The 57,671-nt window shown below is 37.3% G+C and carries 48 protein-coding genes, 1 tRNA gene and 1 riboswitch (2 of these 50 only partly in view); of the genes, 14 read left to right on the plus strand and 35 right to left on the minus strand.

Translation table 11 applies throughout. From position 1 onward, the window contains the following. From scpA to J2786_RS20615, 8 genes are all read right to left on the minus strand, one after another. On the minus strand, nucleotides 1–2,025 hold the 5' portion of the coding sequence (gene scpA, locus J2786_RS20580) for a methylmalonyl-CoA mutase (RefSeq protein WP_047428810.1). Its footprint begins 96 nt before the window's first position; 2,025 of the gene's 2,121 nt are visible here — the first part of the coding sequence; its start codon is at nucleotides 2,023–2,025; its stop codon lies beyond the left edge, outside the window. Nucleotides 2,026–2,163: 138 nt separating this feature from the next. Then, nucleotides 2,164–4,266 (minus strand): prolyl oligopeptidase family serine peptidase, encoded by a 2,103-nt coding sequence (locus J2786_RS20585; RefSeq protein ID WP_374710531.1) that lies wholly within the window; start codon nucleotides 4,264–4,266, stop codon nucleotides 2,164–2,166. Between the two features lie 94 nt (nucleotides 4,267–4,360). Then, complete coding sequence (locus J2786_RS20590) at nucleotides 4,361–5,038, minus strand: hypothetical protein (RefSeq protein ID WP_047428806.1); 678 nt, start codon at nucleotides 5,036–5,038, stop codon at nucleotides 4,361–4,363. 77 nt (nucleotides 5,039–5,115) lie between these two features. Next, the gene (prfA, locus tag J2786_RS20595; protein ID WP_047428803.1) at nucleotides 5,116–6,201 is read right to left on the minus strand and encodes a peptide chain release factor 1; all 1,086 of its coding nucleotides are present in this window, start codon (nucleotides 6,199–6,201) and stop codon (nucleotides 5,116–5,118) included. A gap of 153 nt (nucleotides 6,202–6,354) precedes the next feature. Further along, nucleotides 6,355–7,659, minus strand: a complete 1,305-nt coding sequence (locus tag J2786_RS20600) for an APC family permease (protein ID WP_047428801.1) — start codon at nucleotides 7,657–7,659, stop codon at nucleotides 6,355–6,357. A 7-nt stretch (nucleotides 7,660–7,666) separates the two neighbouring features. Continuing rightward, nucleotides 7,667–10,120 carry a TonB-dependent receptor plug domain-containing protein gene (locus J2786_RS20605; protein WP_047428799.1) on the minus strand — a complete coding sequence of 818 codons (2,454 nt, stop codon included), beginning with the start codon at nucleotides 10,118–10,120 and terminating at the stop codon, nucleotides 7,667–7,669. 92 nt (nucleotides 10,121–10,212) lie between these two features. Next, a riboswitch (SAM riboswitch) is annotated at nucleotides 10,213–10,318 on the minus strand. A 270-nt stretch (nucleotides 10,319–10,588) separates the two neighbouring features. After that, nucleotides 10,589–13,426: an alpha-amylase family glycosyl hydrolase gene (locus J2786_RS20610; protein WP_047428797.1), complete on the minus strand. Its 2,838-nt coding sequence runs from the start codon at nucleotides 13,424–13,426 to the stop codon at nucleotides 10,589–10,591. 192 nt (nucleotides 13,427–13,618) lie between these two features. Continuing rightward, the gene (locus J2786_RS20615) at nucleotides 13,619–15,697 is read right to left on the minus strand and encodes a T9SS type A sorting domain-containing protein (protein ID WP_047428796.1); all 2,079 of its coding nucleotides are present in this window, start codon (nucleotides 15,695–15,697) and stop codon (nucleotides 13,619–13,621) included. A 154-nt stretch (nucleotides 15,698–15,851) separates the two neighbouring features. Here J2786_RS20615 and J2786_RS20620 point away from each other — a divergent pair, with 154 nt between their 5' ends. Further along, the gene (locus J2786_RS20620; RefSeq protein ID WP_310026569.1) at nucleotides 15,852–16,724 is read left to right on the plus strand and encodes a helix-turn-helix transcriptional regulator; all 873 of its coding nucleotides are present in this window, start codon (nucleotides 15,852–15,854) and stop codon (nucleotides 16,722–16,724) included. Nucleotides 16,725–16,817: 93 nt separating this feature from the next. On the opposite strand, the gene J2786_RS20625 is transcribed toward J2786_RS20620, so the two are convergent. Together J2786_RS20625 and J2786_RS20630 are read right to left on the minus strand one after the other, a co-directional pair. Next, nucleotides 16,818–17,102 carry a hypothetical protein gene (locus J2786_RS20625; RefSeq protein ID WP_171006268.1) on the minus strand — a complete coding sequence of 95 codons (285 nt, stop codon included), beginning with the start codon at nucleotides 17,100–17,102 and terminating at the stop codon, nucleotides 16,818–16,820. Between the two features lie 93 nt (nucleotides 17,103–17,195). Beyond that, nucleotides 17,196–18,803 carry a fumarate hydratase gene (locus tag J2786_RS20630; protein ID WP_047377280.1) on the minus strand — a complete coding sequence of 536 codons (1,608 nt, stop codon included), beginning with the start codon at nucleotides 18,801–18,803 and terminating at the stop codon, nucleotides 17,196–17,198. Between the two features lie 224 nt (nucleotides 18,804–19,027). Between J2786_RS20630 and fumC the strand changes: the two genes are divergently transcribed. Beyond that, nucleotides 19,028–20,422 (plus strand): class II fumarate hydratase, encoded by a 1,395-nt coding sequence (gene fumC, locus J2786_RS20635; protein ID WP_310026572.1) that lies wholly within the window; start codon nucleotides 19,028–19,030, stop codon nucleotides 20,420–20,422. Between the two features lie 75 nt (nucleotides 20,423–20,497). On the opposite strand, the gene J2786_RS20640 is transcribed toward fumC, so the two are convergent. From J2786_RS20640 to J2786_RS20650, 3 genes are read right to left on the minus strand one after another with little or no spacing between them, the layout of a single operon-like run. Continuing rightward, nucleotides 20,498–21,538 (minus strand): porin family protein, encoded by a 1,041-nt coding sequence (locus J2786_RS20640; protein ID WP_310026574.1) that lies wholly within the window; start codon nucleotides 21,536–21,538, stop codon nucleotides 20,498–20,500. Between the two features lie 29 nt (nucleotides 21,539–21,567). After that, nucleotides 21,568–22,179, minus strand: a complete 612-nt coding sequence (locus J2786_RS20645; protein WP_047428788.1) for a hypothetical protein — start codon at nucleotides 22,177–22,179, stop codon at nucleotides 21,568–21,570. Beyond that, on the minus strand, nucleotides 22,166–22,726 hold the full coding sequence (locus tag J2786_RS20650) for an RNA polymerase sigma factor (RefSeq protein WP_047428786.1): 561 nt from the start codon (nucleotides 22,724–22,726) through the stop codon (nucleotides 22,166–22,168). Before J2786_RS20650 ends, J2786_RS20645 begins: the two co-directional genes overlap by 14 nt. Nucleotides 22,727–22,974: 248 nt before the next feature. Here J2786_RS20650 and J2786_RS20655 point away from each other — a divergent pair, with 248 nt between their 5' ends. Beyond that, nucleotides 22,975–23,172, plus strand: a complete 198-nt coding sequence (locus tag J2786_RS20655) for a bacteriocin-like protein (protein ID WP_047428785.1) — start codon at nucleotides 22,975–22,977, stop codon at nucleotides 23,170–23,172. Nucleotides 23,173–23,261: 89 nt separating this feature from the next. On the opposite strand, the gene J2786_RS20660 is transcribed toward J2786_RS20655, so the two are convergent. From J2786_RS20660 to J2786_RS20700, 9 genes are all read right to left on the minus strand, one after another. Then, entirely contained in the window at nucleotides 23,262–24,200 is a 939-nt protein-coding gene (locus tag J2786_RS20660) for a Dyp-type peroxidase (RefSeq protein WP_047428783.1), read from the minus strand. Nucleotides 24,201–24,218: 18 nt separating this feature from the next. Beyond that, nucleotides 24,219–24,935 carry an ABC transporter ATP-binding protein gene (locus J2786_RS20665; RefSeq protein ID WP_047428781.1) on the minus strand — a complete coding sequence of 239 codons (717 nt, stop codon included), beginning with the start codon at nucleotides 24,933–24,935 and terminating at the stop codon, nucleotides 24,219–24,221. Nucleotides 24,936–24,938: 3 nt separating this feature from the next. Next, nucleotides 24,939–26,405, minus strand: a complete 1,467-nt coding sequence (locus J2786_RS20670) for a DUF5687 family protein (protein WP_047428779.1) — start codon at nucleotides 26,403–26,405, stop codon at nucleotides 24,939–24,941. Between the two features lie 74 nt (nucleotides 26,406–26,479). Then, nucleotides 26,480–28,129 (minus strand): DNA repair protein RecN, encoded by a 1,650-nt coding sequence (locus J2786_RS20675; protein ID WP_047428778.1) that lies wholly within the window; start codon nucleotides 28,127–28,129, stop codon nucleotides 26,480–26,482. 353 nt (nucleotides 28,130–28,482) lie between these two features. Next, the gene (porD, locus tag J2786_RS20680; protein ID WP_047428775.1) at nucleotides 28,483–29,388 is read right to left on the minus strand and encodes a type IX secretion system protein PorD; all 906 of its coding nucleotides are present in this window, start codon (nucleotides 29,386–29,388) and stop codon (nucleotides 28,483–28,485) included. Nucleotides 29,389–29,424: 36 nt separating this feature from the next. Beyond that, entirely contained in the window at nucleotides 29,425–30,630 is a 1,206-nt protein-coding gene (gene coaBC / locus J2786_RS20685) for a bifunctional phosphopantothenoylcysteine decarboxylase/phosphopantothenate--cysteine ligase CoaBC (RefSeq protein ID WP_310026582.1), read from the minus strand. 122 nt (nucleotides 30,631–30,752) lie between these two features. After that, complete coding sequence (locus J2786_RS20690; RefSeq protein WP_034681463.1) at nucleotides 30,753–31,076, minus strand: DNA-directed RNA polymerase subunit omega; 324 nt, start codon at nucleotides 31,074–31,076, stop codon at nucleotides 30,753–30,755. Nucleotides 31,077–31,118: 42 nt separating this feature from the next. Further along, entirely contained in the window at nucleotides 31,119–32,114 is a 996-nt protein-coding gene (locus J2786_RS20695; RefSeq protein ID WP_047428773.1) for an outer membrane protein assembly factor BamD, read from the minus strand. Between the two features lie 103 nt (nucleotides 32,115–32,217). Beyond that, on the minus strand, nucleotides 32,218–32,847 hold the full coding sequence (locus tag J2786_RS20700; protein ID WP_047428771.1) for a TetR/AcrR family transcriptional regulator: 630 nt from the start codon (nucleotides 32,845–32,847) through the stop codon (nucleotides 32,218–32,220). A 96-nt stretch (nucleotides 32,848–32,943) separates the two neighbouring features. On the opposite strand from J2786_RS20700, the gene J2786_RS20705 reads away from it, so the two are divergent. The 4 genes from J2786_RS20705 (at nucleotide 32,944) to J2786_RS20720 (ending at nucleotide 35,451) form a co-directional block, all read left to right on the plus strand. Then, nucleotides 32,944–33,570, plus strand: coding sequence for a TatD family hydrolase (locus J2786_RS20705; protein ID WP_047428770.1), 627 nt, complete (start codon nucleotides 32,944–32,946; stop codon nucleotides 33,568–33,570). After that, nucleotides 33,563–34,288 carry a tRNA threonylcarbamoyladenosine dehydratase gene (locus J2786_RS20710; protein WP_047428768.1) on the plus strand — a complete coding sequence of 242 codons (726 nt, stop codon included), beginning with the start codon at nucleotides 33,563–33,565 and terminating at the stop codon, nucleotides 34,286–34,288. The genes J2786_RS20705 and J2786_RS20710 overlap by 8 nt, the downstream gene beginning before the upstream one ends. A 99-nt stretch (nucleotides 34,289–34,387) precedes the next feature. Next, a complete protein-coding gene (rnpA, locus tag J2786_RS20715) occupies nucleotides 34,388–34,759 on the plus strand; it encodes a ribonuclease P protein component (RefSeq protein ID WP_047428766.1) in 372 nt (123 codons plus the stop codon). Nucleotides 34,760–34,842: 83 nt separating this feature from the next. Next, nucleotides 34,843–35,451, plus strand: a complete 609-nt coding sequence (locus tag J2786_RS20720; RefSeq protein ID WP_047428763.1) for a DUF4126 domain-containing protein — start codon at nucleotides 34,843–34,845, stop codon at nucleotides 35,449–35,451. Nucleotides 35,452–35,490: 39 nt separating this feature from the next. Here J2786_RS20720 and J2786_RS20725 read toward each other — a convergent pair whose 3' ends face one another. The 12 genes from J2786_RS20725 to J2786_RS20780 all read right to left on the minus strand — a co-directional run bounded on the left by J2786_RS20725 (nucleotide 35,491) and on the right by J2786_RS20780 (nucleotide 50,509). Beyond that, nucleotides 35,491–37,578, minus strand: coding sequence for a DUF8458 domain-containing protein (locus tag J2786_RS20725; RefSeq protein WP_047428762.1), 2,088 nt, complete (start codon nucleotides 37,576–37,578; stop codon nucleotides 35,491–35,493). A 1-nt stretch (nucleotide 37,579) separates the two neighbouring features. Further along, nucleotides 37,580–38,131 (minus strand): LptE family protein, encoded by a 552-nt coding sequence (locus tag J2786_RS20730; protein ID WP_051934227.1) that lies wholly within the window; start codon nucleotides 38,129–38,131, stop codon nucleotides 37,580–37,582. Beyond that, nucleotides 38,121–38,825, minus strand: a complete 705-nt coding sequence (locus J2786_RS20735) for a hypothetical protein (protein ID WP_047428760.1) — start codon at nucleotides 38,823–38,825, stop codon at nucleotides 38,121–38,123. Before J2786_RS20735 ends, J2786_RS20730 begins: the two co-directional genes overlap by 11 nt. 13 nt (nucleotides 38,826–38,838) lie before the next feature. After that, complete coding sequence (locus J2786_RS20740; RefSeq protein ID WP_047428758.1) at nucleotides 38,839–40,128, minus strand: sigma-54 interaction domain-containing protein; 1,290 nt, start codon at nucleotides 40,126–40,128, stop codon at nucleotides 38,839–38,841. Nucleotides 40,129–40,164: 36 nt separating this feature from the next. Then, the gene (locus tag J2786_RS20745; protein WP_047428756.1) at nucleotides 40,165–40,962 is read right to left on the minus strand and encodes a tetratricopeptide repeat protein; all 798 of its coding nucleotides are present in this window, start codon (nucleotides 40,960–40,962) and stop codon (nucleotides 40,165–40,167) included. A gap of 192 nt (nucleotides 40,963–41,154) precedes the next feature. After that, nucleotides 41,155–42,591, minus strand: a complete 1,437-nt coding sequence (miaB, locus tag J2786_RS20750; protein WP_047428754.1) for a tRNA (N6-isopentenyl adenosine(37)-C2)-methylthiotransferase MiaB — start codon at nucleotides 42,589–42,591, stop codon at nucleotides 41,155–41,157. 85 nt (nucleotides 42,592–42,676) lie between these two features. Continuing rightward, nucleotides 42,677–43,462: an energy transducer TonB gene (locus J2786_RS20755; protein WP_047428752.1), complete on the minus strand. Its 786-nt coding sequence runs from the start codon at nucleotides 43,460–43,462 to the stop codon at nucleotides 42,677–42,679. An 86-nt stretch (nucleotides 43,463–43,548) separates the two neighbouring features. After that, a complete protein-coding gene (locus J2786_RS20760; protein WP_052186865.1) occupies nucleotides 43,549–44,031 on the minus strand; it encodes a hypothetical protein in 483 nt (160 codons plus the stop codon). Nucleotides 44,032–44,160: 129 nt separating this feature from the next. After that, nucleotides 44,161–45,894, minus strand: coding sequence for a thiamine pyrophosphate-dependent enzyme (locus J2786_RS20765; protein WP_047428749.1), 1,734 nt, complete (start codon nucleotides 45,892–45,894; stop codon nucleotides 44,161–44,163). 249 nt (nucleotides 45,895–46,143) lie between these two features. Beyond that, the gene (lysA, locus tag J2786_RS20770) at nucleotides 46,144–47,346 is read right to left on the minus strand and encodes a diaminopimelate decarboxylase (RefSeq protein ID WP_185097530.1); all 1,203 of its coding nucleotides are present in this window, start codon (nucleotides 47,344–47,346) and stop codon (nucleotides 46,144–46,146) included. A 261-nt stretch (nucleotides 47,347–47,607) separates the two neighbouring features. Next, a complete protein-coding gene (locus tag J2786_RS20775) occupies nucleotides 47,608–48,831 on the minus strand; it encodes a 3'-5' exonuclease (RefSeq protein WP_047428744.1) in 1,224 nt (407 codons plus the stop codon). A gap of 151 nt (nucleotides 48,832–48,982) precedes the next feature. Beyond that, nucleotides 48,983–50,509: a helicase HerA-like domain-containing protein gene (locus J2786_RS20780; RefSeq protein ID WP_047428742.1), complete on the minus strand. Its 1,527-nt coding sequence runs from the start codon at nucleotides 50,507–50,509 to the stop codon at nucleotides 48,983–48,985. A 346-nt stretch (nucleotides 50,510–50,855) separates the two neighbouring features. Between J2786_RS20780 and J2786_RS20785 the strand changes: the two genes are divergently transcribed. The 3 genes from J2786_RS20785 to J2786_RS20795 are packed head-to-tail and all read left to right on the plus strand — an operon-like array spanning nucleotide 50,856 to nucleotide 52,959. Next, complete coding sequence (locus tag J2786_RS20785) at nucleotides 50,856–52,265, plus strand: MBL fold metallo-hydrolase (protein ID WP_047428740.1); 1,410 nt, start codon at nucleotides 50,856–50,858, stop codon at nucleotides 52,263–52,265. 4 nt (nucleotides 52,266–52,269) lie between these two features. Next, nucleotides 52,270–52,647 carry a rhodanese-like domain-containing protein gene (locus tag J2786_RS20790; RefSeq protein ID WP_052186863.1) on the plus strand — a complete coding sequence of 126 codons (378 nt, stop codon included), beginning with the start codon at nucleotides 52,270–52,272 and terminating at the stop codon, nucleotides 52,645–52,647. 12 nt (nucleotides 52,648–52,659) lie between these two features. Beyond that, nucleotides 52,660–52,959: a thioredoxin family protein gene (locus tag J2786_RS20795; protein WP_047428738.1), complete on the plus strand. Its 300-nt coding sequence runs from the start codon at nucleotides 52,660–52,662 to the stop codon at nucleotides 52,957–52,959. A gap of 47 nt (nucleotides 52,960–53,006) precedes the next feature. Here the strand turns inward: J2786_RS20795 and J2786_RS20800 are convergent, their stop codons facing one another. Then, entirely contained in the window at nucleotides 53,007–53,759 is a 753-nt protein-coding gene (locus tag J2786_RS20800; protein ID WP_310026598.1) for a nitrilase-related carbon-nitrogen hydrolase, read from the minus strand. Between the two features lie 222 nt (nucleotides 53,760–53,981). On the opposite strand from J2786_RS20800, the gene J2786_RS20805 reads away from it, so the two are divergent. The 4 genes from J2786_RS20805 to J2786_RS20820 form a co-directional block, all read left to right on the plus strand. After that, the gene (locus tag J2786_RS20805; RefSeq protein WP_047428734.1) at nucleotides 53,982–54,422 is read left to right on the plus strand and encodes a DUF6646 family protein; all 441 of its coding nucleotides are present in this window, start codon (nucleotides 53,982–53,984) and stop codon (nucleotides 54,420–54,422) included. 106 nt (nucleotides 54,423–54,528) lie between these two features. Beyond that, a complete protein-coding gene (rseP, locus tag J2786_RS20810) occupies nucleotides 54,529–56,019 on the plus strand; it encodes an RIP metalloprotease RseP (RefSeq protein WP_047428732.1) in 1,491 nt (496 codons plus the stop codon). A gap of 81 nt (nucleotides 56,020–56,100) precedes the next feature. Then, a tRNA-Asn gene (locus J2786_RS20815) sits at nucleotides 56,101–56,174 on the plus strand. A gap of 298 nt (nucleotides 56,175–56,472) precedes the next feature. Further along, nucleotides 56,473–57,671: the 5' end (the start) of a S41 family peptidase gene (locus tag J2786_RS20820; protein ID WP_047428731.1), read on the plus strand. It continues 1,978 nt past the right edge of the window; the window shows 1,199 of its 3,177 coding nt (coding positions 1–1,199); it begins with the start codon at nucleotides 56,473–56,475; the stop codon falls past the right edge of the window.

The raw sequence follows: 57,671 nt of genomic DNA on the forward strand, positions 1-57,671 counted from the left end.
TTCATAATCCTGCTGAGGAATTACTCCTCCTACCACGATGGTGATATCGTCTGCTCCCAGTTTGGAAAGTTCTTCCACAACCTGAGGAACTAATGTTTTGTGTCCTGCAGCTAATGAAGAAACTCCTAAAATGTGAATATCATTCTCCACAGCTTGCTTAGCTACTTCTTCCGGTGTCTGGAACAATGGAGCGACATCGACATCAAATCCCATATCGGCAAATGCTGTTGCTACAACTTTTGCACCTCTGTCGTGTCCGTCCTGCCCCATTTTGGCAACCATTAGTCTTGGGCGGCGTCCTTCTTCCTCTTCAAATTTCTGAGTCAGATTAAGGGCTTTTTCAAAGTATTCGTTTTTACCGGCATTCATTGCGTATACACCAGAGATTGTTTTAATATTTGCTTTATATCTACCAAAGGTTTCTTCCATGGCATCACTCATTTCACCAAGGGTAACTCTTCTTCTCGCTGCTTCGATGCATAATGCCAGAAGGTTTCCTTTTCCGGTTTGAGCGCTTTGGCGGATTTCATTCAGGATCTGTTCAACAGCCTCAGCATTTCTTTCCGCTTTGATTGTATTCAGTCTTTCGATCTGTTTTCTGCGAACCTCGGTATTGTCAATGTCTAAGATTTCAATCTGATCCTGCTTCAATGAGGATTTGAATGAATTGACTCCGATAATGAATTCCTCACCGCTATCAATCTTAGCCTGTTTTTTTGCTGCGGCTTCTTCAATTCTCATTTTGGGAATTCCGGCTTCGATCGCTTTGGTCATTCCTCCTTCCTGCTCTACCTCATCGATGTATCTCATCGCTTCTTCGATCATTTGCTGAGTAAGGCTTTCCACAAGATTGCTTCCACCCATCGGATCTACCACATCACAGATTCCGCTTTCCTGCTGAAGGATAATCTGTGTATTTCTTGCGATTTTTGCTGAATAATCTGTAGGAAGGGCAATGGCCTCATCCAATGCATTGGTATGGAGAGACTGCGTTCCTCCTAATGCTGAAGACAACGCTTCAATGGCTGTTCTTGTAATATTATTGAAGGGCTCCTGCTCTGTTAAAGACCATCCTGAGGTTTGTGAATGGGTTCTTAACGCCAGAGATTTTGGATTCTGAGGATTAAACTGTTTTAAAAGGGTTGCCCAGATATATCTTGCGGCACGCATTTTAGCAATTTCCATGAAATGATTCATCCCGATTGCCCAGAAGAATGATAGTCTTGGAGCGAAATCGTCTACGTTCATTCCTGCTTTTATTCCTGTTCTTACGTATTCAAGACCATCTGCCAGTGTATAAGCCATTTCAAGCACAGGCGTTGCCCCTGCTTCCTGCATATGGTATCCGGAAATAGAAATCGAGTTGAATTTTGGAATGTTTTGCGAAGTATATTCAAAAATATCTGCGATGATCTTCATGGAAGGTGCCGGCGGATAGATGTATGTATTTCTTACCATGAATTCTTTCAAAATATCATTCTGAATAGTTCCGGAAAGTAAATCCTGTTTTACTCCCTGCTCTTCTGCTGCTACGATATAGAAAGACAAAATAGGAAGTACCGCTCCATTCATGGTCATAGATACTGAAATCTGATCCAAAGGAATCTCGTTGAAAAGGATTTTCATGTCTTCCACCGAGTCGATGGCAACTCCTGCTTTTCCTACGTCTCCTACTACTCTTGAGTGGTCAGAATCATATCCCCGGTGTGTTGCAAGGTCAAATGCTACTGAAAGTCCTTTCTGACCTGCGGCAAGGTTTCTCCTGTAGAAAGCATTGGATTCCTCTGCGGTAGAAAATCCGGCATACTGACGGATTGTCCATGGTTTTTGAACATACATGGTGGAATACGGTCCTCGCAGATAGGGAGCAATTCCTGGAGAAGTCTGCGTTAATGATTCATCTTTTACATCTTTTTTCTCATAGGATGATTTGAGTTCAAGGCCGTCTTTTTCAAAATTGTAAATCTCTCTTTCCTGAGGTAATACATTAAAATCCGGGTTTTTCACAGAAATTGTCTTTCGCATTCCAATTATTTTTGTCCCCGTAAAGTTAATTTTTTTGAACGAAACATGAAACTTCTGTTAACACTCTGTTTTTCTTGATTTTAGCAAAAGAAAAAGGCCAGACAAATGCCCGGCCTTTCTTATGGATATAAATTTAAGTTATTTCTTTATTCCCATCTCAAATAAAGCAAATGATATAAGATCTGCATTTTCACTGATTACCTGATCTGTTGATCTTCCAGCTCCGTGTCCTGCATTCTTTTCAATTCTTAAAAGAATAGGATTTTTACATGCTTGTTTTTCCTGAAGTTCTGCCCCGAATTTGAACGAGTGAGCCGGAACTACTCTGTCATCATGATCACTGGTGATGATCATTGTTGATGGATAGCAAGTTCCTGCTTTTACATTATGTACTGGAGAATAGGATTTGAGATACTCAAACATTTCTTTGCTGTCTTCTGCTGTACCGTAGTCGTAAGACCATCCTGCTCCTGCTGTAAATTTGTTATATCTTAACATATCCAACACTCCTACTCCCGGGAAAGCTACTCTTGCCAGGTCCGGTCTCATCGTCATTGTTGCACCAACCAGTAATCCTCCATTTGATCTTCCTGAAAGGGCCATGTATTGTTTTGAAGTATAGCCTTTGCTTTGAAGGTATTCTCCGGCAGCAATAAAGTCTTCAAAAACATTTTTCTTCTGCTGTTTTGTTCCTGCATCATGCCATTTCTTACCGTATTCTCCTCCTCCACGGATGTTTGGAACAGCGTAAATACCTCCATTTTCCATCCAGATCGCATTGACTACAGAGAATGAAGGCTGTAAGCTTATGTTGAAACCTCCATAAGAATATAGGATCGTAGGGTTTTTACCGTCAAGTTTAGTTCCTTTCTTATAGTTGATCATCATAGGAACTTTTGTACCGTCTTTTGAAGTATAAAATACCTGTTCTGAAACATAATCGTCCGGATTAAACTTCACTTTAGGCTTTTGATACACTTCAGATTTCCCTGAGTCTACATTGAATTTATAAGTAGTTCCCGGTGTAATATAATTGCTGAAAGAAAAGTAAACATCTTTCTCTTTTTCTTTTCCTCCGAACCCTGAGATATTTCCTTTTCCTGGCAATGCAATTTCTCTAACCAGTTTTCCTGTTTTATCAAACTGTTTTACCTGATCTATGGCATCAATCATATAGGTTGCAAAGAAATATCCTCCACCGGAAGAAATTCCCAACACGTTTTCAGTCTGTGGAATTACATCCTTCCATGTTGCCGGAGCAGGATTGCTTATCGTAGTTTTTACAAGACGCATATTCGGAGCATCTTTATCGGTGAAAATGAAAAGATCATCACCTTGTGTATCTACGATGCTGGCATTGATATCAAATCCGTTCATAATTTGTACAAAATCGCCCCCATTTTTAAGGTCTTTTATATACAACTCATTACCATTTGTAGCATTAGCTGCCGAAATGATAAGATATCTCTGATCTTCAGAAACTCCGGCACTTAAATATCTTCTTGGAGTTTTATCTCCTCCGAAAATCAATTGATCTTCAGACTGTTTTGTTCCCAGCTTGTGAAAGTATACTTTGTGCTTATCCGTCATTCCGGAAAGTACTGTTCCTTCTTTTGGTTTGTCGTAGCTTGAATAATAAAACCCTTCGTCTCCCTGCCATGAAATCCCGCTGAATTTTACATCCAGTAAAGTTTCATCAATCTGTTTTTTGGTTACAGCATCAATGATGATAATCTTGTTCCAATCACTACCTCCTTCAGAGATAGAGTAAGCGGCAAGATTTCCTTTTTTGTTGAAAGAAAGATTGGAAAGAGAAGTTGTTCCTTTCTCTGAAAATTTATTAGGATCTAAAAATACTTCTGTAGCATTGGTTTTATTGTTTGTTCTGTACAAAACAGACTGCGCCTGCAGACCATCGTTTTTATAATAGTAAGTATAATCTCCTTCTTTGAAAGGTGCTGAAATTTTCTCATAATTCCAGATATCTTTAAGCTGACTTTTAATTTTATCCCTGAACGGAATTTTAGAAAGATAATTCTGGCTGTAAGCTACTTCTTCATCTACCCATTTTTTTGTAGGTTCGGAATCATTTTCCAGATCTCTGAAGGGATCAGAAACAGCAGTTCCGAAATAGGTATCTGTCTGGCTTCCTTTTAACGCTTTAGGATAATTCATTTTCTGAGAATAAAAAGATGCTGAAAACAATACTCCAGCTGTTAACAATATAGGTTTAAAATTCATACTGATCGGTTTTTCTCAAAAATACGCAAAGTATGTGAAATAAAAAAAGTCCCTTTATATTGGGACTTTTTTTATTTATGATTGTACTTTTCATCTATTCATTGGCTCCGAAGCTTTCAAAATAGAAATCGGTAAGGTTGGAAACAATCTCATCCGGGCTGCCGTTCCAATAGTATATTTTATCACCTTCTTTAAGTTCGTAAAGTCTAAAATTTTGGTCGGTTGTTACCGTTTTATCAGCATTCTTAAAATCCTGAACTGCCTGAATAAGATACTTTTTAAGGTCTTCAGCTTTTATTTTATTCAGATCTCCTTTTGGTCCAGAGGTTAGCTTTGAGGGAACCAGGAAGCTTACAGAATAGCTTATTTCTGCGATTTTTTGCCCTTCAACATATTCATTCGGAACTACTTTTACATCTTTTACAGTAAGTTTTCCGGTTTTAAAATTCCCAAACATTGCGGCGAAGTAATCTTCAGCTTCTTTTTTACAAGCTGCAGCCGTAGCTTTAGGAAAGGCTGCAAGAAAATTATCTACGCTTCCATTGATCATTTCCTTTGAAGTTTCTTTAAAATCCACCTGATAAGCAGTTTGACTGTCTACGGTAGGCTTTAAATAATCATTGAGTTTATTCAATGCTGCGTCATCATTATTCACAAAAGTACCAAAGAAGAGCTCAAAGGCTTCTTTAGGTTTCTTTACTTCTGTCTGCGCCATCAGTTGCTGCCCCATTATGGTAAGCAACAGCAGGAAAATAATTTTGTAGTTTTTCATAGTTTATATTTTGTTTTGTTATTGGGAAAAACAAAGCCCCTGAAAAGTCAGAGGCTTTGTTTTTATTTGTTTTAATTTTAATAATTCTCTTCTTCCCCTTTCATCTTCTCTGCATTTTCTGCCATGATTACTGCATCAATCATTTCAGAAATATCACCATTCATATAAGCATCAAGGTTGTACATAGACTTATTGATTCTGTGGTCTGTAACTCTACCTTGCGGGTAATTGTAGGTTTTAATTTTTGCAGAACGGTCTCCTGTAGATACCATAGATTTACGTTGTGCGGCAATATCTCCCTGTACTTTCTGTAATTCGATATCGTATAATTTTGTTCTCAGCATTTCCATTGCCAACTCACGGTTAGCAAGCTGAGAACGAGCCTGTTGACAAACTACAACAAGTCCTGAAGGTTTGTGGGTAAGCTGAACTTTAGTCTCAACCTTGTTTACGTTCTGACCACCGGCACCTCCTGAACGGGAAGTCTGCATTTCAATATCTGCAGGATTCAGTTCAAAATCTACTTCTTCTGCTTCCGGAAGAACAGCAATGGTAATGGCAGAAGTGTGTACTCTTCCCTGAGATTCTGTTTCAGGTACACGCTGTACACGGTGAACTCCGGATTCAAACTTCATGATTCCGTAAACACCTTCTCCTTCCACTTTCATGATCAATTCCTTGTATCCTTTTGCGGCTTCGTTAGAATCCGTTACTTCATGTCTCCATCCTTTTGTTTTAAAATACATGGTATACATTCTGTATACATCTTCCACAAAGATAGCTGCCTCATCACCTCCTGTACCGGCACGTAATTCTACGATAACGTTTTTGTCATCGGCAGGATCTTTAGGGATCAGTAATACTTTCAGTTCTTCTTCCAATCCCGGAAGTTTAGCCTGAGCTTCCAGCTTTTCTTCTTTAGCCAGATCTACCAGATCTCTGTCTGAACCGTCTGCAATGATCTCTTCAGATTCTGCAATACTGTCCAGAGCACCTTTGTACTGATCGTAAACTCTTACAATTTTTCCCAAATCACTATATTCTTTGTTCAAAGAAGAATATCTTTTTTGGTCTGAAATGACATCAGGCTGTATAATAAGGTCTGCAACCTCATTATATCTTTGTTTAATAGCTTCTAATTTTGGAATTAATGATTTAGACATTGTAGAAATTTTGTGGGTGCAAAGATAAGGATTATTAATTCAAAATTAAAATTCCGAATCATCATAAATTTTTGAGCATTAGGGATAAAGGATGTAAAACCACAAAAAGACAGATTTGCCAATCTGTTTATTCATCTTTCTGCATCATCAAAACTAAGTCTGAGATCCTTTAGAAAGTCTTCTGTCCAGCAGATATAAAATAATTCCTACCGCAATAATTCCCAATCCTATCAGGCTTTCTTTAGGATTATGAATGAATGTAAAATAGAGAATATAGATACTGAACAATAAAAAAACTGCCGGGAAAATGTGAAACGCATTCGACTTAAAGATTTTTCTGTCTTTTTTCTTCAGGAAGAAAACGGTAGAAATTGCCAGACTCGCAAAAAGCTGTAAAATAAAAGCTGTGTAAACAAAAATTTCTTTAAAACTTCCCGTTAGAATAATAACCGTCGCAATGACTGCATGGGCAAAAATGGCTCTTACAGGAATTCCTTTTCTATTTCCTGCTGATAATGGTTTCCAGATGTAGGTGTGCTTTGCAAAAGCCTGCGTCAATCTTGAACCGACCCATAAATACCCGCTAATTGTAGCAACCAGCTGCAGGGCAATAAAAATATTGACTATCTTTCCGAAAGCGGGCCCCAACATATTGACAGCCGCTTCTCCCATTACATCTTCTTTCCCTGCCAACTGATTGACAGGAGCATGTTTCAGCATAATATAATTCACCAGAATATAGCTTACCGTCACAAAAACAGTTCCGATGATGAGTGATTTGGGAAGGTTTTTCTGAACATCTTTTATTTCTCCTGCAATATAGGAAGCTGAATTCCAGCCTGTATAGGAATAGGTGACAAATACCAGAGACGTAGCAAATGCAGGAAGCATGATTTCCTTCTGCCAGCTGTCACTGAAATTGAGACTATTACCCAACTGTGGTGAATCTGAAATTCCTACTCCCAGAATAACCAGCACAATAATAAAAGCTATCTTAATGAAGGTGAAAAAGTTATGAAACCTGCTGGATGTTTTCAGACTGAATGATAATGCTATGGCCACGAGAAAAATAGCGGCGATCGCAAAACCGTTTCCAAAAGAATAGTCAAATACGGAAAGGTATTTTGACATTGCCAACGCTGCCAGTGCAACAGGAGAGGAAAATCCTATGATGAGTGAAATCCAGCTTATCAGATATCCGAATACAGGATGATAGGTTTCTTTGAGATAAATAAAATCGCCTCCATTTCCTTTAAAATGTGAACCCAGTTCTGCGTAGCAAAAAGCCCCGAACAAAGCAAGAATTCCCCCGATGGCCCATAACAGAAAAATACTGTAGGTATTGGTAATATCAGATAACTGAAATCCAAGCGTCGTAAAAATCCCGGTTCCTATCATATTGGAAACGACAATGGCAGCGGCTGTTTTCCAGCCAATCTGATGTGAAGTAGTACTCATTTAATGATTAAAAATTAAAATTAAGCCTTCCGAAGAAATAATTCCCCAGTGTTCCCATCTGAACCGGCGCGTATTTGAATACTCCATAGTATGAATTTTTATAAATCTGGCGATCCGGGAAGACATCAAATACATTATTGGCCCCTACTGTAAAATTGATATTTTTGGTGATATCATAGCCAACGCTTACATCAGTCACAACCTTTGGCGAGAATTCCTGCACGTCTCCAAATGGATAACCATCTCTTATTACCTTACCAAAATAGGTATTTCTTACGAGAAAACTGAATTTCCCGATTCCATAATTCAATCCTAATGATGCTTTTGTTTTTGGAGACAGTGTTTCAATGATATTGATCTGATCGGGACCAAAAAACTGATCCTGAGGCGTTCCTAAGTTTTCCGGAAAATGGAAATCTGTAATTTTTGTTTCCGTATAGTTTCCGGCAAGATTGATATTTAATTTTCCATTACCTAGAATCCAGTCATAGGTTACTACAACATCAACTCCTTTGGTTTCTGTATCAATAGCGTTGGCAAAGAATCTTCCGCTTTCTACCTCCTTTCCCTGTCCTACTATCGCTGGATCTGACAATCTTGGATCTGTTATATTTCCAGTAATAACGATTCTATCTTTTACTTTAATAATATATCCATCTACGGTTATCAACAGTCCTTTTACAGGTGTTAAAGTAAATCCGGCACTTCCATTTACAGAGGTTTCCTGTTTAAGTTTATCAAATCCAAGGATTTCAGCGGCTTTGCTATCATTGCTAAAGATTCCTTTTGTGACAATCTTCTCGCCTGAAGTAGAAATATCAGCATAAGAATTATTGAAATATTGCTGTTGAAGGGAGGGCGCTCTGAACCCTGTTCCAACGGCGGCTCTTATTGCATAATTTTTTACGAATTCATATCGGACGGCAAGTTTTCCATTCAAGGTATTTCCGAAATCTGAATAATTTTCAAATCTGGCAGCCGCATCTATATTGAGTTTTTTATCTAAATCATACGAAACATCCGCATACACGGCTGTTGAATGCCTGTCCTTCTTCAATGCATTATTTGGAGAAAAACCGATAAAGGATTGGGAACCTCCTGCACCAAGCACTGTTGATCCTTCAGTAGCAACATTTCCATTGATGTCGTATTGGGTATAAGAAGCTTCATCACCTGCTTTGATCTGGTATTGTTCAAATCTGAATTCTCCTCCGAAAGCGATATTGAACTGTTTTATATTTTTTGAAACATCAAGATTAACAGTATTCTGAAGAAAACTATGGGCTCCTGCATAAAACCGGGTTGGAGATTTTGCTCCCAGAGAAGCATTATTGGTGTTGCTTACATTATAATTGAAGGTATTGCTCCCGAATGTATTACTAAGGTCAAATAGCCAGTCGTTAACATTATATTTTGCTCCCACAGCATAAGAAATATCATATACCTGAGATCCAAGAATTGCCTGAAATCCGTTGGGGTAAATGGATGAAACCACATTGGACTTTTCGCTCGGCAGCCTTCTGAATCCAAATCCTTCTCCTTCTTTAATGCTGAACCCTCCGAAAGAATATACTTTAAAATTATCATTAAAAGGGTATTCTGAGTTGAAAAACAACTGTCCCTGCCTGATCTGGGCATCTCCGATCTGAAAATTAAAATCATCACGGGTTAATCCTCTTTTTTCAATTTCTGCATCATCTGCGGCTCTGGCAGCTTTTACGGCTTCAGCATCACCAGCAAATTCATAAGCGAAATTATCTCCGAAAATATCCAGGTCATGATTTTGCGTTCTTGTTGTTTTTCCTCTGTGGCTCAGTTGCAGGGAAAGATTGATATAACTGTCTTTTTTTCCTAACGAAGTTCCGTAATTGATTCCCGCCTGGTAAGTATCACCATCATTTCTTCCGGTCAGTCCGTAAGTAAGACTTGCCGAGGCTCCTGCATTTTTCTTGAGAATAATATTGATGACTCCTGCAATAGCATCAGAACCATATTGTGCTGCTGCACCGTCTCTTAACACTTCTATTCTATCAATAGCAATAACCGGTATGGTACTCAGATCTGTTCCTACAGAGCCATTTCCTACGGTATTCTGATAATTTACCAATGAAGTAGAATGTCTTCTTTTTCCGTTAAGCAACACTAAAACCTGGTCAGGCCCCATGCCTCTTAAAGTAACCGGGTCAATATGTTCGGTACCATCAGAAGCAGACTGTCTCACTGCGTTAAACGATGGAATTACATAGTTCAGGAGATCCTGAGCGGTCATTTGTGGAGAACCTCTCTGGATTTTATCGATATTGATAACATCTACAGGAACCGGCGTCTCCAGTTTTGTTCTTTTGACATTACGGTTTCCAACGATGATAATATCTTCGATCTGTTTTCCTTTTTCCTCACTTTCCTGAGCAGCTACCAGAATTACCCCAAGCAATAATACAGCTGTGCTTAATTTTTTCATTTTGTTCTTGCCAATTAATAATAACAGTCTGACGGCTAGTTCCGCAGATATACAAGACTTCAAGAAATGGAATTCATATAGAATATTGACTTCAATTATCTCCCCCAATGGGTTGGAATTAGCACCTTTACACATCTGGAACCGTGCAGGTTGCTAAGGTTTCTCCGGGCCAAATCCCTCCACCTTTCTTGATAAATCTACTGCAAAAGTAGACTATTTTTTTGAACTTACAAAAAAGGCAAATCTGCTGATCCGCAAATTTGCCTTTTATTCTTTCTATAGAACTTGTTTACACTTTTATTTTTGAACCATTAAGATTTAATAAGAGTTTAAGAGTATTAAGATAAGCTTCGCTTTAAGCTTAAAAATCAGAATGATTCATCTTAACTACACTTTATTTCTTAAATCCTTCTTAATGGTTTTAATATATTCAACATTTTTATAAGCTAAACAACTCCATAATTTTTTTTATTTGATCACAATCTTTTGAATGGCTGTTCCTGTATCCGATTTCAGCTGAACCAGATAAGTTCCTGCAGGATAACTGATTTTAGCTTCATAGATACCGTTTTCTTTATCCAATTTGAAAGTATCCAGTTTTTTACCCGTCATATCAAAAATCAGAATCTCTCCGTTTTTTGCCTTATTGAAAATGAGTTGAGCAATTCCGTTCCGAACCGGATTATCTGCAATCTGAAGGGATAATTTGTGGACTGCATTGATATCTACAGTGGACAAAGCGCCAGCATAATTGCCAAAGATTCTGAATTCTCCCGGCTGTAAAGTGATCGGGGATGTTGTGGAAGCTATATTCGAAATACTGTTGTCCATCAGATTCTGCCATTGACCCGTGTAAGGAAAATAAGGAACTACATTCTGTGCGGAAGTCGTGTAATTGGCCAATACGACAACATTCTTTATTCCTGTTGTAATAGCAGCATCATACACATAAATTCTTGTGATCAGGCCATTGGGATCATTCGTAAGATTGTTGGATTCTATACTGTAGGTTTTAGATTTAAAAACCTGATGACTGTTTCTGATATTGATGATTTTAGCCCAAGTATCATAAATAGCCTTTCTGTTCGCATTGGTATCATATCCTAAAGTGAATGCAACAGGTTTTTCATCAGTTCTGCATCCGCTGTCGATGGTACCGTTTGCACATCTGTTGATACTGAACTCATAACCAAGTTCGCCAAACTGCCAGATCATTTTCGGGCCGGGAATGGTAAAGAAAGTCGCTCCGAAAGTCTTCATTCTTTCAAGAGCAGTATTCAGATTTTTAACATCGTAACTTCCATTAACAGCTCCATAGGCAAGGTTTTTAAACATAAGCCTTTCTTCATCATGACTTTCTCCATACCCTACAGCACTCATGTTGGTAAAACCGTGAAGACTGTGGTTCATTCGGTCGTAATTGCTGTTTTCCTGATATCCCATCGTATTCTGATTGTAAGGATCTGTCTGTTTATTCCAAAGCATTACGCCTTTTCCTTCTGCTATTCTATAGTTAGCCCATTGCTGTTCTTCTGTATCAGTTCCCAGGTGTTCAAAGATCATATATGAATTGGGATCAATGGCCCATTGCCTGTCTGCATAATGTTTCATGATATCCACTCTATCCTGCTGATAGGCATTGGTACAGGCTTCATCATTTTCAGAGCAGCTTTGTGTAAATCCTTTCGTTAAATCCCAGCGGAATCCGTCAATGTGATACTCTGTCAGCCATTGCTCAAGACATCTTTCAACGTAATATTGCGTTGAAAGACTTGTATGGTTAAAATCAGTAAATACATTGTATGAATGCTTCGGAACCTGATTGAAATAAGGATTGTTGGCGGCAACATCACCATATCCGTCACCATCCGGATCTACATTCCAAAGTCTTACTAAAGGAGAGCGCCCTGTAGCGTGGTTAAACGCCACATCCAGAATGACTGCAATTCCGTTCTGGTGACAGAGATCTACAAATTCTTTGAATTTTTCGGGTGTTCCGTACGCTTTGTCCAGTGCATAATGGAAAGAGGTGTTGTAACCCCAGGAAAGATTTCCGTCAAATTCCATGATGGGAAGTAATTCTATTGCATTGATCTTTAGGTTTTTTAAATAAGAAATTTTATTAATCAATGACTGCCAGTTCTTTTCCTGTGTGAAATCCCTCAATAATAATTCATAGACCACCAGATCTTGTTTTGCGGGTCTCTGAAAATTGGTAACCTGCCAGTTATAAGCTGTTTGACCAGTTTTAAATGTTGAAACTTCAAACCCTTGGCCGGTTGGAAATGCTGGTAAATTCGGATAAGTTGAAGCTGAAATCCACGGATCGTCATAAGAAGATAAAATTTGTGGAGAATATGGGTCAGCTACTTTTCTCAAATCATTGGTTCTGTATTGGAAAGTATATAGTTGCTGAGGAGTCAGGCCAATTAACTCAATCCAATAAAGATCCGGATTTGTGGTATCTCTTTTCATTAAATACGTGTCATTCACCATCCAGTTATTAAAACTTCCAATGACATGTACAAAACTTTTGCCCGGTGCATATAACGCAAGCCCTACCTTTGTCTGATCTGTCGGATGATAATTAATTCCCTGTTTAATCCAGTTTGGAATGGCTTCTGAAACAACATTTCTTGGAACCTGTAAAATGAATGTTGTAGCTTTAGAATTGGATCCCTGGGTCGCCACAAGTTCCATACTCGCATCCTGAGTGACTGTATAGCTGTAAGAATAGGTCTGTGAAGGAGTAGTTGCTGAATTGACAACCGCTCCGTTTGCCTTTAGCTGAAATGTTGCGTTGGTATTTGTCGTGGCTGTAATATTGATAGCGTTCCCTACCGGAACAGAAGTCAGGCTATTGGCCAGCGGATTGGTAAGATTTAAGCTTAAAGTACCCACATTCACAAAAATGTCCGGAGAGGTCTGATGGGATCCTGTTTTATCTTTCAATAAAAACCCAAACCTTCCGATTCCTGTTCTTCCATAAAAAGAAGTAGGTGTAAAAGTGAGTGAATAACTGTCTGTTGCGGCATTATAATTCAGCTTATTCAGATCATTAGAATTGTTCCAGCTGCCATTGGTAGGGCAATCCTGACTGTTCTGATAATTAGTATCAAAAGACCATGTCCAGATATAAATGGCATTATTGGAAACTCCCCAGGAAGATTCATCAATCTGATCTCCCGGAACCGTAAGCGTAATAACATCAGATTCATTGAATGGATTGGGAGAAATCGTATAATTGATCTGCCCAAAAACATACATTGTCATCAACAGAAAAACAACGGAATAAAATTTTCTCATGTCTTATTTTTTATCGAATATAATATTATTTTTTCTTCATATCCGCTAATTTGAATCAGTTTTCATTAAAGATTTCCATTTTCCGGGAAAAATAACATAAAAAAGACTCATGAAAATTTCATGAGCCTTCCAATAAAAGTAATTGTAATGAACTAATTCTTTTTGGCAAAAGTCTTTGGTGTTGAATTTCGCTTAATCTTTTATAATCTTTTTAGAGATGGCCTGTCCATTCTTTAATTTTAATTCTACGATGTATAATCCTGAAGGAAGTTCAGTCATATCGATCTGATTATCCGAGAACTGTACATTCATTCTTTGTCCTACTGCGTTGGTAACGTTTATTTTTTCAATCGCAGAATCAGCTTTAACTATAAGAATTCCTTTTGTAGGGTTAGGATATATTCCGATTACAGATTTGTTCAGCTTAGTTTCTGAAGTACTTAAAGAAGAGGTAGGTTTGATGCATCTTACTGATGATCCCTGTCCTCTCATTGCTCCAGCTGATGGGTTGGCGATTGTTGATCCTATATACAGATATTTTGCTCCTAAGCTTGATGTATCAGAGCTCCAGAAATAACCTCTTTGCCCTACAAAAGTAAAGTTTCCATCACTCGAGCTTCTGTATCCTCCCGCCGGTAATTTAAGATTGCTGCTGTAAGCGGTTGCCGGATTACCAATACTTTCAGCTCCAATTAAAGTAGTCCAGTCTGCCTGGGAAGGCATTTTCCAGTCTGCACCTATTGCTTTACACGGATCTACTCCCACAGATGCATTAATATCTGCAGCCGATACTCCATTCCAGGCATCTCCACTTGCAAAACCTGCCCACCATGCAGGAGATCCAGCAATGTAACCTCCTGCAGTGGCACTTGTTCCTTCCGGAGTATTAGGTGATGGAGCCTGAACGACCTGAGAATTTCTAAGCTGGTGGCCATCATCCCATCTTCCCCACTGGAAAAGGTCTCCGTATGAGTTCGCATCCGCTACTGATGAAGCAACCTGTGAACTTCCGAGGTTCTGCTGAAGCCATATTTTTCCGTCAGCACCTCTTACCGTAGTATAAGCAACCTGCTGCCCTCTGTACATAAAACTCACACAACCTATATCTCCTGTATTAGCTCCAGGATCTGTATTGCTGCATGTTTGCGGATTCAGGTTCAGAGAAATTCTTTTTACTTTTGTTGTATTGTCTGAATATGCCAAGACAAGATAATTCTGTGCTTTATCTATTGCCAGATCATTGTATTTTGCCTCCCCATCTGATACAAAATCTCCTCCAAAGGGCACCCAGTTTTGTGAATCGTCTAGTTTATAAACGGTATTTCTCAGGAAATTATCATTTTCAAAACGGCTCGCTACCACATAAGGTTTTCCGGATTCTGTTACGGCTAAGGCAACATGCTGTACTCTTCCGTCTGAGAAATTGGCATTTCCAACCTGTACCCACGAGTTTCCGTCAAATTTCTTGACATTCACTTTTTTTCCTCCTCCAGAGTTTGAAACATAGGCTACATAAATTCTATTTGCTCCATCTAAAGCAATATCAGCATTGTACTGTTCCCCTGATGAAGAAGCATCTGCTGCCGCTCCGCCCACTAAACTCCAGTTTTGTGTGGAGCTTGCATCTGTACTGTTCTGAAATACCTTTATCCCTCCGGAAACATTGCAGGTATATACCCTATTATTGGTTCCTATCACCATTTCAGCAAATTCGGCACCTCCAGAAAACCCGGCATTTCCTACCTGTTCCCACGCTCCTCCAAAATATCTTTTTACGGTTCCGGAACCGTAAGATCCATAAGTGAATATAATATTATCAGAGGATACTGCTGATGCCTGATAATTTACAGAACTGTCTGTGGCGTTAGGAAGCTGAGACCATAAAGAACCAGTAAACAAACGGACTTCCATCCCGGAGCCTGGATAGCCAAGTTGATTGGTATAATAAATACTGTTACCGTTCGGGCTTATAGACAATGAATTATAAGTAGCTGTTCCTGTTGTAACTCCAGGTGTTCCGCCCAAGTAGGACCATGAGCTTCCGTTAAATTTCTGAACAGAACCTTTGGCTACTGAAACGTCGTAATATGATAAATAGTAGTTTCCTGAGTTATCAATTACAAGATTATTGAAACTGCTTCCTCCTGCAGATACATCCTGAATTCCTCCTACATTTTCCCATTGCTGGGCGTACATATAGCTTCCAGCAACGGTTAGCACTGCTAATCCTGTTCTGATTTTTCGTATTACAAAATGTAAATCTTTAAACATATGAAATATTATTTTTAATTATTCTAAATTTAATTTAATTTTGCGCAAAAGTACCTCACATAATTTACCCCGAGTTATCATTTTTGAACTTTTGGTTATCCTGCGAAGGACTTTTATCATAAGAAGTTGTACCATGGCCGTAAAAATGTGTTGTATGAGGAGTCAATCAAAAAGTGGGCTTTTGTTCAGATCCGAGGACATCAAAATCATTATGCAGGAGGACCTGTGCCCTGATAAATCCTTCAAGTCTCATATGCTGGAGGGTAAGTCAAGTTTTAATCTGCTTTTCCTGCTAAGTGATGGTATTAATCTGGAAGCTCACGATTGCGGAACTCAGTTTATATTTAAAAAGAATCAATATATTCTTCATTATTCTCCTGAAGAAAGTGTTGCTGAATTATGGACAGAAAATCAGGAAATCCTGAGATATCTTCAGATTCAGATTAATTACCAATATATTTTTAACCTCATCAATCCCGAGCTTAATCGTGAGAATGCTGAGATTCTCGAAAATATGATTCATAATAATTTCATATTCCTTCATAAAGAAACACCACCGGATATGACGGTCGAAATGCATATGATTGTCAAAGAAATTCTGGGTTATACCAAGCGTGGAATTATGCAGAAATTATTTATCGAAGCCAAAATTATTAAGCTTCTTATTCTGATCTTCGAGCAATTTAATGAGAAAAATATATTGGAAGCCACTCCACAGACTCCCGAAATGATCCGGAAATTCATTGACGAGAATTATCACAGGAATATAAAGGCGGAGGAAATAGGAAAATATTTTGGTCTTAACCAGAATATTATCAGAAAGGAGTTTAAAACTCAGTATCATACAACGATTGCCCATTACATTTTGGAACTCAGGATGTTGAAAGCAAAGAAACTGATCACCGATAAAGAAATTATGATCAAAGAGATCGCTATTGAATGCGGTTATGAATATCTTCAGAACTTTACCCGGGCCTTTAAAAAGAAATTTGGAGTGTCTCCGGAAAGCCTCAGGAATAATAAATAGAAAAACCGCCTAACGAATTAAGCGGTTTTGTATATGTTGTTTTGCTTTGATATTACTTTTTCAGAATTCAGGTGAAAAAGCAATGACAATCAATTAATGATGATGTCCGTGATCGTGAAGGAAAGGTCCGTTTCCTTTAGGCTCGTTGTAGATAACTTCTACACCTTCCTGCTCAGTAATAAGCTTTCTTCTGATATCTTCAGGATCGAAAGGCTTTACTTTTCCGAAATACTCTTTCAAACCTTCAGTTAGCCACATTGGGATTACTAATCCGAAGAACATAAAAATACACCAGAATCCCACTAAGAACATAGTGATGAAGAAAATAGTCCAAAGGAACTGGTAGAATGGCCAAAATGCTGATAATATCGTTATCATTCTCTTTAAGATTTTAGGCAAAAATAAAGCTTTTTTCTTTTTTACACAAAAGATCAGTGCTCTATTTTATTATTTATTTTCATTTTAAACTAATTAGTGAGCAAGATTTGCGAAGAAATCGTTGCCTTTATCATCAGAAATAATGAATGCAGGGAAGTCTTTTACTTCGATTTTTCTTACCGCTTCCATTCCTAATTCCGGGAAGTCTACTACATCTACAGACACAATATTGTCTTTGGCAAGAATAGCAGCCGGCCCTCCGATGGATCCAAGGTAGAAACCTCCGTATTTATGGCAGGCATTGGTAACGTCTTTACTTCTGTTTCCTTTTGCCAGCATGATCATACTTCCACCATGGCTTTGGAATTCATCCACATAAACGTCCATTCTCCCTGCTGTAGTAGGCCCGAAGCTTCCTGAAGCCATTCCTTCAGGAGTTTTTGCAGGTCCTGCATAGTAGATTGGGTGATTTTTGAAATATTCAGGCATTGGTTTACCGCTGTCGATGATTTCTTTAATTTTTGCGTGGGCGATATCTCTTGCTACGATTAATGTTCCGTTCAGTTTCAATCTTGTTTTGATCGGATATTTGGATAGTTCCGCAAGAATTTCCGGCATTGGTTTATTCAGGTTAATCTCAACTGCTTCTTCTAAGTGTGGAGGTGTATCAGGTAAGAATCTTTTTGGATCCTGCTCCAACTGTTCAAGGAAGATCCCTTCTTTTGTGATTTTCCCTTTGATATTTCTGTCCGCAGAACAAGAAACTCCCATTCCTACAGGACAAGATGCAGCATGTCTCGGAAGTCTGATCACTCTTACATCATGAGTAAGGTATTTTCCTCCAAACTGAGCTCCGATAGCACTTTCCTGGCAGATTTTCTGAACTTTTGCTTCCCATTCAAGGTCTCTGAATGCCTGTCCGGCCTCATTTCCTTCTGTTGGAAGATGGTCATAGTATTTTGCTGAAGCTTTTTTCACTGCCGCAAGGTTGGCTTCTGCAGAAGTTCCTCCAATTACCAATGCTAAGTGATAAGGCGGGCATGCCGCTGTTCCAAGGTCTGAAATTCTTTCTTTAACGAATTCTTCAAGAGATTTTTCGTTCAATAAAGATTTCGTTTTTTGGTATAAGAATGTTTTATTGGCTGAACCTCCTCCTTTTGTTAAGAATAAAAATTCGTAATAATCTCCTTTTTTAGCATAGATATCAATCTGTGCAGGAAGGTTAGATCCTGAATTCTTCTCATCAAACATGGTCAAAGGAACTACCTGAGAATATCTTAAGTTTCTTTTCTGATAGGTATTGAAAATTCCTTTGCTCAGGTATTCCCCATCTTCTACTCCAGTGTATACATTTTCTCCTTTCTTTCCCATTACGATAGCTGTTCCCGTATCCTGGCATGAAGGAAGAGCTCCCTCAACGGCTACTGCAGCGTTTTGTAAAAGGTTATAAGCAACGAATCTGTCATTATCTGTGGCTTCAGGATCATCAATGATTCTTCTAAGGCTTTCCAGGTGTGAAGAACGAAGCATGAAAGAAACATCTGCCATAGCTTCTTCAGCTAATAGTTCCAGTCCTTTCGGATCAATTGTTAAAATTTCTCTGTCACCCAGTTTTTCAACCTTTACATAATCTGACGTAAGCTTCTTATACACCGTATCATCTTTCTGAATTGGATACGGATCCTGATATCTAAAGTCCATTCAATTTTTGTTTGTGCAAAAATACGGCTCATTAAAAAAATATGAGTAAAATCAGTCATTTAAATTGATATTTATAATGATTATAAATTGGAGGTTTCTGAGTTTATAAGTACCTTTATAGAAGCTAAATAAACGAAGCCAAAACACTATTTTTTCATGAAACATGAATAATATCAACAATATTTATGGCTTAGAATAAAAAGATCATACAAATTTCAACCACTATGAATTACAGAATAGAAAAAGACACCATGGGAGAAGTGCAGGTACCTGTAGACAAACTTTGGGGTGCACAGACGGAACGTTCCAGAAACAATTTTAAAATAGGACCTGAAGGTTCAATGCCACATGAGATTATTGAAGCTTTTGCTTATCTGAAAAAGGCTGCAGCATATACCAATACTGATCTGGGTGTACTTCCTGCTGAAAAAAGAGATATGATCGCCAAGGTATGTGATGAAATTCTGGAAGGAAAACTTAACGACCAGTTTCCTTTGGTGATCTGGCAGACGGGCTCCGGAACACAATCGAACATGAATGTCAATGAAGTAATTTCAAACAGAGCACACGTCAACAACGGCGGAACATTAGGTGAAAAATCTGAAATCCACCCGAATGACGATGTCAACAAATCACAATCATCCAATGATACCTATCCTACTGCCATGCACATTGCCGCTTACACAAAAGTAGTGGAAGTAACCATTCCGGCAGTGGAAAAATTAAAAAATACGCTGGCTGAAAAGTCGAAGGCGTTCAAAGATGTTGTAAAAATCGGGAGAACCCATTTAATGGATGCTACACCGCTTACTCTGGGACAGGAATTTTCCGGATATGTGGCACAACTGGAATTCGGATTGAGAGCTTTAAAAAATACATTACCTCACCTTTCTGAACTTGCCTTAGGCGGAACAGCTGTAGGTACAGGTTTGAATACCCCTAGCGGCTATGATGTAAAAGTGGCTGAATATATTGCTCAGTTTACGAAACATCCTTTTGTTACGGCTGAAAACAAGTTTGAAGCGCTTGCTGCTCATGATGCAATTGTAGAATCTCACGGAGCATTAAAGCAACTGGCGGTTTCTTTGTATAAAATTGCTCAGGATATAAGATTACTGGCATCAGGACCACGTTCCGGCATCGGGGAAATTCATATTCCTGAAAATGAACCGGGATCGTCTATTATGCCAGGGAAAGTAAATCCAACTCAAAATGAAGCCATGACTATGGTTTGTGCCCAGGTTTTAGGAAATGATACAACAATTTCGTTTGCCGGAACTCAAGGGAATTATGAACTGAATGTTTTCAAACCTGTAATGGCTTACAATTTTTTACAGTCTGCTCAATTGATTGCAGATGCATGTATTTCCTTCAATGATCACTGTGCAGTAGGTATTGAGCCAAATCACGAGAGAATTAAAGAACTGGTAGACAAATCTTTAATGCTGGTAACCGCTTTGAATACTCATATTGGATATGAAAATGCCGCTAAAATTGCTAAAACAGCCCATAAAAATGGAACCACGTTAAAAGAAGAAGCCATTAATCTTGGCTTGTTAACTGCTGAACAGTTCGACGAATGGGTAAAACCTGAAGATATGGTAGGAAGCTTAAAATAATGATTCTATAACTGATACAATGCAAAAACTCCGGGAGCCTTTCCCGGAGTTTTTCATTTTGCTATTAAAATTTATTTAATCCAATCCGATGGCCACGCCGAATATCAGTGCTTTATCATTTTTGAAATAACTGTCTTTAAAGAAGTTGCTGAAATCTTTTTTCACAAACAGACTGAAGCTGTTGTATGAAAACGTAATCTGCGCTCCATAGACAAAAGGATTTACCTGATAATTCCCTCGGTCTCTTGTTTCGCCATCATTTCCTTTTACAATATTATTGGTAGACATCTTTACACCACCGTAAACATTGGCTCCTATTTTAAATCCGGTATAATAACTGCGGTATTGGATATCCATTCCGGCATTTTTAAGTTTAGAAAAATTATACTGCACCCCAAGAGGAACCATAATATATCCTGTTCTCAGCTTGCTTTTATCAAGGTTTCCACTGTATTGTGCCAAAGCAACTCCCTGATCTGTACTTCTTGTAAAAAGCATATTATTATCTGCTCTTACCGTTCTCCATGAAAACCCTAATCCGGAGACAATGGCCCATGGGCTGGTTCTGCTAAGCTGATAGTTCAGTTTTAGCCCAAATTCAAGATTATTGGCGTATCCTATGTTTTTATCCAGTTCATTATCCTGAGAACTGTTTGTTAAAGTCATAATTCCATAAGAGAAATACCCTGTAAAGCTTCTGCTGGGACGGAATTTTTTCAACAGTTTTTCTTTAAGCTCATCTTTAGAGGTGACATCAGTATTCAAAAGGGAATATCTTACCTGTTTTTGGATAACGTCATCCAGATCAAATCCAAGTTCCTCAATTCTCTTATCCATTTTCTCGGAATAACGGTCTGCAATCCGGGCTTTTTCTCTGTCGAAATCTGCCTTATCCAGGTTTTTGGCCTGTAGAACCAACAGTTCTTCTTCCATCAGCTTTTTCTCTTCCTGGATGATGGTATTGATTTTTGCAGCATATTCTTCTACTTTTTCTTTTACAATAGGGCTTACCTCTGTATCTTTTTTAGAAGACAGGTTAATATTAAAGGTCTTCTGTGCATAGAATGATGCTGAAAAAGAGCACAGCAATCCCATTACGATTAATTTCTTGATCATAGTATTAATTTTAAATTTTTACGGATATATTATCTGGCATTCAGATCTATAGTAGTGGCCACGTTACTTCCATCTTTTGTTTTTTCGATGACATCTTTATGCTCTACTGAGAAAAGAAGTGTGGATGGGTCTACATATTTTTTCTTTTTAACCGGTGTTTTTATAGAATCGGCTTTTGCCATAAGTTTAGGATTGGAAATCTGGGTGATATCCAGCTTCTTCAAAGGAAGAGTTTCTTTAGGAATAAGTTTATTCTGACCAATTGCCACCGGAGAAATCACTTCTTGTTTATCCTGGGAAAGTGTTTGCTTTACTTCCTTTTTATTATTATTCTCAACTGCCAAAGGAACAGCATTCTGAACTGGAATTTTTATAATTTCTTCTGTCTTTTTTTCTCCCGCTTGTTTTACAATTACCGGATTAGTTTCTGAAGGTTCATTAAGAAAAAAAAGAACGCTCCCCAAACTGAATATCAAAATCAAACAGGCAGCTATTAAAAGCCAGTTCATTTTCGATTTGGAACGGTGATTATTGCTGTTCTGAAGCTCAATTTCGGACCACAGATCCCTTGATGGAGCAATTTCTCTTTCCTCAATCTGCTTTTTGATCTGAAATCCAATATTTTCTTTAGACGTTTTCATTTTTCACTTTTTTTTGTTGTTGAAAATAGATCTTTCTCAATTTTTCTTTTGCTCTGAACAGCTGTGTCTTGCTGACAGCCACTGAAATCTGCAAAGTATCAGCAATTTCCTGATGAGAATATTCTTCCAGTACATACAGGTTAAAAACCATTCTGTAGGCATCGGGAAGCTGATCTAAAAGCTCCTGAGCATTAAAATCGCAATCAATCTCAGCTTCATGAATGTCTTCGTGAAAAGACTGATTAATCTCGTCCAGATAGAAAACTGTTTTATGACTTTTGATAAAATTAAGGCATTCATTGACCACAATTCTTCTTGCCCAGCTTTCCAGGTTCGACTCTCCTCTGAAGCTTTCTATATGCTTAAAAATTTTACAGAACGCTTTAATGAGACAATCTTCTGCCTGATACAAATCGCTCACATAGCTTTTGCTTACACTCAGGAATCTCTTCACGTTCTGTTCATAGAAAATCTTCTGTGCAGCCGGATCCTGTTTCTTCAGGAGGCTCAACAAATCATTCTTTTTATTTCCGAACAAAAGTTTCATGCTTATGCTGTTTCTATACTAAAGACACTCAAAACAAAAAAAAGTTACAATGTTTTTGAAAAAAATTATTCTTTTTTACAATAAGTTGATCTTTTTTACCCGGAGTTACAAATTCTTCTCCCTTTTTACTTCAAAAAAACAAAAGAAAAATTTCCAAATAAAAAACTGAAAAACAACATTTTAACAAAGAATATTCCATGTTCGTTTTTTTCCTATATTAGGGATGTAATTAATTTAAAACTAAACCTATGAAAAATTTAAAAAAATTAGAAAGAGAAAATTTAAAAGCAGTATTAGGAGGAGGCTTTACATGCCTTGGTAATCTTTACCTGGTAGAAGCTAACGGCTATTATGCATGCTGTACAAAACCTGATGTAGATCCTTGCAACTCTTCTGCATTTTGTCTGACTCCTGTTGGTATGTGTGATACTGGTATACCCGCTTAATAATAAGCTCAATTGCAACAATAAAGGGTCATAACTTCTCTAAAAATAACTGATAAAGGCTGCCTCAGATTGAGACAGCCTTTTCTATATTATCCTGAGAATTCATCAAGCATATTTCTGGTAGGAACAAAGAAAAGCGTTCCTGTAACTGCTGTGCTGAAATCTAAAATCCTGTCATAATTTCCCGGAGGATCACCTATAAACATTTGGGTCAGCATTTTTTTTGTTGTTGCAAATGTACTTGAATAGGCAATAAAGTAAGTTCCAAACTCATTCGTAGAAGGATTCCCAAAAGGCATATTATCTCTGACAATTTTCAATTCTTCACCATTCTCGCCTTCTATATTGGCTAAGGCAATGTGTGAATTCGAAGGTTTTACAGCATCAGACATTTCAATATCATTTTCCTTTGACCTCCCGATTACTTTCTCCTGATCTTCTGTTGATAAGCTCTTCCAGGCATCCATATTGTGAAGATATTTCTGAACAAACAGATAACTTCCTCCTTTATATTCAGGATCTTCATCTCCTATTTTTCCAAAATAATCACGGTCTTCCCCATGAGGGTTTTCTGTACCGTCTACAAAACCGAGAATAGAACGTGCATCCCAATATTTGAATCCATGAATCTCCAGAATACTTTCAGCTACTGAACTTAGCAATCCGGATATTTCAACCGCCATATCGAAAATAATACTATTGTTATCTGCTCTCAGGTGAAAATGAAGATCTCCGGGAGTAGAAACAGCGGTATGCTTTATTCCTTTTATTTCTTCAAAGCTGACCAATTCTTTGGGCAGAGGTGTTGGAAGTTCCAATGTTCTCCATGCATCTGCACCAATTCCCATGACACAGCTTGCCCTGCTATCCGGGAAACGGTTAAACACCGAATTATTAAGATTTAACACCAATGCGCATAATTCCTGAAAAACATTTTTCAGCTGTGGACTGTCATGAAGCTTCCAGACCATAAAAATAGTATTGCTATTTGGATAATCTGTTACATTCTGTGATTCTGTCGTATTCATACCTCTATTTTTGTGGTATTAAATATCCGAAACTGAAACCTGATCTGCAAAATATTGTTCCAGATCTTTCAATGTTTCAGGGTTGGTCTGAATATCTTTTACCAAAAGACCTTTGTTCACAACAACAATTCTGTTACATACTTCCGTGGTGTGGGAAAGATCATGGCTTGAAATAAGGAAAGTAACACCATCCTGTTTTGATAATTCCTTGATCAGGTTTTTAAGTTTAATCTGTGTGGATGGATCGAGATTCGCAAAAGGTTCATCCAAAATAATAATCTCAGGGTTTCCAATAATAGCGCCTACAATTCCTACCTTTTTCTGATTCCCTTTTGAAAGATCGCGGACATATTTCCCCGACTTAAGGATTTCTCCATTGAAAAAATCATGAAAAGGCTTCAGGAATTCATCTACTGATGCTTTGTTCTGCCCTCTCAACTCTCCAATGAAATAAAAATATTCTTCTGGAGTAAGATAGCCAATAAGAAATGTGTCGTCTACAAAGGCTGAAACCTTATTTTTCCAGGCTTCAGATTCATTGACTTTAATTCCGTCGATGCTTACAGATCCTGTAGTAGCCTGAATTAAATCAAGCATCAGGCTGAAAAGAGTTGTTTTTCCGGCTCCGTTATTTCCTACGAGGCCAAATGTTTCCCCGTTGGGAATTTCAAGATGTTCGATATTAAGAACCGTTGCTTTTCCGTATGTTTTAGATAAATTTTGTATATTGATCATGGCTTAACTTATATTTTTAAATGCATCCAGTGTGCTGTATTTTTCTTTCTTGTAAAGTTTTACGATAATATCGAAGATTTTCTCTCTCAGGAAAAATCCTACGATCCCGATAATGGCAATACTGACTACTCCTCCGGTAATTCCCCACAAATATTTTGTTAAGGCAAAAACACCCATCGGGAGAAGCATTTTAGGAATCAGCAGAAGTATAGCGATCATATTGAAGCTTCCTTTCTGTCCCAATCTTTTCTCTTTTGAATTCAGGTCAATCTGAGTTTTATTGAAAGCTCCGGACCACAAGGTAAATTGAGAATTCACCCCTATATTATATAATCCTGCTGCAAAAAATGTAACGTATACTTCCCACCCGAAATAGGCATAACACAGGGCTATAATGATGGAAATTCCCGTCACAATATTCATCAGCCACCATTTCGCTTTTAAATATTCTTTATAGGGAACATTCAGGGTCATCATCAATGGATAGTAGGAACTGTCAAAAGCGGGAACTCTCTGTCCAAAAAGAAACTGAAAGCCTCCTGTTACAAAAAGTCCCATAACCATCATCATTGCCGGTGTTTTGTACATTGAAGAAGTAAACATCAGCAATCCGTAGAACAGAAACATAAAGCTGCCCAGCAAAATTCCTTTGGGTACTTTATTACGTCTCAACATTTTAATATCATTATTGATAAATGTCCCGATAACGCCATATTTATTCAGGAAGGCAATATTTTCTGTTTTCCCGACCGTTTTCTTCGCTTCAAGTCCCTGATCCAGATAAAACTCATTACGTAAGTAACGGAAACAGACCCACCACAGTATTATGAATAAAGCTACAGGTATCAGTACGAAATAGGGCTTTTCATAGAAACTAAAGAAAACCAACTCGGAATATGACAAAACAGGAACAATATTGTAATAGGCCAAAGCTCCTATACCAAGAAAGCATATTCCTGTAACCACTGCCAGGGTTTCTTTACCGTTGAAGAAAATGTTGATAAAATTATTCAGATACAACAATGAAATCACTCCTGTAAGCCATAACAAAATTCCCAAAATACTATATCCATTGAATACGGCAATCAGTGAAAAGGTAATAAAGAATAAGGAACTCAGCCAGCTGAATGCCGAAAGAAAAGTTTTAGCCAGCATATAATTGACTAGTGTATTCTTCCGGATATTCATCGTAAGGAAGGGTTTGATATTCTGCGTAGGAATTTCCTGCCATAGATATTTGAGAACAAGATCAATAATCCAGGCAACGATCATGAATTTTGAAACCAGCTTTACAGGATTCTGATGCATCTCCTCCTGCAAGTAGAAGAAAGCAATAAAAGCTCCACCTACAAGACAGCCCACGAAATAAAGTATTGCAATAAAACGGAGGATTTTCATGGTCAGATTGATCCCTAAAGATGTACCACGAAAAAAACTTTTGATTTCAAGCTTAAGGAACTTTAGAAACATATTTTAGTTTTTTACATTAGTAAATATAAAGTAAAATATGTTACAAATTTTTAATAAAAAGTGGATTTATTCTATTATCCAATAAGCTCTTTTGCCTGTGCTAAAGCAGCTTCCGTAATTTTACTTCCGGATAGTAACTGGGCAATTTCGTTCAGTTTTTCCTCATTAGTCAAAGGAATGATGGTAGATTGTGTTCTTCCGGAAATATCTTGTTTTACTACTTTATAATTGTCGTTTCCTTTAGCAGCAACCTGTGCAAGGTGGGAAATAACAATTAACTGCATGTCTTCAGACATTTCTCTCATCAGGTTTCCGATTTCTTCAGCTACTTTTCCTGAAACACCGGTATCTATTTCGTCAAGAATCAAAGTTGGCAGTTCATCACTTTCTGCAATGATTTTCTTTACCGCAAGCATAACCCTTGATCTTTCTCCTCCTGAAATAGCCGTTTGAATTGGCTTTAAAGGAAAGCCGGAGTTGGCCTGAAACAGTAATTGAATACTTTCTTTTCCAAACTGATTAAATTCATCAGCATCCTCTAATTCTATATCCACTTTTGCTTTTTCGAGTCCTAATTTCTTGAGAAGACTTTCTGCTTTTTTAATGAAAACAGGAACATTCTTGTGTCTGTTCTTTGAAAGTTTTGCAGCAAGGCTCTGCAGTGTTTTTTCTTTTTGAGAAATATTTTTCTCAGTTTCTTCAATCTGTGTTTCCAGGTCTGAGGCTCCTTTCTGGTCTCCTGCCAGCTGATTTCTGATCTCAATGAGTTCATTAAGGTCTGAAACATTATGTTTAAGAAATAAAGCGTTGATTTTATTATTAAGATCGGTAAGGTATATCAGGTTCTCAGGATTGATTTCCACTCTTTCCGCTTCATGTTCAAGTTCGGAAATGATATCTTTAAGTTCTACAAATGAGGTTTCCAGTCTTGAATCAAGTTCAGCGAAACTGGTAGAAACTTCGGAAATCTTTGAAAGTTTACTGGTTGCTTCATTAAAGAATGACAGAATTCCTATTTCCTCCTGATGAAACCTTGATAAAATCTGTCCTACATTTTCGGAGATCATTCCTGCATTTTCCTGAATAGAAAGCTGATTCTGAACATCTTCAAAATCAACATCGTCAAGCTTGAGCTCTTCCAATTCGTTGAGTAAAAATTCTTTATAATCGCTTTCTTTATTAGATTCCGAAAGTTGGGTTTTCAGCTTTTTCAACAACAACTTCAGCGTTTGAAATTCAGAAAACTCCTGTTGATACTCTTCAATAATTTTTTTATTATCAGAAAGTCCGTCAATAATTTTAAACTGATATTCTGAGGTAAAAAGATTGGATGTTTCAAACTGGGAATGGATATCGATCAGCTGTGAGGAAAGTTCTCTAAGAATATCCAACGTTACCGGTACATCATTAATGAATGCACGGGATTTTCCTGAGGGCAGTATTTCTCTTCGGATAATCGTCTGAAGCTCATAGTCCAGATCGTTTTCAATAAAGAATTTCTTAAACTGATTATTGAGAGAAAACTCGGTTTCCACCACACTTTTTTCTTCAGCTTTGGCAATTGATTTTACATCTGCCCTTTCACCTAAAATAAGCCGGAGAGCACCTAGAATAATAGATTTACCTGCCCCCGTTTCTCCGGTAATGACCTGTAAACCATTTTTCAATGATACTTCAAGGGTATCAATCAGGGCAAAGTTTTTAATATAAATTCTCGAAAGCATTGATAATCCGGGTTATAATCCAATTTGAGTTTGAACTGTAAAAATAAGTTTTTTTTCATTCCTGTCCGATTAATTAAAGCATAATTAACAGATCGCTCCTCCGAGACTTTATTTTTCTGCTAACAACGGATCTCAATGGGATCAAATCCAGCTCCTGTGGGAGCTAACTGTTAATAGGACGTATTTGTTTTAAAATTATAGCTCCGTAGGAGCGACCTGTTAATTCATACCATAAATATTGATATTATCAATGTATGAATACCGGACAGTAATGTTTTTTTGTGAAGGAACAAAATGGTTTTTGATGACTTTTTAATAATCAAGCGGCCATCTCTCAACTTATCCACCAATTTTTAGACTTTCCATTTATTCCACTTATTCTCTATATTCTTCGGTGAAAGGATGATCATTGTTTGTTTTAGATCATTAAGAATCAGTCCTCCATTATTTCCGGAATTGAAGATATTGAAAATTTCATCGCTTTTGGTGTCCATGAACAGATTAAAGAAGAACGCCTGCTGGAAGTTGTTTTCGTACATTTTTAATTGCATCAGTGCATCAAAAATAACTTTTTTCCCGGCAGTCTGATCCTGGTTGAAAAGGTTATCTAATCCAGCTCTGTGGTAAGTATAGATAGTGGAACGTAGCTGCGCCCAATTAGGGTTCATAATTTCGTTGATCAGAATAGAACGGCTTCTTGGCTCATTGATGGTATTCCAGCCCTCATAGTTTCTGTTTTGGGAATTCTGTGCAATCTGCTGTGCTTTTGCGTACCATTGTGATCCTCCCATAGACTGGAAGCTATCTGCATCCAGACCCAGAATAACATAGATATAGAAACTGATCACATCTGTGAGATTCTTTCCGGAAAACTGTCTTTCATTAAAGATAAGACTCTCATTTTCAATATATTCAAAAGCAAATCTCTGATCCTGAAGGTTCAGTAAAGGAGATTCATAGGTGGTATTATAAATAGGTCTTACTGCCTGAATAACAATAGTTCCTTTGAATTTATTCACGTCCCTTTCAGAAATAACAATGGAAAAAGCACATTTTATTTTTTCAAAATTCTGAAGCTTTTTACCTGTCCAGCTTGTATTATTAATAAAATCCCTGAGACTTTTCTCCAATGCTTTATAGGCCTGCTGGTTACTTCCTCCCAGCTGATTGGAATTGACCTGTACCGTTGACAGCAGCTCCTGAGAAAAACTTTGGGTGTATAGAAATAACAGAAAAAATAAACTTATAATTTTTTTCATTGTCTATTAAAAATTGAGAACGGAAATTTATTAAAATTATTTTAAAAGTTGAGCCTCAACAAAATTGAGAATATCTTTTGCTACTTCATCCTTGGATTTCAGATTGAATTCCTTCTTCTCTGTTTTGGTAAATATCTTGATTTTATTGGTATCATTTTTAAAACCGGCTCCTTCGTCACGCAAGGAATTGAGAACGATCATATCCAGATTTTTCTTTTCCAGTTTTCCTCTGGCATTTTCTTCTTCATTTTGAGTTTCCAGCGCAAATCCTACCAAAAACTGGTGGGTTTTCTTTTCGCCCATTGTTTTAAGGATGTCTGGGTTTTTAACCAATTCAATAGTCAGGTTTTCATCATTTTTTTTGATTTTTTCCTTAGCTACGTCCTTTGGAGCATAATCTGCTACTGCTGCGCTGGCAATTCCAATGTCTATTCTGTCGTAAAATTCAAATACCTTGGCCAGCATTTCTTTGGCTGAAGTTACTTTATGAAGCTCAACATTCGGATCATTAATGGTTTGAAAACTAGGCCCTGAAATCAGAATTACTTTTGCTCCTCTTTTTGAAGCTTCTTCTGCGAGAGAGAATCCCATTTTTCCTGATGAATGATTTCCGATGAATCTTACCGGATCTATCGCTTCATAGGTAGGCCCGGCAGTAATTAAAACCGTTTTTCCTTCAAGGCTTCGGGATTGGATATCTGACTTAAAGTACTTTTCAACAGCATTAAAAATTGTTGCCGGCTCTGCCATTCTTCCCTGTCCGATCAGTCCGCTGGCCAACTCTCCGTTTTCTGCAGGAACGATAATATGTCCAAAGCTTTCTGCAAGCTCCAGATTCTTTGTTGTAGAAGGGTGTGCATACATATCAAGATCCATTGCAGGCGCAATAAATACCGGACATTTGGCAGACATATAGGTGGCAATAACGAGGTTATCACACATTCCGTGAACCATTTTAGACAGTGTATTGGCTGTACATGGGGCAACGATCATAACATCTGCCCACAGAGCCATTTCCACATGACTGTTCCATGTTCCGTTATCACTATAAAAATCCGAATACACTGGTTTTTTGGATAATGTAGACAGGCTTAGTTTCGTTACAAAATTTTCTGCATCAGGCGTCATAATAACCTGTACTTCGGCACCTTTCTTCACAAAGTCTCTGATCAGAAAATGGATTTTGTAAGCTGCGATTCCTCCAGAGACCGCGATAAGTATCTTTTTACCGGAAACACTCATTGAGTTCTAATTTTTGAAATACTAAAGTACTTATTTTTTCCCACACAATGAGGGTTTAAAACAACAAAGGTCATAAAAGAAGTGAATTCTTTTATGACCTTGATTTATTAAAATACAGAAGATTACTTTCTCTCTTCTGTTTTTCTGAAATAAACATCTTCGTTTAACCATTCTTCAATAGCAATTGAAGTTGGCTTTGGAAGCTTTTCGTAATGTTTAGAGATCTCAATTTGCTCTCTGTTTTCGAAAACCTCTTCTAATGTAGAATTGTGAACAGCAAATTCATCCAATTTGTTGTGAAGTTCCGTACGGATCTCCGCATTGATCTGCTCTGCTCTCTTTCCCATGATAACAATAGCTTCATAGATTGAACCTACTTTATCTTCAATCTTATCTTTGTCGTAAGTAATAGTATTTACTTCTGCTTTTGTATCTTTTACACTCATTTTGAGAAAATTATTTTTATTTTAAGATGGCAAATTTACGAATTATCTTTGAATTTTGAAAGTCGCTGCAGGAGGAGGGGTCTTAAGTGCTGCACTGTCCCTCTGTAACTGCATTGCTTTCTTTTCATTACTGATCTGATCCTTCATTTGCTGTTCTGTTTTATCTTTATCTGCCAGTTTTTCAGCTTCTTTTTTCTGTTTGGCAGTCAAAGCCGCAATTTTGGCCTCCGTTTGTTTTTTCACCCCTATGAAATTCTGTTTTTCCTTTTCCAGCTTTTCTCTAAGATCAGCTGCTGTTTTAGAATATTCCGTGTTAGGCAGTTCTTTTTCTACCAGTTTTGTATAAGTAAGAGCACTTTCAATACGCTCATCTTTAAGATTATATACAGATTTCATCGCCAGTTCATAACGTGATTTCATGATATAGTCATAAATTTTTGAGCGAAGTTTTGTACTTGGAAAATCTTCCAAAACATTTTCAAATGCTACATTGGCTGCTTTGTACTCACCCATTTTGTAGTATTGTCTTCCGTTTTCATATGCTTTAAATTCCAGCTTATAAGACAACTCATCAATTAACTGGCTGATATTTTTAGATCTTTCAGAGTTAGGATAATTGTTCAGGAAGTCCTGAAGTTCATTGATCGCCAATTCTGTACTTGACTGATCCAGGTTATAATCCATAGACCCTTCATAGTAGCATAATGCAGACATGTATGCTGCTTCTTCTGCTCTCGGATCTTTAGGGAAACTTACTGCGAAATTTTTAAACTGGTGACCTGCCAGCTTATAACTTTTGTCATAATAGTTGGCATAAGCTGTATTGAAACCTACGTTAGGAAAATCATCTGTTCCTGCCACAAGATTGGCAAGTCTGTCATAAAGCGCCAATGCATTTTTCCACTTTTTCTTAGCAAAATTATCATTAGCAGCCTTTAAGATAAATTCTTTATCAGCACTTCTCATTGCTCTTTCCTGCTGGCTTACGCAAGATGTAATCACCGCTACAGCAAAAAGACCTAAAATATATTTTTTCATATATAAAATTCAACAGTTTTCGGATTATACAGCCGATTTACTAATTTGCAAAAATATAACTTTTTTGCCAATAGATTTTTTTTTATGAATATTTAACGTAATTTTAGTCTGCAGCGTATCCCAAAATCGCAAAAACACTTAATAAAAGATTCATTCTCACCTTTTTCTCTGCTTCTTTTGCATAGGTTTCCTCATTTTTGCTCGGAACATAGAGCTCATAGAAATTTTTATTCCTGATGACAAATAAAGTGGAGCCGATAATCATGGTAAGAATGTCTTCAGGTTTGGGTGTAAAAGTAAAAACTCCTGATGCGACCCCTTTTTTAATGACTTCGTCCAGTTTTTTCACAAATAGCTGATAGAAATCCAGCAGTTCATCTTTCAGATTTTCTGTATGACGAAGCTCCTGGGTCACAAAACCATGGAAATAATTATACTTGAAAAGCTGAGAAACGATATATTTAATCATTTCCCGTAATTGCATTTCAGGTTTACCATCCTTGATTGTATCTGCAAATTCTGAAAAATTCTCTCTGGTTTTCAGTACCCTGTACTGATAGAGATAAGACATCATTTTCTCTTTAGAACCGAAATAATAAGAGATCATGGCGACATTGATATTTGCTTTAGAACAAATATCTCTTACAGAAGTTCCCTCGTATCCTTTTTTTGCAATCAGCTCTTCTGCAATATCCAGTATGTGAATCTGTTTTTCTGTAAATTTTTTTTTCATGAAGTGTACTTTGAGTAAAGTTAAGAAATTTTTAACACATTTATAAACGATCGTTTAATAATTTTAAATTAATTCTGAAAATACTTACTTTTGACTATGGACTTTTTTGATTTTCATCATCATAAGAAATATATCAGAAACGGAATTTACAATCTGAACAGTGGACAAATTCCGCCAGACTTTCCTTATTCTATAGGAATTCATCCCCAGGATATTGATGTTAATAATCTCGAACAGCAGTTTTTATGGATGAAAGGCATGATGTTTCAAAACTGTTTTGCTATTGGTGAATGTGGTTTAGATTCTTTGGTTTCTATAGATCAGAAAATCCAGGAAGAAGTTTTCTTAAGACAGATCAGGTTGGCTAATGAAGTCAGAAAACCGATGATTATTCATTGTGTCAGAAAATTTTATGAAGTCATTTCTTTTAAAAAGAAGGCCGAACAGCCCATGATTATTCATGGTTTTAATAAAAAGCATCAAATTGCAGAAGACCTTCTTGCTAATAATTTTTACCTGAGTTTTGGAAAAGCTGTTTTGTATAATTTATCTTTGCAGGATATTTTAAAAAACACTCCCTTAGACAAATTCTTTTTAGAAACTGACAATGAAGATTTTAACATTGAAGAATTGTATGGTAAGGTTTCAGAAATAAAAGGTATTTCTTTGGAACAGCTCAATGAACAAATTTTAGAAAATTTAGAGACGATAAAAAATGGATAAGTACTGGTTGGAAAGAACGGAACTTCTGGTAAAAGAAGAAGGTTTGGAAAAATTAAATAAGGCCACTGTTTTGGTTGTTGGATTAGGCGGTGTCGGTTCTTTTGCTGCTGAATTTCTGGCAAGAGCCGGTGTAGGAAATATGACGATTGTGGATGGTGATACAGTAGATATTACGAATATCAACAGACAGTTACCTGCCTTACGTTCTACTGTAGGAAAACATAAAGTAGAAGTTGTAGCCGAAAGACTTTTAGATATTAATCCTGATCTTAATTTAACCACAATCAATGAGTTTCTAAATCCTGAAAGAATGGATGAAGTTCTGGATTCTGCAAAATTTGATTATGTGTTGGACTGTATAGACAGCGTTACTCCAAAACTCTGTCTGATTATCGCAGCCAAAAGAAGAAGGATAAAAATCGTAAGTTCAATGGGTGCCGGCGGAAAAACCGACCCAAGCAAGGTAATGGTAAGGGACATCAGCAAAACGGAACACTGCCACCTGGCAAGACAAGTAAGAAAAAGGCTGAAAAAGGTAAAAATAGACAAAGGGATCCGTTGTGTTTTTGCTAATGATATTCAGGATGAAGAAAGTTTAAAAATGACGGACGGAACTAATTATAAAAGATCTTTTTACGGAACAATAAGCTATATGCCAGCAATTTTCGGGTTGTATACTGCTTCAGAAGTGATTAATTATTTATTAAATCAGGATTAAAATATTTTCCAGCTATTTTACAGATTTTACAAAACGATTTTATGTATTAGTCTGTGAAATCAGCAAGAGAAAAATAAAAACTATATTTACACTCCGTAAATGACAAATTCCAAATATCCCAGAGCAGAAAAGCTCAAAAAAAACACGGAGATCAGTTTGCTTTTTGAAAAAGGCAAATGGAGAACGAGTGGAAATCTGAGAATTATTATTCTAAAGGATAAGCCCAACATTCCTGTAGAAGCTGCAAGGTTTGGAGTTTCCGTTTCTAAAAGATACTTTAAAAGAGCGGTGCACAGGAATCGCATCAAAAGATTACTGAGAGAATGCTATCGCCTGAATAAAGATCTTTTCAAACAAGCCTTCGGAGAAAAAACGATGGCAATGCTGTTTTGGGTTTCTTCTGAGATGCCTCCGAAATTCCAGGACGTGGAGGCGCAGTTTATCAAGCTTTGTGAAGCACAGAAAAAGTAAACTTTTTATATGGAATGAAGTTTCATATGAATCTTCGCATAGTTTTTGTACTTTTAGGGAAAACAATAAATCTGAAAATTAATATGTTAGAGAATGTTCCCTATTTTTCCTATATAATCAGTGCATTTATCGGTATTGGATTGGCGGCAGCTACGGGCTTCCGGGTATTCCTTCCCATGTTTGTTGTAAGCCTTGCTTCTTATTTTAACTGGATTCCGATGAATGAGCATTTTGAATGGCTTGCGGGTCTCCCTACGCTTATTACAACAGGAATAGCCACTATTATTGAGATATTGGCTTATTACATCCCTTTTGTCGATCATTTACTGGATACTGTTTCTATTCCCATGGCAACAGTGGCAGGCTCCATATTATTTGCCAGTCAGTTTGCTGAACTTGGGACTTTTCCACAATGGGCACTGGCCTTAATTGCTGGTGGAGGAACAGCAGCTACTATCAGTTCCGGATTTGCAGGAATAAGGGCTGCATCTACAGCGACTACAGGAGGTTTGGGAAATTCCATGGTAGGAACAACGGAGACAGCGGGCGCGGGTATTATGTCTATCCTTGCGATGGCAGCTCCGGTATTGGCCGCAATATTTGCCATCATTACCTTAATTGTTGTTATTGTATTTGGGCGAAAGGCCTGGAAAAAATTAAGAAGCAGTAAAAGCAATTCTCAAAAGTTATAAAACAAAAAAAGGTACTGTTATAAGCAGTACCTTTTTATTTTAATTTTTACTTCTGAAGTCCTTAATATCCTGAATTCTGGATTCAAAATATTCTTTTTTCTCAGGACTCTTTTTGATTAATATTTCAAACGCTTTTATTGCCTTTGTATATAGTTTCTGCTCAAAATAAAGGTTAGCCAATGTCTCCGTCATCAAATGCGAGATATCATCATTCTTTTCTTTTACAACATAGGTGCTTTCTTCTTTTAACTGACTGATTCTAGGATTGTTCTCAATGAAATTCTCAATAGCTTTTTCTTTGATTTCTGATTTTTCCTTTTCAATCTCTTCTGTTCTGTCAATCTTAAGCCAGCTCTGCCACGTATTGATAAAACCAGGAACGTTGCTGTCTAATGATGATTGAGTCGTATTTTTCATAGTAACCTCCTGCACTTTGTCTACAGGTTCTTCTTTCTTTTCTTCAACCTTAAGGGTAGAAATATCGGTTCCGAAGAATGAAACATTCATCACAGGAACATCTTCTTTTAAAGTTCCTGTTTTTTCTTCTTCAGTTGATTCAATTGGAGCAGCATTATCTTCCTTAGCTTCAGAAGTTTCCGCTATTGGTAAAACTTCTTCCTGAACAGCTTCGGGAGATTGTGTCTCTTCAATAATACCTTCATCTGTAACAGGAGTTACTTCCACTGCCGGCGTTTTTATTTCAGGAGTTGATACCTGTTCCGGCTTACTGATTAAAGAATCCGGCATATTGGATTCCACACTCATTGGTTTCCATGCAGATTGCACTTCAGGAGTTTCTTCTATTTTTTCTTCTGCAACTTCAGAATTAGCTTCTTCTACAGGTAATTGATTCTCAACAGCTTCTTTCTGCAGCGGCTCTTCTTTGATTTCTGCAGGCTTATCTTCACTGGTGGACCAAAAATGAAAATTCTGGGTTTCCGCGAAGCTAATTTCATGATCTTCAGCTATTTCAGGCTCTATTGCTTCTTCTTGTGGAACAGGCTTAGCTTCTTTCATTTTTTTCTCAACCTCTTCAATCAGGCGTCTCATTTCCTCCTCGTGTTTGTTCACATTCGGTTTGGAAATTTCAACGGTCTCCGCTATTTCCTCGTTGTTGGCCTGGATCTTAACGTCCGGCATAAATGAATCTGTTCCATGGAAGCTTACTTCAGCATCAGATAATTCCACTGAAGGCACTTCTTCATTACTTCTTTCTTTTTCAACAGAAATCTGATCTTCGTTGACAATCATTTCCGGTGTAAAATTTTCTCCAGCTTCCTGTTCTTCTTCAGCCTGTATTTCCACTTGTTCAACAGGCTCTTGCTCAGCAACAATTTCAGTTTCGTGAGCTGCTGATTCTGCTTTTACAGACTCTTCTTCAATATTAACTTCCGGTACTAAGGGTGCTATTTCGTGAAAACTGATATTTTCTTCTTCTTCAACCTTTTCTTCTTCTTTTTCGGAAGAAATCTGCTCTTCGTGAATGATGGTTTCCGGTGTAAATTCCTCTCCACCATTTTCCTCAGCTTCAACCTGCACAGGCTCTACTTTCTCCTGATCCGGTTCTTCAACTACAGGCTCAGCCTTCTGGGTTACCAGAGTTCCCGATTCAAGGGTAGATTCAATATCTATCGTCTCAGAATTTTCCTCATCCAGGAAGTTTTCTTCTCCTTCAAATAAAATTCTGTTTCGCTCACCATTTATGTAAATGTGCTTAACGTCTTGCAAAGTCGGTAAAACACAAGTATTCTCTTTTTCCTCTAGTGGCTTTTCCAAAGAAACGTCCTCTTCTCTTTTGATAGGAAAGGGTTTCGCCTTTGGTGTAAATTGAGAAGGTTTTTCAATTGTTTTAGAAAGCTTTTTCTCTTCAACAATTTCAGGTTTAGCCTCCTGTCTGATCTTTCCATTGATCAGCTGATATAGAATCTTTTTATCAGTAGTATATGCTGCCGTAGTGGAAAGCTCTTTCTGATAATTTTCTTTTTCATACAGATGCACCCCATACAGGTGAAGTGCCCTGATATTCTGAATATAAGGAAAAGTGTGAATCTCTTCTTTCAAAAGACCAAGGTCTTCGGACTGAATATTTTTCGGATTTTTTATTAATTCTAAAACTCTCGGATTCATCTTACCAATTCGCTACAATGTCGTTAAATATCTTGTTAATAATTCTATCTGTTACCAGTTTTACCTGCTGGTCTTCGATCTGGCTTAGAGATACATCACTGTTGAAAGCCGCTTCATCAGAGTATGTTCTGTCAAAACTTGCATCCGGATGAATTTTGTTTTCATAATGTACCTTTACGGTAATCGTAAGTTTATTCTGTGCCTGCTGAATCACTCCACCAGAAGGGTTTGTCTGGGTATTGGAACTGATTGTGGTAGGGGTAATGGAATAGTCTGTAATTTCACCTTCTATCAGGATATCCGGATTTTCTTTTGTTCCTTTCAAAGTGGTTCTCTGAAGGAATCTGTTTTGTATTGCTGTAGAAAACTGTTGGGATAATGCCGGGTTTACAAGAGGTGCATTATTGGGAAATTCATTGATCTGAACTGTTTTCTCGTCTGTAAGAGACGATCCCGTAAAACTGTAACATGAATTTAAAACTCCCAGCAACGCAAAAAGCATTCCCGTTAACAGTGATTGTTTCAGGCTGATATTGTTAATTTTAAAGTTCATTTTTAGATCCGATTTCAATAATTTCATCATACTCAATTTGTTGAATAGCATCTTCATAAGCAAAATAATTCGCTGTATATAAAAACGGTAAGGTAAGAAAAATTCCTATCCCGCAGGCAACAATACCAATCTGGGACAAAATACTTACTACCAATGAGAAAAGGAAGATTGACAATAAATTTCCTTTGGTCATTATTTTTGAAATATTCCAGGCTTCTTTCACTTCTTTGATTCCTTTAAGACTGATTAATGGAATGATATAAAAGCCTTTTAATACAAAGTAATATATAGCTGCTATTAATAAAAATATATATGGAAACACAAAAAGTGCAACCATTGGATTGGGTTCATGACTATCAGATAATGCACCTGATATACCCAGCACAGCCAATAAAGGAATATAAAGTAATAAAACACCTCCAAAAATAATTAACTGCAGCATAAAATAAGGCATGAAATCTTTGAAATCAAAAATATCTCCCGGGCTTGCCGGCTGGCTTCTGTTCAGCCTTTGAAGGTATCTATACATATTGCCCATTGCAAGCAGTCCACAGAATGGAATAATAGACATCACAAAGCATGCTAAAAATGCCAGGAAAATATTTCCGAAATCTTTCTTTAAAAGTTCGACTCCTTTGTTAATGTATTCTCCGAGTTTAAAATTGATCGGCTTAGGTGTTAAATTGACTTTCATTATTTATGTTGTGCTAATCTTCCAGGTTATATTGTTTTATTTTTCTGTATAAAGTTCTTTGTGAGATTCCCAGCTCATCTGCCGCTCTGTTCCTACGTCCTTTATGCTTCTCCAAAGCTTTGATAATCAAATCTTTTTCATTATTTTGAAGAGAAAGGGATTCTGGTCTGTTTTCTTCAATTTCGATATCCTCAATATCTTCATAGCTGTCGTCAGGAGTTGAGATAATTGTGGGAGTCTGAACAGCAGGCGTATCATTATTATTTTCAAAATATAACATTGACCCGGAATTCACTTGCGGCTGACTATCAGAAGTATAAATTCTGTTAATCAGGTTTTTCTCATGGTTGCTCAGATCTGCTGTTCCTCTGTTCTTGATTAATTCCGAAGTTAAGGATTTTAAATCATTAATATCATTCCTCATATCGAACAGAATTTTATACATGATTTCCCTTTCACTTCCGAAGTCGTTCTGCTTAGGGGTGCTTGGAGTATTTACCACCATCGGAAGATGGGTTTCCATAGGAATATATTCAGCAAGTTTTTCAGCAGTGATATTTCTGTTCCTTTCCACAACAGTCATCTGCTCTACTAAATTTCTTAGCTGGCGGACGTTCCCCGGGAAGGAATAACTTTCTATGTAATGAACAGCACTCTGCTCCAGTTCCAGTTCCGGCATTCTGTATTTTTCCGCAAAGTCTATGGCAAATTTTCTGAATAGCAAATGGATATCTCCTTTTCTTTCTCTCAAAGGCGGCATATCAATTTGAACGGTATTCAAACGGTAATACAAATCCTCACGGAATCTTCCATCATGGATAGCTTTCATCATATTAACGTTGGTAGCTGCTACAATTCTCACATTGGTTTTCTGTACCTGTGACGAACCCACTTTCATAAATTCACCACTTTCCAGCACTCTTAAAAGACGAACCTGGGTCTGTAGAGGAAGTTCTCCTACCTCATCCAGAAAGATGGTTCCGCCGTCTGCTACTTCAAAATATCCTTTTCTGGTAGCGGTGGCTCCTGTAAAAGCTCCTTTTTCGTGCCCGAACAGCTCAGAGTCTATGGTTCCTTCCGGAATTGCTCCACAGTTTACCACAATATAAGGCTGATGTTTTCTTCTGGATTCTGAATGGATGATTTTCGGAATAAATTCTTTTCCTACCCCACTTTCTCCAATCACCAGTACAGAAATATCTGTAGGTGCCACCTGAATAGATTTTTCCAGGGCACGATTGAGTGCGGGAAAGTTTCCGATAATTCCGAAACGGTTTTTTATGTTTTGTAGCTCGTTGCTCATAAGTAAATTTTTGATTATTGATTTAATGTTAATCTTCTACAGCGCTTCAATCTGTTGTCTGTAGACTTTGTTAAAGTAATGAGTATAGACATCTTTCATAGTCTTTCCTTCATCATACGTTTGCAGGGCTAACATTTTTAAATCCAAATAATCTTTGTTTCTGATCTTAGAAACTTTACTTTTAAAGTATATATTCTCGGCAAAGTTGTATTCTTTGCTTTGTTTTTCAAAATTTTCCAGGGCCTTGTCATATCTTCCCAGCTCAAAATAGGTAACCCCAAGCTGATAATGATCGAACATTCCCTTCACATAACCTCTGGTAGCCAGAAGCCTTTCTATAATCCCAGCCGCTTTTTCTTTCTGTCCTAAAGCACTATAGGACATAGCTCTCACTACATCCAGATTATAGTCTCCGTTTTGAGATCTTCCCAAATCTCCGGAGTAGTATTTTTTTAATCCTTCTAAATCCTGAATGGCACCTTTATAGTCTCTCAAGAACTGAAACTTTGTCCAGCCTCTGTAGCCAAGATGCATTTTAGGATCTAAGGCAACTGCTTTATCAATTAGAATCTTCCAGGTTATGAAATCTCCGTTTTTAAGATATGGAACTGCTTTTTCCATATAAGCATGGGAGAAATCGGGGCACAATTCAATGGCTTTATCGAAACCTTCCTGAGATTCTGCGAAACCTTGTAAATCTGAAGCCCAGTTGTATAACTCACACGCTTTTTTGCAGTTCTCACCCTCTACTGCACTACAGTTGACCTGTGCAATAGTATTGGTGTAAACGATAAGTAACAAAAAGCTAAGGTAATACCTCTGAAACTTTTCCATTTTCAATTTTATAGGTTAAATACTGATAATAATCTACTTTTAAACCTTTTATCTCTTTCAGATCCGGGATTATATAACAGTACTGTCTTTCCTTCACAATTTACTAAAAATCTTACGGTAATATATCCGTTGATCTTTTTTTAAGAATATATATTTTCTTTTTTTAAGTTTTTTAGTGATGGTAACTTAATTTTATTCTACTGTTCTCCCTAAAAGTGTGCCTTGCGTATTATCATACACGAAAACGTTCACAATGTCACCTATTTTCTGTCCTTCCAGTTTATCGAAGACACATACAGCATTCTGAGAGTTTCTTCCTTTCCATTGGTTTTTATTCTTCTTGGAAATCCCTTCAATCAGCACCTCATGCACTCTTCCTACATAAGATTTCATTCTTTGGCTGGAAAGCTCACCTTGAAGCGCAATAACCTCAGCAAGACGTCTCTGTTTCACATCAGCCGGAATATTGTCTTCCATTTTTTTGTGAGCTGGTGTTCCCGGTCTTTCTGAGTACGCAAACATATAACCGTAGTCATACTCTACTTCTCTCATCAGACTTAAAGTATCCTGGTGATCTTCTTCTGTTTCATTACAGAATCCAACGATCATATCCTGAGAAAATGCAACTTCCGGAACAATTTCCTTCGCTTTTCTGATCAGATCAAGATATTCTTCACGGGTATGCTGTCTGTTCATTGCTTCAAGCATATTGTTGCTTCCGCTTTGTACAGGAAGGTGTACGTATTTACAGATATTGTCGTGTTTAGCCATCATTCTGAATACATCCAGGCTCATATCCTGCGGATTTGAGGTAGAGAATCTGATTCTAAGCTCAGGAACGGCTTTAGCCACTAAATCAAGCAATTGAGCAAAATTAACAGCGGTTGCTTTCTGCATTTCAGAAGCTTTGGCAAAATCTTTTTTAGGGCCACCTCCATACCAAAGGTAAGAGTCTACATTTTGGCCTAAAAGGGTAATTTCTTTATATCCGTTATTGGCAAGATCTTTACATTCTTCAATAATAGAGTGTGGATCACGGCTTCTTTCTCTTCCTCTTGTAAAAGGAACTACACAGAATGTACACATGTTATCACAACCTCTGGTAATGGTAACAAATGCGGTAACACCGTTTCCTCCTAAACGAACAGGATTGATATCTGCGTAAGTCTCTTCCTTGGAAAGAATTACATTGATAGCATCTCTTCCGTCATCGGTTTCTTTTAAAAGATTCGGCAGGTCTCTATAGGCATCCGGACCTACAACAAGGTCTACCAATTGTTCTTCTTCTAAGAATTTTGTTTTCAATCTTTCCGCCATACATCCCAGTACTCCTACCGTCATATTCGGTCTTTCTTTTTTCAGATTTTTAAACTGAGAAAGACGCATTCTTACGGTTTGTTCTGCTTTTTCACGGATGGAACATGTATTTAAAAGAATCAGGTCAGCTTCTTCAACTTTCATGGTTGTATTATAGCCCTGTTCATTGAGAATGGATGCAACAATTTCAGAGTCAGAGAAGTTCATCTGACAGCCATAGCTTTCTAAAAACAGTTTTTTAGAGTTCTCCGGTCTTTCTGCAATAGCAAAAGCTTCGCCCTGTTTTGTTTCGTCTATATATTTTTCCTGCACGATAATCGATTTAAGGTCCGCAACTTTAAATTACGAACGAATAAGTTTGCAAAGATACAAAATATTGTGACAGAATGTCAGGAGATTATCTGTATATGTTATTGTGAAAATTTTGATCCATTATTTTATTCTGCTCTTCCGACTCTATCTGAAGATCAAACTGTTGAAAAATTGGTTGACTAACTTTAGCTCTAATTGGAATATTATTAAATGTAGCAGGATTCCATTTTCCTTTTATTTTAGATAGGCTATTGATGATCTCTTTCTTTTCATAATCAAAAAAATCACCTTCAATCTTGAAATCCTCCATTTCACCATTCTCATTGACAACAAATGTCAGCAAGACTCCTTTGTCCTCATTTTTCTTTATGAATCTTTCAAAAATAGACTTAACCTCAAATCCAAAAGCTTTGATTCCTTTTTTAAAAGTTGGGCCTTTCTTTTCGTTTTTACTTGGATCCTCTTTGGAATTAACTAAATAAAAAGGATTTATTTCAATTTTGGCAATGGCTCCAATAGATTTCCCGTTCACTTTTGCCGGCATCCAGTTTTTGAGACGGGGAATAATTTTACGGCTGAAATCAAATGCACATTTATTTTTTTGAATTTCTACAGTATCAAAATCTTTAACATAATGGATGGTTGAATTTTCATGCACAAGAATCTGTACATTATACCGCTCTTCACTTTTTTCACAAGGCAACAACTTTTTCTCTTTAACAACCTTTACCATCTCCTTATTTAACTGATTTACGCCTCCCACGTAAAAATCTTGTCCATAAGGATATTTATCCAAAACTTCGTTTTGAGCAAAAATTAGTTTTGTTGTAAAGAAAGTAATAAACAACAAAAAATTTTTAATCACGGTCATGTTTTTTATTTCTTTTTTCAGAACTTATTTGATCTCTTCACTAAATATCTCCCTTCTTTTAAAATTTTGAAAAGATGACCTTTTTTCTAATCAATATCAGCAGACATTGAAGAGAAGTTCATTTTAACTTTAATCTGTGAAGCTATTGCCTTTCCACTACAAGATGCCGGAATCCAGCTTTTCTTTATTCTTCTTACGACGTACTGCATATCATCAAAAAAAACTTCGCTATTGGTCACTTTAGGCATTCCTTTTACATCAACTACTTTTCCTTTTTCATCAAGCACCAAGGTAAATGTAAAATCTCCCGTCAAAGCATAGAAATCGGAATTCAGATAGGCATACATATATTTGTTCAGGATATCTTTGTAGGCTGCTACACCTCCTTCATAAGCTGCAGATTTAAAATCATTACATTTTACAGCCACCTGCATAAAAGGTTCTTTGATATCTATTTTCAGAACATTTTTATTGCTCTCCCTGATAAAAGAATCATCACGTTCTTCCTGATCCTGTGCGAAGGAAAAATTCACTGTGCACAAAGCCAAAAATAAAAGTACTGTTCTCATAATTGTTTACTAATAATAAGCAAAGGTAAATATTTAGCACATTTATAAAAAAGAAAAACTTCACGCAAAGCATGAAGTTTTACATATAGATTCTGAATTTCAGATAACTTTTCAATCATTTATTTCTTCTTATAGCAGGCCTTTGATGTGTTTATAATTGGTCTTTACCGTTTCAAAAACCTCATCCATTTTACCTCCAAGCATCAATTGAGCCATAGATTTGGTCATTCCCATGATCTGATCAAATTCAATCTTCGGAGGAAGAGCCAGTGCATTGGGATTGGTAAAAATATTCAGCAGATAAGGTCCATCGTGATCCAGACATTCCTTAATAGCACTTTCCACTTCTTCGGGAAGGTGCACATTTTTCCCGGGATAGCCCATGGCATTCGCTACCAGGGCAAAATCAGGGTTGATCATATCTGTTTCATTGTCCGGCATTCCGCCAACCTCCATTTCAAGCTTTACCATTCCTAGAGTTCTGTTATTAAAAACAATTAATTTTACTGGAAGTTTATACTGAAAAATAGTAGCCATATCTCCCAACAACATAGATAATCCTCCGTCTCCGCACATCGCAATAACCTGTTTTTCAGGATGAGCTAAAGCCGCTCCAATAGCCATTGGCATTGCATTCGCCATAGAACCATGGTTAAATGAACCCAGCATTTTCCTTTCACCCGTTCCCGTAATAAAACGGGCTCCCCAGACGCAGCACATTCCTGTGTCTACAGTAAAAATAGCATCATTTTCGGCAAGCTTATCCAAAGTGTGTGCTACATATTCCGGCTGAATAGCGTTCTCTTTTCCAAAATCCTTTACATATTCCAACTGGCTTTCTTTTACTTTATCGTAAAACGCAAGCTGTTCATTCAGAAAGTGGACATCCGCTTTTTCTTCCAATAAAGGAAGCAATGCTTTAATGGTTTCTTTGACATCTCCTGCAAGACCCAACTCCAGCTTGGCTCTTCTTCCTAATCTTTCAGGGCTTTCATCAATCTGCACTATCTTATTTTTTACTGGCATGAATTTCTGATAAGGAAAATCTGTCCCTAAAAGAATTACGAGATCAGCTTCGTGCATGGCATGATAAGCTGAAGGAAATCCTAAGAGCCCTGTAAGTCCTATTTCATTTGGATTATTGGGCTGGATAGCCATTTTCCCCCGAAATGAATATCCCACAGGTGCTTTTAACAGCTTAGACAAAGCAACTACCTCAGCGCGGGCTTCAGCCGCACCTATACCACAGTACAGGGTTATCTTTTTACTATTGTTTATAAGGGTTGACAAGCTTTTCAACTCGCTATCCGAAGGTCTTATGACAGGATTGGTTTTAAATATTTGAGTGGAAGTAGAGCCTTCCTCAGCATCTAATTCGGAAACATCTCCGGGAAGACCTATCACCGCTACTCCTTTTTTGGAGATCGCATGCTGAATAGCAGTTTGTACGGTTCTCTGTACCTGTTCAGGTCTTGTAATCATCTGATTATAGTAGCTGCAGTCATCAAATAGCTTTATCGTATTGGTTTCCTGAAAATAATCCATTCCCATTTCATCACTTGGGATTGTGGACGCAATAACCAGCATGGGAACATGAGAGCGATGGGCTTCATACACTCCATTGATCAGATGAACATGCCCTGGACCACAGCTTCCGGCACATACAGCCAATCCATCAAGCTCTGCCTCTGCAGCAGCGGCATAAGCTCCTACTTCTTCATGTCTTACATGAATCCATTGGATACTGCTTTTTTTGACAGCAATATTCAGGTGATTAAGACTGTCGCCGGTTACTGCATAAATTCTTTTCACATTGGCATTTTCGAGCATTTCAACAATTTGCTCTGCTATGTTTTTCGCCATAATTAGTCTGTTTTGGTGGTTGTTTTGTATGAAAAAATGAGAATTGTAACGGACGTAAATCCATACTTCTATCAAATTTAGCTAATAAAGTTGAGACTCCATCCCTAACCCGATGTTAAAAACTTGTAATTTATTTTGAATTCTTTTTCTATTGAAACCTCACGGGTTTTGAAAACCCGTGAGGTTTAGCTCACCAGTAAAAAAAACAGCCACCCAAAAGGCGGCTGTTTATATCATATTTTTCAGATTTTACATTACTATTTCAATCTGATTTCTCAATAAATCTTCGAACTCATCTCTTTTACGGATCAAATGAGCTTTTCCATCTAAGTATAGTACTTCAGCAGGCTTTAATCTTGAATTGAAGTTTGAACTCATTTCAAAACCATAAGCTCCCGCATTATGGAAGGCAAGGATATCTCCTTCTCTTACTTCATTCAGTTTTCTGTCCCAGGCAAATGTGTCTGTTTCGCAGATATTTCCTACTACCGTATAAATCCTTTCTGCTCCTTTTGGATTGGAAAGGTTTTCAATCAGATGGTAAGAATCGTAGAACATAGGACGGATAAGGTGATTAAATCCGGAATTGACCCCAACAAAAACAGTTGCTGTTGTCTGTTTGATCACATTAGCTTTCACCAATAAATAGCCGCTTTTTCCTACTAAGAATTTTCCAGGCTCAAACCATAGCTCGAATTTTTTCCCTGTAGATTTTGAAAATTCAGAAATTACTTTTTCTACTTTTTTACCTAATGTTCTTACATCAGTCTCTTCTTCACTGTCCTGGTAAGGGATTTTGAATCCGCTTCCCATATCCAGATATTTCAGGTTCGGGAAATGCTCAGAAAGCTCCAGCATGATCTCCAAAGCCTGAAGGAATACATCCGGATCTTTTATTTCGCTTCCTGTATGCATGTGAAGCCCTTCCACATTCAGGTTCGTGCTTTTCATCACTCTTTCAATGTGACGAACCTGATGGATAGAAATTCCGAATTTACTGTCGATATGCCCTGTTGAAATCTTATAGTTACCTCCGGCAAAAATATGTGGGTTGATTCTTACTAAAATCGGATAAGTGTTTCCGTATTTATTTCCGAATTGCTCAAGGATGGAAATGTTATCAATGTTAATATGAACTCCGAAAGTCATTGCTTCTTCTATTTCGGCAAGGTCAACACAGTTGGGTGTAAATAATATCTTTTCCTTCGAAAATCCTGCCTTTAAACCTAGTTTAACTTCGTTAATAGATACACAATCCAGAGATGCACCCAGATTCTTGACATACTTAAGAATATTGATATTGGTCAAAGCCTTCGCTGCGTAGAAGAACTTAGTATGTTTTAAAAATGAAGAAGTCAGTTTTTCGTATTGAACTTTGATGGATTCAGCATCATAAACATACACTGGTGTGCCAAACTCATTGGCAATCTTTAATAATTCTTTTGAATTCATAATTTCATTTTAACATAAAAAAAGGCAGATTCTTATAAAAAAGAGCCTGCCACATTGATTATTTTTTATGCAAGACAACTCTTTTAAATATTCCAAACCTTAGAGAACTTTACAGCTCCCTTTTTTCCAGTTTTATTTTGTTTAAAATTTTGCATTGCTTCTATTTAATTTTTGCAAAAATACTATTTATTTTTCTATTTCAAGAAACTTGATTTAATTGTATCCTCTTCAGAATACAATCTGTAAAGTGTAGACACTCTATTACTTCGGTAATGGCAACGTCTCGAAATCCCCGCGAAGCAAAGCCAGTTGCAATTCGTTATTCAGATCTGTGGAAGACAGCGGAAGATCAATCTTCAGTTTAGCCAGCTTACTGAGTGTCTGAATCTGCGTAAACAGTTCATAAAAACCAAAGGAAACCACTTTCCCGTTTTCTATGATTAAAAACAGCTTTTCTCCTAATTTTCTTCCAGGACCCAGCCAAAGCTCATTTCTTTTTCTGAATTCGACCTTCTGTTTCAGTGCAGAAAAATCTTTAAATTCTTCCTGAGAACCTATAAACTGAACCGCTTTTGTACCCTGGGTAAATGATCTGAATTTCAGGACCGGCTTCTCAGTTTTATTGAGTTTATTTTTTTCAACCACATATTTATTATTCCTGAAATACAATCCGAAAGGTAAAACTTCCTTCTTTTTTATATTCTTGGAATTCAGGATCAGTTTGGCAATAATATCTGTTCCGGTAAGCTCAAAATTAATCTGCTCAACATCTTTCTGGATCTGTTCCCATTTTTTTGATTTGGAATTGAAAACCTTTTTGGAAAATTTGTTGATATCCTGAACATAATCGGAAAACATAATACGCCCCGCTTCATCCTGAAAGTACACAAATCCTTTATCATTAGGAAGATCCTGGGTTAGCTCTTTGATCTTGTTGATATACGTTTTTGCATTAGACTCGTCATGTTGTTTCTGAATGATCTCATTTTCAATATCTTTTGAAATCAGAAGTTTGAAAAGTTCTAATGTAGCTCTTGCATCACCTTCCGCCCTATGGTGGTTAGTCAAAGGAATGCCAAGTGATTTTACCAGTTTTCCCAACGAATAACTTACTTCATCAGGAATCAATTTTTTAGCTAACGGAATTGTATCTAAAGTATTGGTTTTGAAATCATAACCAAGTCTTTTGAAAGACTGGCGAAGCATCCTGTAATCAAAATCAATATTATGACCTACCAAGGTTGTGTTTTGAGTAATTTCGATTACTCTCTTGGCAATTTCATGAAATTTCGGAGCTGTTTTGACCATCTTGGGGGTAATACTGGTCAGCTTTTGTACAAAAGGAGTAATATCACCTTCAGGGTTTACCAGCGATATAAACTGGTCTGTGATTTTCTGACCGTCATATCTGTAAATGGCGATATCTATAATGCATTCATTTCTATAACCTGCACCATTACTTTCTATATCTATTATTGAATACATGAATGTGTGTTAACTGCTGTTTTTCTGTTTTTAATATTTAAAACCTGTCTTTTATTCCCCAATAAAATACGGCTCTATTTTTACCGTTAAGTAAAGATAACCTGCTAAAATAACAAAAAATATATCAAAATACAGCAGGTTAGCTTCCAAATTATCTTCTTCTGCCTCCCAGTCCGAACATTCCGAGAATAGCTTTTGCTCCTTCCCTCATTAATGTAGAGGTAAAAGTACGGCCGGCTTTACTCTGTAATACCTGTTCAAACATTCCGGGTTCTTCCTTTACCGGTTTTGTCTTTTGTGTTGGCGCAGGGTTTTGGGCTGCCTGTTCCATTCTGGTGGTCAGCATTTCGTAAGCAGATTCTCTGTCTAATGCCTGCTCATATTTTGCTACCATTGCTGATCTGGAAGTAAGGTCAGAGATTTCTGTTTCATTCAGAACATCCATTCTTGATTCCGGAGAAATCAGGTATGTATGGACTAATGGTGTAGGAATCCCTTTTTCATCAAGTGCCGTAACAAATGCTTCCCCGATTCCAAGATTCTGAATCAGGCTGGACGCATTGTAATATTCTGTGGTTGGATAATTTTCAACCGCTTTGGTAATTTCTTTTTTATCTTTTGCCGTAAAGCCTCTCAATGCGTGCTGTATTTTCAATCCTAACTGAGAAAGTACATTTTCAGGGACATCCCCAGGAATCTGGGTAATAAAATAAATCCCGACTCCTTTGGAACGGATGAGTTTTACCATGGTTTCGATTTGTGAAAGAAGGGCTTTGGATGCTTCATCAAAAATCAAGTGGGCTTCATCTATAAAAAGGACTAGCTTTGGTTTTCCACTATCTCCTTCTTCAGGAAATGTCATATAAATTTCAGCAAAAAGCGAAAGCATAAACGTTGAGAAAAGCTGTGGCTTATTCTGAATATCCGCTACTCTGAGAATATTGACAACTCCTTTTCCATCTCTTGTTTCCAGCAAGTCATGAACGTCAAAACTTAATTCTCCGAAAAATCCAGCTGCTCCCTGTTGCTCCAGGGCAACAATAGATCTTAAAATCGCTCCGAGAGAGGCTGACGCAATGGATCCGTAATTGGCTGCAAGTTCTGCTTTCCCCTGTGCATTATCTGTTACATACTGCAGTACTTTTTTCAGATCGTTAAGATCGATCAATGGAAGCCCTTTATCATCACAGTATTTGAAGACAATAGACATGATGCTTTGCTGCGTATCATTCAATTCAAGGATTTTGCTTAATAAAACAGGCCCGAATTCTGTAACAGTAGCCCTCAGTTTCACACCTTTTCCGCCGGAAATACTCATTAATTCTACCGGAAAGCCTTGCGGATTATAAGGAAGCTGTGTCTTGGCATACCTTTCTTCAATAATAGAATTCATTTGTCCCGCTTCTGCAATTCCGGAGAAATCTCCTTTAATATCCAGAACCAAAGATGGAATTCCTGCGTGAGAAAGCTGTTCTGCAAATACCTGTAATGTTTTTGTCTTGCCGGTTCCGGTAGCTCCGGCGATAAGACCATGGCGGTTAATTGTTTTCAGGGGAATTGTTACATTAACCTCTGTCACTACTTCTCCATCCAACATTCCCTTTCCTAATATTATATGCTCTCCTTTTGGAGTGTATCTCGTATTCAGTTCTTCAATAAATTGTGTTTTGTCTGCCATTTGGTCGCTTTTTTAACTTATAAATATAAAATTTTTTGTAAAATATGTAAGATATTTTCTGAAGAACTTCTATCTGTTCCTTTTAAAAATAAATTTGTTCTTGGATAATCAAATTTTAAACCACGATTATTAATTTTTTTAAATACCGGAAAGGTTATAAAAACTAAACATGATATAAAACAGCATTTGCCTTTTATTCTTATGTAAGGCATTCTTTTTGCTAAAAAACAACAAATACTAAACGTATGTTTAGCAAAGTATTGAAAGAAACTATCAATGGGATTTAACATTTCATTTAGAATTGATCTAATACTTCGTATCTTTAACTCATTAAAAAAAGACCCCAATGAAAATTGAACAAATATATACGGGCTGTCTGGCTCAGGGTGCCTATTATATTGTATCAGAGAATGAAGCAATCATTATTGATCCTTTAAGAGAAGTAAAACCTTATCTGGATCGTCTGGAAAAAGACAATGTCACTTTAAAATATATTTTTGAAACTCACTTCCATGCTGATTTCGTATCAGGACATTTGGATTTAAGTAAGAAGACAGGTGCGCCGATTGTATACGGACCTACTGCTGCTCCGGAATTTGAAGCTATTATTGCTGAAGACAATCAGATTTTTGAAATCGGGAAAGTGAAGATAAAGGTAATGCACACTCCGGGACATACCATGGAAAGCAGCACGTATCTTTTAATAGACGAAAATGGTGTGGAGACTGCTATTTTTACAGGTGACACGCTATTTTTAGGAGATGTGGGAAGACCAGATCTGGCACAAAAGGCTACTAACCTTACTCAGGAAGACCTGGCGGGAATTCTATATGATAGTCTTCAGAACAAAATCATGCCCTTGGATGACAGCATCACTGTTTATCCGGCTCACGGTGCTGGTTCTGCCTGTGGAAAGAATATGCAGAAAGAAACCGTTGATATTCTGGGGAATCAAAAAAAGACCAATTATGCTCTTAATCAACCGGATAAAGAATCTTTCATCAGAGAAGTTCTGGATGGTTTAACAGCTCCACCGAAATATTTCGGAATGAATGTCGCGTTAAACAAAGGCGGCTATGAAAGCCTTGATGTGGTAATGAATAAAGGACTACATCCTGTTGAAGCTGAAGACTTTGAAGCTTTGGCAGAAGAAACAGGAGCATTAATTTTAGATACAAGAGGCCCCGCAGACTTCCACAAAGGATTTGTTCCAAACTCTATCAATATAGGACTGAAAGGAGATTTTGCCCCATGGGTAGGAACTCTTATTGTAGATGTAAAACATCCATTATTATTAGTTACTGATGAAGGAACTGAAGAAGAAGTTATCACGCGACTGAGCAGAGTGGGTTTTGACAACGTAATAGGATACCTGAAGGGAAGCTTTGAAGCATGGAAAAATGCAGGAAAGGAAACTGATGAAATTAAAAGAATTACTCCAGCTGAATTTGCAGAGCAGTTTACAGAAGAAGCTACCGTAATTGATGTAAGAAAGCTGACTGAGTATTCTGCTGAACATATTGACAATGCATACAACAAACCGTTGGATACCATCAGCGACTGGGCACGTACCATTGATGATTCTGAACACTTCTTCCTTCATTGTGCCGGCGGATATAGAAGCATGATTGCAGCAAGCATTCTTAACTCACACGGAATCAGAAACTTTACTGAAATAGAAGGTGGTTTTAACGGTATTAAAAAAACGGAAAAACTTCCAACTACAGATTTTGTATGTCAATCTAAGACCCTGTAAGATCATGAAAATTAAGTTTTTCGGATTATTTTTAGCATTAGCATTTACATTAAGTGCCTGTAAGACAAACCATACAGCTACAGTTCCTACAGCTAACATCAAAGATGTCGTCAACAATTCTGATGTAGTATTGGTAGATGTTAGAATTCCGGAACAGTATGCTGCAGGAACGGCAAAAAATGCCATCAATATTCCATTGGCAGAGATTCAAAACAATGTAGAAACCCTGAAGGGTAAAAAAGTTGTTGTTTTCTGTAATAAAGGAATTCAGGCAGATCAGGCTATGGAAATTCTGAAGAAAAATGGTGTGGAAGCTTATGATGGGACGAGCTGGAAGAATGTAAAGGCAATCCAGGACGAAACAAACAAAAAAGCAAACTAATACAACCAAAATATGTCACAAAAATTTCAGGAAATTATTGATTCCGAAAGACCTGTCCTTATAGATTTTTTCGCAACATGGTGCCAGCCCTGTAAAGTGCAGTCTTCGGTATTAAATACGGTAAAGGAAAATATTGGCGAAGGAGCCAGAATCATAAAGGTAGACGTAGATCAATACCCCGCGCTGGCAGCTCAATATGGAGTACGTGGAGTTCCTACACTGGCCATTTTCAAAAAAGGGGAAATGCTATGGAAGGAAAGCGGTGTTCATGACGTGAATACATTAACGAACCTTCTGCAACAATATATCTAAGATAAAATAAGGGCTGAAATTCAATGAATTTCAGCCCTTATTTTTATTTACAGTTGAATAGAAAAACGATCCCGGTCATTTAAAAACTGGAAATGTTTTCTAAAATCGTTCAATTCTTCCAGATACAGCTCTGCAGATACAAGATTTCCCTGTTTCTGAGAGATTTCTTTTCCATCCCCAAAGAAGCAGTGTGAGCTTTCCTGATACAACAGATCATTTCCATCAGTTCCGATTCTGTTTAAACCAAATACAAAAGATAAATTTTCAATAGCTCTGGCCTTTAAAAGGTGTTCCCATGCTCCTACCCTTTTCTCTGGCCAGTTGGCAATATATAAAACAGCATCATAATCATCATTATTTCGTGCAAAAACAGGAAAACGAAGATCATAGCACACCTGGAGCAGGAAACGTATTCCTTTGTATTCAACAATTACTCTTTCTTTTCCCGGTGTATACACTTTATCTTCTCCGGAAAAAGAGAAAAGATGTCTTTTATCATAAAAAGAGATTTCACCATCCGGCTTTACAAAATACATTCTGTTGTAGAAGTTTCCGTTTTGTTCAACCGGGACACTTCCGCAGAATGCTGCTTTTTTCTCTTTAGATATCTTTTTCAAAAACTCCAGTGATTCATTATTTCTATCTGAAACTTCTGAAGCATCCATACAGAAGCCTGTTGAAAACATTTCGGGAAGAAGAAACAGATCTGCTTCCACATTCAGCAGTTCGCTTTCTATACGTGCAAAATTCTCAGTTTTATTTTTCCAGATGATATCTAAATTAAGCCCTACAACTTTCATCTTTTATTCTTTTTAAATTATTTCAAATATGAAATATAAAAATACAGTTTTTATAATTACAAAAGGAGAATTAAATAGCTGAAAAGATGGTTTTTCACATAAAGACAGCCTCTATTTCTTAATAATGTCTTAAAGTCAGCCATTTTTATGCTACTCATATTCTTTCGGTTTCATTTTTGATAGAGATATTTTTTTATCATTATCCTTAAAAATTAAAAATTTATGAAGAAATTGTTTTTTATGGTGGCGATCTTCTTTTTTGGGGCTATGGCTAATGCTCAGGCCTGGACAGGAAAAGGAGATCAGAAAATACAACTGGGGCTGAGTGCCTGGGGCTACGGAACCGGGATCACGGGAACTTACGACTATGGACTTAACAAACTTATTTCAGTAGGAGCCGGGATTAATGGCTACTTCGATAATTATAAAAACAACGATAAGGATAATCGTGTTTTTGTTTTCGGGAGACTGAACTTTCACTTGCAGGAAGCATTAAATCTTCCTTCCAAATGGGATATCTACCCTGGAGTAGACCTTGGAGTTCTTGGTAGAGACTTTGGAGTGGGAGCTCACATTGGAGCCCGATATTTCTTCACAGAGAAAATCGGAGTCTTTGCAGAGGTAGGTAATAATGGCAGCCTTGGAGTTTCTTTCAATTTATAGCCTTATCGTCTTTAAATATGACAAAGCTTCTCGTTTCGGGGAGCTTTTTTATTTGGCATAGTTTTGATAATTGTTACCTTTGCAAATTAAAATCTAAAATTTATTAATGGAAATAGCAATTAAACTTTTTCAGTTCATTCTGAGCATCTCTATACTTGTGCTTCTTCATGAGCTTGGGCATTTCTTACCGGCAATATGGTTTAAGACCAGAGCAGAGAAGTTTTTCCTGTTTTTTGATCCTTACTTCTCCATATTCTCCATGAAGAAAATCAACGGAAAATGGCAGTATAAATTTTTATCAAAGAACCTTCCGGATTCTGAAGTAATAGAGGTGAACGGAAAGAAGGAAGAAGTTCCTATCGATATATCAAAACTTCCGGACAATGACTGGAGAAAACACCCTGAACAGACAAAATACGGAATTGGCTGGCTTCCTTTCGGAGGGTATGTGAAGATTGCAGGAATGGTAGACGAAAGTATGGATACTGCCCAAATGAAAAAACCGGCAGAACCTTGGGAGTTCAGATCAAAACCGGCCTGGCAGAGACTGATCATTATGCTGGGAGGAGTTACGGTTAACTTTTTCCTTGCATGGTTAATCTACAGCTGCCTTTCATTCTTCAACGGAGAAACCTATACGGATATCACAAAATTCAAGAACGGTATTGAAGCTACTTCAGCCGGAAAGAAAATGGGATTCCAGAATGGTGACAAAATCATCAGTGTAGACGGAAAACCAGCGGAAAGACTTGAAAACACTTCAATCAACATTCTTTTAGGAGACAATGTTACGGTAAACAGAAACGGACAGGAAGTTACTTTCCCGGTGAATGCTGACGGTGTAGCAGATGTTCTTAAGCAGAGAGAAGCAAAACTATACATCACTCCAAGAGTTTCTATGGTTGTTGATTCATTAGCTACTCCTTCGTCTCAGGCATCCGGTCTTGCAAAAGGAGATAAAATTGTAGGTATCAATGGTAAGAAAGCAGCATTTTTTGATGAAGTAAGTACTCTTTTAAGCGAAAACAAAGGTAAAACGATTACTGTAGATGTTGAGAGAAATGGAGCTTTACATACTTTACCAGCTGTTTCTGTTGACAAAAACGGAAAGTTAGGTATCGCCATTGATACAAAAGGTATTGCAAAAGATATTGTAACGAATAAAAAATATTCTTTTGGAGAAGCTATTCCAAGAGGATTTACAAGAACTATTGAAGCATTAACTACTCAGGTTAAGCAGTTCAAAATTATGTTCAACTCTAAAGTTCAGGGTTATAAGAACGTTGGAGGTCCTATTGCTATTGTAAAAAATATGCCTGTGGATAAAGATGCAGACGGAAGCTTTAAAATCAACTGGGTTGCTTTCTGGAGCTTTACAGCAATGTTCTCTGTATGGCTGGCATTCCTGAACCTTATTCCTATTCCGGGACTTGACGGTGGACACGTTTTATTTACTTTATATGAAATTATTGTAGGAAAACCAGTCCCTCAGAAAGTTTTGGAAAACGCACAGATGATTGGAGTTATCTTCTTGTTAGGATTGATGTTACTGATCTTTGGAAGCGACATCTTTAAGGTATTTACAGGGAAATTATAATTTTTTTAAAAAATTTTCTTAAAAATATTTGTAGGGTATAAATATTCGTCCTATATTTGCACCACTTAAAACAAAGGACATTCCTCCTTAGCTCAGTTGGTTAGAGCATCTGACTGTTAATCAGAGGGTCGCTGGTTCGAGCCCAGCAGGAGGAGCAAGAAGACTTACAGAAATGTAAGTCTTTTTTTGTGCTTTAATCTGAACAATTGTACATATCTAGCCTAGAAAAGACACATATTGGTAACTTATATTAACTTTTATGAAGTATCGATCTGCTTCACTGAATATTATCCACCTTTTCAGCTATTTTTCATGTAACGATTTCCGTAATCATTCGACTATTCTTTTTTAGAGTTATTCAAATTGCTAAAGTTCTCAGCAAATGGATACTCCTCTACCAAGACAAAGAGTAATAAAACCAATATACAGTATTGCATAAATAACCAATTGACCATGAAGAAAAGTATTATTTCGTTATTAACAGCATTTTCTATTATAGGGATTTCGGCACAGGAAAAGTCTTATTTTTTATCAAGTCCATCATTAAGTCCTGATGGGAAAACAGCTTATTTTGCTTACGATGGCGATATCTGGAAAGCAGACTCCAATGGTGGAAACGCTTCACGAATTACCGCACTCGATGGAGAAGAGATCACCCCCCGTCTTTCTCCGGATGGAAAATGGCTTGCATTCAGTTCAAACCAATATGGAAATTACGATGTGTATGTAATGCCTGCAGGAGGTGGAACGATCAAGCAATTAACCTTCCATACCGGAAGAGATGAAATGGAAAGCTGGGCGTGGGACAGTAAAACAATCTATTTTACTTCCAACAGAAATAACAATTTCGGCAGTTTTACAACTACAATTGAAGGAAAAACACCACAAAAGCTTTTCAATAATTATTTTAACAATACTAACGGCCTCGTAGAAACACCTGCCGGGGAATATCTTTTCACAAGTTCTTCAGAAAGTGCTCACCAGGTACAGCGTAAGCGCTATAAGGGAGAAAACAATCCCGATATTCTAGGATACAATCCAAAAAATAATTCTTTCAAACAGTACACTAACTATGAAGGAAAAGATTTCAACCCAAGTGTAGATAAAAATGGTATTATCTATTTTATTTCTGATGAGAATAACGGAGAATACAATCTTTATAAGCTTGAAAATGGTAAAAAAACTGCTTTAACGGAATTTGGTACTTCTATTAAAAAACCGTTTGTTTCAGCAGACGGATCTAAAGTTATTTTTGAAAGGGACTACCAGCTTTATACTTACGATGTTGCCTCAAAAAAGACCACTCCACTCAATATCAGTCTGAACACCAACAAAACCCTGGAAAAAGCCCAGAACTTCAATGTGGAAAATAACATTTCCTATTATGACGTATCTCCAGACGGTAAAAAAATGGCGTTCATAAGCCGTGGGATTATATTCGTTTCTGATATTGAAGGAAAATTTGCCCAGCAGGTCTCTGACGGAAAAGAACGTGCTATGGAAGTGAAGTGGCTGAAAGACAACCGCACTTTGCTTTACAGCCAAACGTATAACGGCTATCAAAACTGGTTCACGATTCAGGCAGACGGCAAAGGCCAGCCAAAACAATTAACAGAAGATTTACGCAATAACCGCAGCATCACCTTCAATAG

This window comes from Chryseobacterium vietnamense, from assembly GCF_031454475.1.
GTDB classification, from domain to species: domain Bacteria; phylum Bacteroidota; class Bacteroidia; order Flavobacteriales; family Weeksellaceae; genus Chryseobacterium; species Chryseobacterium vietnamense.

Coding starts and splice junctions, on each gene's coding strand:
- J2786_RS20625 (WP_171006268.1), bottom strand. CDS start 17,102: ATGATAACGATATTATCAGCATTTTGGCCATTCTACCAGTTCCTTTGG.
- J2786_RS20600 (WP_047428801.1), bottom strand. CDS start 7,659: ATGAGTACTACTTCACATCAGATTGGCTGGAAAACAGCCGCTGCCATT.
- J2786_RS20705 (WP_047428770.1), top strand. CDS start 32,944: ATGGACTTTTTTGATTTTCATCATCATAAGAAATATATCAGAAACGGA.
- J2786_RS20785 (WP_047428740.1), top strand. CDS start 50,856: ATGAAAATTGAACAAATATATACGGGCTGTCTGGCTCAGGGTGCCTAT.
- J2786_RS20605 (WP_047428799.1), bottom strand. CDS start 10,120: ATGAAAAAATTAAGCACAGCTGTATTATTGCTTGGGGTAATTCTGGTA.
- lysA (WP_185097530.1), bottom strand. CDS start 47,346: ATGAATTCAAAAGAATTATTAAAGATTGCCAATGAGTTTGGCACACCA.
- coaBC (WP_310026582.1), bottom strand. CDS start 30,630: ATGAGTGTTTCCGGTAAAAAGATACTTATCGCGGTCTCTGGAGGAATC.
- J2786_RS20650 (WP_047428786.1), bottom strand. CDS start 22,726: ATGAAACTTTTGTTCGGAAATAAAAAGAATGATTTGTTGAGCCTCCTG.
- J2786_RS20675 (WP_047428778.1), bottom strand. CDS start 28,129: ATGCTTTCGAGAATTTATATTAAAAACTTTGCCCTGATTGATACCCTT.
- J2786_RS20740 (WP_047428758.1), bottom strand. CDS start 40,128: ATGAGCAACGAGCTACAAAACATAAAAAACCGTTTCGGAATTATCGGA.
- J2786_RS20755 (WP_047428752.1), bottom strand. CDS start 43,462: ATGACCGTGATTAAAAATTTTTTGTTGTTTATTACTTTCTTTACAACA.
- J2786_RS20590 (WP_047428806.1), bottom strand. CDS start 5,038: ATGAAAAACTACAAAATTATTTTCCTGCTGTTGCTTACCATAATGGGG.
- J2786_RS20640 (WP_310026574.1), bottom strand. CDS start 21,538: ATGATCAAGAAATTAATCGTAATGGGATTGCTGTGCTCTTTTTCAGCA.
- porD (WP_047428775.1), bottom strand. CDS start 29,388: ATGAAAAAAATTATAAGTTTATTTTTTCTGTTATTTCTATACACCCAA.
- J2786_RS20700 (WP_047428771.1), bottom strand. CDS start 32,847: ATGAAAAAAAAATTTACAGAAAAACAGATTCACATACTGGATATTGCA.
- rnpA (WP_047428766.1), top strand. CDS start 34,388: ATGACAAATTCCAAATATCCCAGAGCAGAAAAGCTCAAAAAAAACACG.
- J2786_RS20730 (WP_051934227.1), bottom strand. CDS start 38,131: ATGAACTTTAAAATTAACAATATCAGCCTGAAACAATCACTGTTAACG.
- J2786_RS20765 (WP_047428749.1), bottom strand. CDS start 45,894: ATGGCGAAAAACATAGCAGAGCAAATTGTTGAAATGCTCGAAAATGCC.
- J2786_RS20745 (WP_047428756.1), bottom strand. CDS start 40,962: ATGGAAAAGTTTCAGAGGTATTACCTTAGCTTTTTGTTACTTATCGTT.
- J2786_RS20690 (WP_034681463.1), bottom strand. CDS start 31,076: ATGAGTGTAAAAGATACAAAAGCAGAAGTAAATACTATTACTTACGAC.
- J2786_RS20710 (WP_047428768.1), top strand. CDS start 33,563: ATGGATAAGTACTGGTTGGAAAGAACGGAACTTCTGGTAAAAGAAGAA.
- J2786_RS20760 (WP_052186865.1), bottom strand. CDS start 44,031: ATGAGAACAGTACTTTTATTTTTGGCTTTGTGCACAGTGAATTTTTCC.
- J2786_RS20665 (WP_047428781.1), bottom strand. CDS start 24,935: ATGATCAATATACAAAATTTATCTAAAACATACGGAAAAGCAACGGTT.
- J2786_RS20670 (WP_047428779.1), bottom strand. CDS start 26,405: ATGTTTCTAAAGTTCCTTAAGCTTGAAATCAAAAGTTTTTTTCGTGGT.
- J2786_RS20800 (WP_310026598.1), bottom strand. CDS start 53,759: ATGAAAGTTGTAGGGCTTAATTTAGATATCATCTGGAAAAATAAAACT.
- J2786_RS20660 (WP_047428783.1), bottom strand. CDS start 24,200: ATGAATACGACAGAATCACAGAATGTAACAGATTATCCAAATAGCAAT.
- J2786_RS20615 (WP_047428796.1), bottom strand. CDS start 15,697: ATGTTTAAAGATTTACATTTTGTAATACGAAAAATCAGAACAGGATTA.
- J2786_RS20695 (WP_047428773.1), bottom strand. CDS start 32,114: ATGAAAAAATATATTTTAGGTCTTTTTGCTGTAGCGGTGATTACATCT.
- J2786_RS20795 (WP_047428738.1), top strand. CDS start 52,660: ATGTCACAAAAATTTCAGGAAATTATTGATTCCGAAAGACCTGTCCTT.
- J2786_RS20630 (WP_047377280.1), bottom strand. CDS start 18,803: ATGGACTTTAGATATCAGGATCCGTATCCAATTCAGAAAGATGATACG.
- J2786_RS20585 (WP_374710531.1), bottom strand. CDS start 4,266: ATGAATTTTAAACCTATATTGTTAACAGCTGGAGTATTGTTTTCAGCA.
- J2786_RS20610 (WP_047428797.1), bottom strand. CDS start 13,426: ATGAGAAAATTTTATTCCGTTGTTTTTCTGTTGATGACAATGTATGTT.
- J2786_RS20780 (WP_047428742.1), bottom strand. CDS start 50,509: ATGGCAGACAAAACACAATTTATTGAAGAACTGAATACGAGATACACT.
- J2786_RS20790 (WP_052186863.1), top strand. CDS start 52,270: ATGAAAATTAAGTTTTTCGGATTATTTTTAGCATTAGCATTTACATTA.
- J2786_RS20720 (WP_047428763.1), top strand. CDS start 34,843: ATGTTAGAGAATGTTCCCTATTTTTCCTATATAATCAGTGCATTTATC.
- J2786_RS20645 (WP_047428788.1), bottom strand. CDS start 22,179: ATGAAAACGTCTAAAGAAAATATTGGATTTCAGATCAAAAAGCAGATT.
- J2786_RS20805 (WP_047428734.1), top strand. CDS start 53,982: ATGAAGAAATTGTTTTTTATGGTGGCGATCTTCTTTTTTGGGGCTATG.
- prfA (WP_047428803.1), bottom strand. CDS start 6,201: ATGTCTAAATCATTAATTCCAAAATTAGAAGCTATTAAACAAAGATAT.
- J2786_RS20620 (WP_310026569.1), top strand. CDS start 15,852: ATGAGGAGTCAATCAAAAAGTGGGCTTTTGTTCAGATCCGAGGACATC.
- fumC (WP_310026572.1), top strand. CDS start 19,028: ATGAATTACAGAATAGAAAAAGACACCATGGGAGAAGTGCAGGTACCT.
- rseP (WP_047428732.1), top strand. CDS start 54,529: ATGGAAATAGCAATTAAACTTTTTCAGTTCATTCTGAGCATCTCTATA.
- J2786_RS20655 (WP_047428785.1), top strand. CDS start 22,975: ATGAAAAATTTAAAAAAATTAGAAAGAGAAAATTTAAAAGCAGTATTA.
- J2786_RS20725 (WP_047428762.1), bottom strand. CDS start 37,578: ATGAATCCGAGAGTTTTAGAATTAATAAAAAATCCGAAAAATATTCAG.
- J2786_RS20775 (WP_047428744.1), bottom strand. CDS start 48,831: ATGTATTCAATAATAGATATAGAAAGTAATGGTGCAGGTTATAGAAAT.
- J2786_RS20735 (WP_047428760.1), bottom strand. CDS start 38,825: ATGAAAGTCAATTTAACACCTAAGCCGATCAATTTTAAACTCGGAGAA.